This is a genomic window from Gemmatimonadaceae bacterium (assembly GCA_036273715.1).
Classification (GTDB): Bacteria; Gemmatimonadota; Gemmatimonadetes; order Gemmatimonadales; family Gemmatimonadaceae; genus JADGGM01.
In genome coordinates this window covers 1-57671 of the sequence record DASUHB010000031.1, presented here as the reverse complement: position 1 = coordinate 57671, position 57671 = coordinate 1, and the positions used below count along the sequence as shown (strand labels likewise).

Genomic DNA, 57671 nt, shown 5'->3' with positions numbered 1-57671 from the left:
GAGTCGATCTACAACCAGTACACGGTGCGAGCGGATCGGCGCGACGGGCTGCAGGCCTATCTCAAGGGCAAGGGCATCGGATCGGCGATTTACTACCCGCTGCCGCTCCATCTGCAGCCGTGCTTCACGTACCTCGGCTATCGAGAAGGATCGTGTCCCGAGTCGGAGCGCGCGGCGCGCGAGGTGCTCTCGCTGCCGGTGTATCCCGAGCTCGCGCGGTCCCAGCAGGACGAAGTGATCGGAGCCGTTCGCGCCTTCTATGGCCACTGATCCGGTGGTCGCCCAACGCGCGCCGGCAACGGAGCGCGTGCTGGGGTGGTTGGCGTCGAAGGCGCTCCGCTACCGGCGCCTGATGGTGGTGACGACGCATCTGGTGCTGGTGGTGGCCAGCTACTGGCTCGCGTTCGTGCTGCGCTTCGACCGGATGATTCCGCGGGCGTACTGGTCGTTGTTCGTGACGACGCTCTGGCCGCTGCTCATCTTCCGGTTAGGCTCGTTCGCCTTTTTCCGGCTCTACAGCGGGTGGTGGCGATACGTCGGCATGCGCGACATGGTGGCGCTCGTCAAGGCGATCGCCATCAGCAGCGCGCTGTTCACGGCGTTGCTGGTGTTCACGGGGCAGGCGTATCAGTATCCGCGCTCGGTGATCGTCATCGACGCGGTGCTGACGCTCTTCTTCATTGGCGGTGTGCGGTTCGCGCTGCGCGCGTTGCGCGAGAACCGGCGTCCGGCCACCGGCGGTCCGCGGCTGCGCCGCGTGGTGATCATCGGCGCGGGCGATGCCGGCGAGCTGCTGCTCCGCGAGATGCACAACAATCGCGGACTCGGCTACGTGCCCGTCGGCTTCGTGGACGACGACATCCGCAAGACCGGATTTCACATCCACGGCGTGCCGGTGCTCGGCACCACCGAGTCGTTAGGCCGGCTGCTGGAGACCAACGCGGCCGACGAGCTGATCATCGCGATCCCGTCGGCGACGCGGGAGCAGATTCAGGCGATCGTGAATCGCTGTTTGGCCACGCGGCTGCCGTTCAAGATTCTGCCGGCGATCGCCGCGCTGTCGGGCCGCGTGCAGATGAGCCAGGTGCGGCCGGTGCGGGTGGAAGACCTGTTGGGCCGGGATCCGGTGGACCTCGATTCGGCGGTCGTGCGCGGCGCCATCGCCGGACGGCGGGTGCTGATCACGGGCGCCGGCGGGTCGATCGGCGCCGAGCTGGCGCGGCAGATCGCGACGTTCGATCCGGCGTCGCTCACGTTGATCGAACGGTCGGAGAACGCGCTGTTCCTCATCGAGCAGGAGCTGCACCGCAAGCATCCGCAGCTCGACGTGCGCCCGGCCATCTGCGACATCTGCGAGAGCCCCGATGTGGCGCGGCTGTTCCGTGAGGCGCGTCCGGAGATCGTGTATCACGCCGCGGCGTTCAAGCACGTCCCGATGATGGAAGCGCACGTCTGCCATGCGGTGCAGAACAACGTCTTCGGCACGCGCAACATTGTCGAGGCGGCCGCGCAGTACGGGGCGACGTTCGTGCTGATCTCGACGGACAAGGCCGTGAGCCCGACGAACATCATGGGCGCCACGAAGCGACTCGCCGAGCAGCTGGTGCTGTCGCTGGCCGATTCACGCGCCCATCATTTTGTGGCGGTCCGGTTCGGCAACGTGTTAGGCAGCAACGGCAGCGTCGTACCGCTGTTCAGCGAGCAGATCGCCGATGGCGGACCGGTGACGGTGACGCATCCGGAAGCGACGCGCTACTTCATGACCATCCCCGAGGCGGTGCAGCTGGTGTTGCAGGCGTCGGCGCTGGATGAAGCGCGCGACCGGATCGTGATGCTCGAGATGGGCCATCCGATCAAGATCGTCGACCTGGCGCGCAACCTCATCCGGCTTTCGGGACTGGAACCGGATGCGGACATCCCGATCGTGTACACGGGGCTCCGGCCGGGCGAGAAGCTGCACGAGCAGCTGACGTCGGAAACCGAAGAGACGATGCCCACACGCTTCGAGAAAATCCGGATCGTGAAGACGGGCGCCTCGCGGTCGCTCGACCATCAGTTAGGCCATCTCTGGGATCTCGTCGTCGCCCGCGACGAGCGGGGCATCGTGCGCAAGCTGCAGGAGCTGGTGCCGGAGTTTTCACCGCAGGCGGCGCTGATCGCGCGGCTGCGCGAGCGGTCGTCGTCGCCGTCCGAGCCACGTCAATTCACCAAAGGAGCCTGACGATTCGCTCCGCGTTCGTCGTTGCCGCCGGCGCGCTGCTCCTCGCCGCCGGAAGCGCGCGTGTGGCCGCCGCGCAGCATCCGCTAGTCACGCTGCCCCTCGATGATCCCGCGTACGCCCAGCTCGACGGCCTGGTGGAGTTGGGCTGCGGCGCCGCGCGCGTATCCGCGTTCCGGCCGTTCATGGTGAAGGATGTGCGCGGCGCCCTGCGCACGGCCAAGGCCGAACCACGGTGTGCAGGCCGGGTGCTCGACGCGCTCGCCTCGCGGTTCCTCGCCGACAGCGTCGCGTCCGACTCGGCCGCCGCGGCGTCGTCGAACCGCGTGCGCTTCGGCGCGCTCGCATCGCTCCAGGCGACGGGCCTGGACAACGGCGAGATGTACCCGCTGTGGGACGACGTTCGCCCAACGGGACAGGGCACGCCGCCGGCCGTCGGGACGGCGCGGCTGCGCCTCTCGTTCGATGGCGGCCCGAACGTGGTCCTGGTGAGCGAGGCGTACGGCGAGACCGACAGCCGCAACGATCCGACGGTGCGCGCCAATCAATTCCGGCACACGTCCGGCGTCATCGATTTCAGCGAAGCCTATGCATCGGGCAAGTTGGGCCCGATCGTGCTCTCCGTTGGGCGCGGCCGCGAAGCGTGGATCGGCGATGGCACGGAGTCGCTCGTGCTCTCGGCGAACGGCCCTGCGTTGGACAAGATCACGCTCACGGCGCAGTGGTCGAAATTCGAGTTCAAGGCCCTCGTGGCCGAGCTCAACGACGTGGTGCTGTCGCCGGCCACCGACAGTCTGCCGGACAGCGTCGGGACGCAGCGGTACCATCGCATGATGGTGGCGCACGCGCTCACGTGGCGGCCGTCGCACAAGGTCGAGCTGACGCTCGGCGAGACGGCGCTCATTCCGCGCCAGGGCGGCGGGATCGCGCTCAACTTCGTGAATCCGTTGATGGTATTTCAGGTCACGCAGAACGACAAATCCGGCGACGTCAGCCAGGCCGGCGACGTGAACCTGACGGCGTTCGGATCGGTGCGGGCCAATCTCGACCGGTTCTCGCTGCAGGGCGATCTGCTCATCGACGACATTCAGATCGATGCGCAGGATCGGAAGAACTTTCCCGACTTGTTCGCCTGGAACGTGCGCGGGACCTACGCGTTGTCGCTGCCCGTGCCGGCGAATCTGGGGCTGCAATACCGGCGCGTGAGCGCGTTCACGTACCTCGAGTCGTTCTACACTGCGACGTGGCAGCAATACGATCAGCCGGTGGGGTCCGAGTTAGGCCCGGATGCCGACATGGCGCGGGCGTTCGCGGACGTGTGGCCCACAGGGAAGTTTCATGTGTCCGCCGGCATCGCCAAGTGGCGCCGCGGCGACCAGCGCATCAGCCAGCGTCCGCCGCCGGCCCGCTTCGGCCATGCCGGCGCGCCGTTTCCGTTTGCGAGCGGCGACACGCCCGACGTGCAGAGCGCGTGGATGGCCGACGCGAGCGTGCAGTGGCTCGACCCCATCGTGCCGCTCACACTGGTGGTGCAGGGCGCGCGCGTGACCAACGTGAACAACGTCGCGACGCCGGCCGGGACGTACGGGCGCGTGCAACTCATGGCGACGTACCGCTTCCGCTATCCCTGAGTCGGCGATGAAACCGCATCGCCGAGCGAGCGGGGAGCAGACGATCGGCGTGCCGCGGTATCTGTCGGCGGCCCTGCTGGCATCGCTGTGCGTGATCGTCGGCGTGATGTGGGACATCTCGTGGCACAGCACGATTGGCCGCGACACGTTCTGGACGCCGGCGCACATGGCGATCTACGCCGGCGGCCTCATCGCCGGGCTGTCGTGCGGCTGGCTGGTGCTCGCGACCACGTTTGGCGGCGCCGCGTCCCGCGGCGACACGGTGCGCTTCTGGCGCGTGTTCCATGCTCCGTTAGGCGCGTGGGTGTGCATCTGGGGCACGTTCGCGATGCTCACCTCGGCGCCGTTCGACAACTGGTGGCACAACGCCTACGGGCTCGACGTCCAGATCCTGAGTCCGCCGCACACGGTTCTCGCGTTGGGCATCGCCGCCATCCAGTTGGGCGCACTGCTCATGACGCTCGCGCTGCAGAACCGCGCCGGCGCCGCGGCGGCGCAGCGGTATCGCGTGCTGTACGCGGCCGCCGCGGGGCTGTTGTTCCTGAACGCGACGATCATGACCACCGAGTACCATCGGCGCGTCCTCATGCACACGCCGCAGTTCTACGTGGTGGCGTGTCTCGTGTTCCCGTTCTACCTGGTCACACTCGCCCGCGCGTCGCGGCTGCGATGGCCGACCACGTCCATTGCCGCCGTCTACACCGTCGTCATGCTCGCGATGGTCTGGCTCCTGCCGCTGTTCCCGGCCACGCCCCGGTTAGGCCCGATCTATCAGACCGTGACGCACATGGTGCCGCCGGATTTTCCGCTCCTCCTGCTCGCGCCGGCGTTCGTGCTCGATCTGATGTTCCAACGCGTGCCGGACACGCTGCGCGGCTGGCGTCTGGCGGCGCTGCTCGGCACCGTGTTCTTCGCCGTGTTCTTTGCCGCGCAGTGGTCATTCGGCTCGTTCTATAACTCGCCGGCGTCGGAGAACTGGGTCTTCGCCTCCACCAACTATTATTACGCGCTGCCCAAGACGTCGTACGCCTACCGGCACATCTTCCCGCCGGTGCGGCCGGCCAAGCTGGCCGGCGGATTGGCGCTCGCCGCCGGTCTCGCGGTACTGTCGTCGCGGCTCGGTCTGGCCTGCGGCGACTGGCTGCGCCGGGTGAAGCGGTGAGCCGCCCGCCGCTGCCTAACGGACTGGCGGCGCTGGCGGCGCTCGCCGTGCTGGTCATCGCCGGGGTCGGGCACGTCGGCAGTCCGGACGTCTACTTTCGCGGCGCGGCGGGGCCCTACGATGTCGGCGTGGTCAGCCGCCCGCCCGGTGTGGTGCCCGGTCAGCTCGATGTAGTAGTCCAGGTGTCCAACGAACCCGCCGCGCAGGTGACGGTGCAGCCGGTGTTGTGGGAGACCGGCGCCGATGGCGCACCGCCGCCAGACCTCGCAGCGCCGGTGCTGGGCGAAGCCGGGGCCTTCGCCACCCGGCTCTGGCTCATGACATCCGGCTCCTACTCGATTCGGGTCGTTGTCAGCGGCACGCGGGGCACGGGGACCGTCGACGTGCCGGTCGTCTCGGCGGCCACGCGGGAGCTGCCGATGTCGCCAGCGTTAGGCGCGCTGCTCCTCGCGCTCGGCGCCTTTCTCGTCTTCGGTTTGCTCTCCATCATCGGCGCCGGCGCTCGAGAAGCGACGCTCGACCCCGGCGTCCCGGTCGACGCGCCCCGCCGGCGACGCGCGCGCCTTGCGGTGTGCTCCGCGGCCGCGATCTTCGCGCTCGCGCTCCTGGGCGGCAACGCATGGTGGAACCACTCGGCCCGAGCGTATCGGCGCATCATTTACAAGCCGCTCGCGAGCCGCGTATCGCTCGCCGACTCCGGACGCGTCCTTCAATTCGTGATTACGGACAGCAGATGGAGGCAGCACGAAGAGACACCGCTCGTTCGCGATCACGGAAAGCTCGTCCACTTCTTTCTGATTCGTGCGCCGGGCATGGACGCATTTGCGCACCTGCATCCGGTGACGAGCGACTCCAACGATTTTCGCGTCGCGCTGCCGCCATTGCCTGCCGGGACATACCATACCTACGCCGACATCGTGCACCGGAGCGGCTACGCCGAGACGCTCGTCGACACCCTCGTCATCGGCGGGCAAGGCTCGCCCGCATTCTCCCCAACCGACTCCGACGATTCCTGGATCGTGAGCGGTGCGTTGACGGCGGCGTCGGATACCAGACGCGCCACGCTGGCCGATGGATCGATCATGAGCTGGGACCGTGGCGATACCTCGCTGGTCGCGAACGTGATCGCCCCGCTGCACTTCACCGTCACGGCGCCAGACAGTCGACCCGCGGTCCTGCAGCCCTACATGGGCATGTCCGCCCACGCAATGATCGCGCGCGATGATGGCAGCGTGTTCGTCCACCTGCATCCCATGGGCACGATTGCGATGGCGGCGCAATCGATTTTCAGTCGCGGCGGGGACAGCACCCGGGACGCACCTCTGCCAATGCCAATGACAAGCGCAACGCTGCCCGATACCGTGAGCTTCCCGTACGCGTTCCCGAAAGCCGGTCACTATCGGATCTGGGTGCAGGTGCGGCGCGCAGGGCGCGTGCTAACCGGAAGCTTCGACGCCCGCGTGCGATAGCTGCAGCCTCCCGACCGGTCTCTTTCGCGACCGAACGCTCCTGTCGCGTCCGGCGCTCTCTGCGTTTTGCTCGGCTTTCGCATTGCCCGACTCCCTGACCCCCGATAAGTTCAAGGGCTGGCAGCATATCGGCCAACAACCGAACCCAACAATATTTACATCGTGCGGATCACAGTCGTCGGGACGGGCTATGTCGGTCTCGTCGTAGGCGCATGTCTGGCGGAGACGGGTGGGGACGTCACCTGCGCCGACATCGACGAGCGAAAAATCAAAGGACTGAAGGACAACATCCTCCCGATCTACGAGCCTGGTCTCGAAGATCTGGTCGAGCGCAATCAAAGCCAGAAACGGCTCTCCTTCACCACGGACGTCGGCGGCGCCGTCAAAAACGCCGAGGTCGTGTTCATCGCCGTCGGCACGCCGCCGGATGAGGACGGGTCAGCCGACCTCAGACACGTCCTGAGCGTGGCCGACGTGATCGGCCGCAACATGGCGCGCGAAATGGTGGTCGTCACCAAGTCCACTGTGCCAGTGGGCACGGCAGACAAGGTCGCCAACGCCATCGCCAAGCACGCGAAGTTCCCGTTCCACATGTGCAGCAATCCGGAATTCTTGAAGGAGGGCGCCGCGGTCGAGGATTTCATGCGGCCCGATCGCGTGGTCCTTGGCGTGGACAGCGACTACTCGCGATCGGTGATGGCCGAGCTCTATGCGCCGTTTGTTCGAACCGGAAAACCGATTCTGTTCATGGACATTCCGTCCGCCGAGCTCACGAAGTACGCGGCCAACGGCATGCTGGCCACGCGCATTTCGTTCATGAACGAGATCGCGAATCTGTGCGAGAAGGTCGGCGCGAACGTGGACAACGTGCGAAAGGGGATCGGCAGCGATGTGCGCATCGGACCGTCGTTTCTGTTCCCCGGGCCGGGCTACGGCGGCTCGTGCTTTCCCAAGGATGTGAAAGCGCTGCTGCGCACGGCCAAGGAACGCAGCGCATCGGTCGCGGTGTTGAATGCCGTCGAAGAAGCGAACGAGCGGCAGAAGCACCGGTTGTTCGAGAAGCTGTCGTCGGTGATTCCGGATGGGTTGCGCGGCCGCAAGATCGCGGTGTGGGGGCTCGCGTTCAAACCGCAGACCGACGACATGCGCGAATCGCCCGCGTTGACGCTCATCGAATCGCTGCTCGAGGCCGGCGCCAGCGTGGTGGCGCACGACCCGGTGGCGATGCCCGAGGCGCGGCGCCGGTTAGGCGACCGCATCTCGTACGCCGAATCCAACTACGACGCGCTCGATGGCGCGGACGCGCTCGTCGTGGTCACCGACTGGAATCAGTTCCGCCATCCGGACTTCGAGCGCATCAGGGCCTCCCTCGCGCGTCCGATCGTCATCGACGGACGAAACCTCTATCACCCGGAGAAAATGGCGGCGTTAGGCTTCACGTACCGGTCGATCGGCCGCGGTCGCGAATGAGGGTGCTCATCACCGGAGCCGCGGGGTTTCTGGGCTCCCACCTGTGCGACCGCTTTCTCGCCGACGGCCATCAAGTGGTCGGCCTCGACAACTTCATCACCGGCCACGCCGACAACATCGCGCACCTCGTCGGCCAAGCGGGGTTCGAGTTCGTCCGCCACAACATCTCGACGTACACGTATGTCGCCGGCCCGCTGGACGGCGTGCTCCACTTCGCGTCGCCCGCCAGCCCCATCGACTACCTCGAGCACCCGATTCCAACGCTCAAGGTCGGTGCGTTAGGCACCCACAACGCGCTCGGCCTCGCGCTGGCCAAGCGGTCGCGTTTTTTCCTGGCGTCGACGTCCGAGGTGTACGGCGATCCGATGGTGCACCCGCAGCCCGAATCGTATTGGGGCAACGTCAATCCCGTCGGACCGCGCGGCGTGTACGACGAAGCGAAGCGCTTTGCCGAAGCCATGACGATGGCCTATCACCGGTATCACGGCCTCGACACGCGCATCGTCCGCATCTTCAACACGTACGGCCCGCGCATGCGGCCGCGCGACGGGCGCGTCGTGTCCAATTTCATCGTGCAGGCGCTGGCCGGCGAACCGATCACGCTGTACGGCGACGGCAAGCAAACCCGCAGCTTCTGCTACGTGTCGGATGAAGTGGAAGGCATCTACCGGCTCTTCATGAAGGGCGACAGCGATCCGATGAACATCGGCAACCCGGTCGAGTACACCGTACGCCAGTTAGCCGAGGTGGTCCTCGAGCTCACGGGAGCGAAGGTGCCGATCGAGGCGCGGCCGCTGCCGGTGGACGATCCCAAAGTGCGCCAGCCCGACATCAGTCGCGCGCGATCGATGCTGGGCTGGGAGCCAGCGGTGCCGCTTCGGGAGGGCGTCGCCCGCACCATTGAGTACTTCCGCTCGCTTGGCACCGAGCGGGTGGGCGCGCGTGGCTGAGCGCGTGCTGGTCACCGGCGCGGCAGGATTCATCGGCTCGCACCTGGTCGATGCGCTGCTCGCGCGCGGCGATCGCGTGTTAGGCGTCGACAATTTCGACGACTTTTACGACCCGGCCATCAAGCGCGCGAACATCGCCGGAGCCCGCTGCTCCTCGGCGTTCACCATGGCCGAGGCGGATGTGCGCGACCTCGCGGCGCTCGGCGCTGCGATGGACACGATCGAGCCCGACGTGGTCGTGCACATGGCGGCGCGCGCCGGCGTCCGCCCATCGATTGCCGCCCCCGCGCTGTATGCCGACGTCAACGTTCGCGGAACCGCCGCGTTGCTCGATGCCGCGCGTGCGCGCGGCATCTCGCGCGCCGTCGTCGCATCGAGCTCGTCCGTCTACGGGAATGCGAGCCGCGTCCCGTTCTCGGAGGACGATGCCGCGATCTCGCCGGTCAGTCCGTACGCCGCCACCAAACGCGCCGCCGAGCTGCTCTGTGAAACCTTCGCCGGACTCGAGCCGCGCCTTCGCATCGTGTCGCTGCGATTCTTCACGGTGTACGGACCGAGGCAGCGGCCCGATCTGGCGATCCACAAATTCGCGGCGCTCATCTCGAGCGGTCGTCCCATTCCGGTATACGGCGACGGGTCGTCGTCGCGCGACTACACCTACGTGACCGATACGGTGCAGGGGGTACTCGGCGCGATCGAGCGAACGCGCGATCCCGAGGTGCGGCACGAGGTCTATAATCTGGGCGAGTCGCAGACCACGACGCTCAGCGAGCTGATTGCCTTGCTCGAGGATGCGCTTGGTCGGAAGGCCATGATCGACAGGTTGCCGCCACAAGCGGGCGACGTGTCCTGCACGTTCGCCGATATTTCGCGCGCACGCGACACCCTGGGCTACGCGCCGGCGGTGCCGATCCGCGATGGCATTCCTCGTTTTGTCGCATGGTTTCGCGACACAGCGGGCCGCGGCGCTGCTGCGCTCCGGTGAACCGTCTCCTCGAATCCGGGTATGACACCGCCGTCATGTTTGTGAACGCGCTACGACGCACGCTCCCATTGGTCGCTCTCGCCGGCCTCGCTGCTTGTCACCGGCATCCGTTCATCCCGGCAAGCTTTCCCTCGAAGGAGGCGCTGTTCCAAGCGTCTCTGCAGCAGCTCAAGCTGCATCACTGGGGCAACGCGGAAAACGGATTCGAGAAGCTGACCACGGATCTGCCCGCGCGCGATCCGCTACTGCCCGCAGCCTTCTACTATCTTGGCGAGGCGCACACCGGGCAGAAGGAGTACATCCTGGCGGCGCAGGCGTATTCCCGCGTGCCGGAGAGCTTCCCGGAAGACACGCTCGCGGGACCGGCGACGTTCAAGACCGGCATCTCGTACGCGAAGTTGTGGCGCAAGCCATCCCTGGACCCGGACTACGGACAGACGGCCATCACGACGCTGCAGAGCTTCATCGCGGCGTACCCGGATTCGCCGCTCAAGCCGCGGGCGCAGAAGGAGATCGACCGCCTAACGGAGTGGCTGGCGATCAAGAACTACGACACCGGCATGTTCTATTATCGGCGGAAGGCGTACGATCCGGCGATCATCTACTTCAACGATGTCGAGCGCTTGTATCCGACGACGCAGCACGCGAAGCTGGCGCTCATCCAGCTGGTCAAATCGTACAAGCAGATCAAGTATCCGGAAGAAGTCGCGCAGACGTGTGCCACGCTCTACCAGAAATATCCGCGCGACCCGGATGTAAAGACGACGTGCGGACCACCGCCGCATCCGGCGACGGTCGCGCCGAAGCCCTGACCACGGTGCGACTGGGGCTCTTCGGCGGGACGTTCGATCCGCCCCACGTTGGGCATCTCCTTGCCGCGAGCGACGCGTACGACGCGCTGCACCTGACCCGGGTCGTGTTCATTCCGGCAGCGAGCCAGCCGCTCAAGCAGGGCGTGGTGGCGGCATCGCCGTCCGAGCGACTGGCCATGCTGCGGCTCCTCGTGGGAGAGGACGCGCGATTCGAGGTCGATCCGATCGAAATCGACCGGGGCGGGTTATCTTACACGGTTGACACGTTGGAGGCGTATGCAGCCCGGCACCCGGCGGTCGAGCGCATCCTGCTGATCGGCGAGGATCTCGCGGAGCAGATCGCCACATGGCATCGGTCGGAGCGCATTGCCGATCTGGCGCGGGTCATCGTGCTCTCGCGCGGGAGAGACGCCGTGGCGTCCGATGCGCGCGGCTCTAAATCGGCACTGCCGGTAGAGCGAGTGTCGACGCGTCGCGTGGATGTGTCATCGAGCGAGATTCGCGCGCGCGTCCGCGCGGGACTGTCGCTTCGCGGGTTCGTGACTGAAGCAGTCGCCGACTACATTCGGGCGGCGGCGCTGTACCGATAGAGGAATGTCCCCATGTTGAAGCCATTGCTCACCGCGGTCTTCGGCACGCGCCACGAGCGCGAGATGAAGCGCGTTCAGCCGATCGTGTCCGAGATCAACGAGCAGTACGAGCGCCTGCAGAAGGTCTCGGACGAAGAGCTGCGCGCCCAGACCGGCAAGCTGCGCGCCATGATCCGCGAGCGCACCTCCGAGCTCGAGGTCAAGGTGGCCGAGCTCAAGGAGCGCAAGAAGCTGACGGCGGATGCGGAGGAGCGCACGCAGATCGACGATGAGCTGAACGGCCCCGACGGCCGCGGCGGCGTCGAGGGCGAGCTCCACGAGGCGCTCAGCGAGGTGCTGGACGAAATCCTGCCCGAGGCGTTCGCTACGGTGCGCGAGGCCGCGCGCCGTCTGTTAGGCACTACCGTGAAGGTGACAGGCCACGACATGACGTGGGACATGGTGCACTACGACGTCCAGCTCATCGGCGGCGTCGAGCTGCACCTCGGCAAGATCGCGGAGATGGCGACCGGTGAAGGCAAGACGCTGGTGGCGACGCTGCCGCTCTATCTCAATGCGCTCGCCGGCCGCGGCTCGCACCTCGTGACCGTCAACTCGTACCTGGCGCGCCGCGACTCCCAGTGGATGGGCCATCTCTACACGTACCTCGGCATGACGGTCGGGTGCATCGACGACACGGAGCCCAACACGCCCGAACGCCGCGCCGCATACCTGTGCGACATCACGTACGGCACGAACAACGAGTTCGGCTTCGACTACCTGCGCGACAACATGGTGCACTCGGTGGACCAGCGCGTGCAGCCGCCGCACTGGTACGCCATCGTCGACGAAGTGGACTCGGTGCTCATCGACGAAGCACGCACGCCGCTCATCATTTCGGGTCCCGTCGGCAACGAGAGCGACGCCGCGTACTTCGAGCACAACGCAGCGGTCGCCCGGCTGGTGCGCGCACAGACGGAAGACGCGAACCGGCTGGTCGGCGAAGCCGAAGAGGCCCTCGAGTCCGGCGACCGGCAAACGGCCGGCATGCGCCTGTATCAGGCCCAGTTAGGCGCGCCCAAGAACAAGCGCCTGCTCAAGCTGCTCGCCGAGGGCGCCGGGAACAAGCAGCTCGTGCAGAAGATGGAGCTGGATCACATTGCCGACAAACGGCAGTCGGCCAGCCGCCAGCAGTTCGGCGACATCGAAGAGCGTCTCCTCTACGTGCTGGATGAGAAGAACCACACCGTGCACCTCACCGATCGCGGCGTGGACTTCCTCTCGCCCAACGATCACGACGCATTCGTGCTGCCCGACATCTCGGAAGCGGTGAGTCGCATCGATCACGATCCGGACCTGTCGCCGCAGGAGAAGCTCGAGGCCCGCGCGAATCTCGACCGCGAGTACGCGATCAAGAGCGAGAAGCTGAACATCATTCATCAGCTGTTGCGCGCGCACGCGTTGTACGAGAAGGACGTCAACTACGTGGTGCAGGACGGCCAGGTGTTGATCGTGGACGAGTTCACGGGCCGCACGATGCCGGGCCGTCGGTGGTCGGAGGGCTTGCACCAGGCGGTGGAGGCCAAGGAAGGCGTGCAGGTGAAGGGCGAGACGCAGACGCTCGCCACGATCACCATCCAGAACTACTTCCGCATGTACGAGAAGTTGGCGGGCATGACCGGTACCGCGGAAACCGAGGAGACGGAATTCCACGAGATCTACAAGTTAGGCGTGTCCGTGATTCCGACGAACAAGCCGGTGGTTCGCGATGACCGTCACGATCTCATCTACAAGACGCGGCGCGAGAAGTACAACGCGATCATGCAGGAGACGGAGCGGCTGCACGGACTCGGCATCCCGGTGCTGATCGGGACGGTGAACGTCGATGTGTCGGAGACGCTGTCGCGCATGTTCCAGCGCGCGGGCCTCAAGCACAACGTCCTCAACGCGAAGTATCACCAGCGCGAGGCGGAGATCATCGCCGGCGCCGGCCAGCCCGGCGCGATCACCATTGCCACGAACATGGCCGGCCGCGGCACCGACATCAAACTCGGCCCCGGGGTCACGGAATCGCATGACTCGACGGTGAAGGATGCCGATGGCAAGGACGTCGAGATCGTGGAGCCGGGCGGCCTGCACATCATCGGATCCGAGCGCCACGAGTCGCGTCGCATCGACCGGCAGCTGCGCGGCCGCGCCGGCCGCCAGGGCGATCCGGGCGCCTCCCAGTTCTTCCTCTCGCTCGAAGACGACCTGATGCGGTTGTTCGGCTCCGAGCGCATCGCGAAGCTGATGGACCGGTTAGGCGCGCAGGAAGGCGAGGTGCTCTCGCACTCGCTGATCACGCGGTCGATCGAGCAGGCGCAGAAGCGCGTCGAGATGAATCACTTCCAGTCGCGCAAACGCCTGCTCGATTTCGACGATGTGATGAACCAGCAGCGCGAAGTGATTTACGCGCTGCGGTCGTTCGCCATGGAGGGCGGGGAAGAGCTCAAGGGCGAAGCGCTCAAGATGATCGACCGCGCGCTGGACCATCGGGTCGAGACCGCGCTGGCGACGGTGGAGAATCCCGAGGAGTGGGACTTCCAGCTGCTGCGGCAGGATCTCCTCATGCACTATCTCCTCATCGTCCCGCAGTTCGAGGAGGGTGCGGAGGGCAGGCCCGAGACGATTCCCGATGCCCAACAATCGGCGCGCGACGCGGGCCACGCGGCGTTTGACGCGAAGTTCAAGAGCCTGAACGAATTCGGCATGCAGCTGCTGTCGATCGTGATGCTCAACGTGCTCGACGAGAAGTGGAAGGACCATTTGTACGATCTGGACCAGCTGCGCGCGGCCATCCAGTACCGCGGCTGGGGGCAGACGGATCCGCTCATCGAGTACAAGAAGGAAGCGTACACGATGTTCGTCGATTTGATGAACGACGTGTACAACACGTTCACCGAGCGGTTCCTCCGCGCGCAGCTGGTGTTCTCGCCGCCGGAACCCGCGCCGCCGCAGCCGCCGCGGCCTAACGGAGGCGGGCCGCAGGGCGGATCGGCGCCCCCGGCGCGGCGGTACAATGCGTTAGGCATCCTCGAGGATGTGCCGGCCGAGGAGCCGGAGCCGGCGCAGAAAGCCGACGGCGCGGCGCCGGCCCCGGCTGCCGAACCCGCATCCGCTCAGCCGCCGCGCAAAGCGCCCACCATCGTCGGCGCCGGCCGCACGCGCACGTTGGGCGACAACAGCAAGCCAGCCAGCGTCGACTGGTCCAAGGTGCGGCGCAACGACCCCTGTCCGTGCGGATCAGGCCTGAAGTACAAGAAGTGCCACGGGGCCAACGTGTAAGGCGGACACGGCGCGGACAGCGACGGACGACACAGACCTTGAGGACTCGTGTGTCCGCGCGTTGTCCGCTTACGTCCGCGCTTTGTCCGCCCTTCTGCAAGCGTTCGGTCCGCTTCGCGAGGTTCCGGTGCGGGCTCGACCACCCAGACCGCCCATCTTCTGCGCCCTCAACCCGCGGCGCGGAGGTCGTGCATGTTGGAGCAGCCTGGCCGGGAATCTGCCAAAACGTTAAGTATTAAAGAGCTGCCACGCACCGAACGGCCGCGTGAGCGGCTCAAGCAGCACGGTGCAGGTGCGCTCAGTGTAAGCGAACTGCTCGCCATCGTGCTCGGCTCGGGCGCCGGCGGGCGATCGACGCTGGCACTCGCGCAGGATATTCTGACAAAGGTAGGCGGCTCGCTCCGACGCATCGCAGCGCAGCCCGTCGCGACGCTCACGGCTGGCCGCGGCATGGGACCTGCGCGCGCCATTGCGATACACGCTGCGCTGGAGTTGGGTCGCCGCATGGCGGACGAGGAGCGCGAAGAAGGCGCTCCGATGCGCTCGCCACGAGACGTGTTCGGCGCATTCGCCGGCCGACTCCAGGATCTGCCTGTCGAAGAATTCCACGTGGCCGTGCTCGATGCGCAACACCGCATGGAGCGGGACATTACGGTGACACGCGGGATTTTGAACTCGTCGCTCGTACATCCGCGCGAAGTCTTTCGAGAAGCCATCGCCGAACGCGCGGCGGCCATCATTCTGGTGCACAACCACCCGAGCGGCGATCCGTCGCCCTCGGTCGATGACCGGGTAGTCACGGAGCAACTCGTGTCGGCGGGACGTTTGTTAGACATACCGGTTCACGACCACGTCATCATCGGTCGCGGACGCTACGTCAGTTTCGCGGAGACAGGTTTGCTGTGACTGCAACCGCACTCAAGTCCGTCATTCCCGGCTGGGATCTCGCCGACGATCCGGCGCTCGATCGGCTCGATACCGAGCTGCTCACGCGCGCCTATCAGTTCGGCCGCCGCGCACACGAGGGACAGAAGCGCTCGTCTGGCGATGACTACGTCTCGCATTGCGTTGCCGTCGCCAAGATTCTCGCCGAGCTGCACCTCGATTCGATCACAGTCGCGAGCGGGCTGATTCACGATGTCGTCGAGGACACCTCGGTCACCGTCGACGACATCGAGCGCGAATTCGGCGTCGAGATGGCGCAGATCGTCGACGGCGTCACCAAGATCGGCAACATCTCGTTCCGCTCGACGCAGGAGCGGCAGGTCGAGAACTACCGCAAGCTGCTGCTCTCGATCGCCAAGGACGTCCGTGTCATCCTCATCAAGCTCGCGGATCGCCTGCACAACATGCGCACGCTGGACTATCTCCCCGAGGAGAAGCGTCGCCGCATCGCGCAGGAGACGATGGACCTGTACGCGCCGATGGCGCACCGCTTCGGTATGGCGCGGGTACGGTGGGAGCTCGAGGACCTGTCGTTCAAGCATCTCGAGTCGATCGAGTACAAAAAGTTGGCGAAGCTGGTGGCGCAGAAGCGCGGCGAGCGCGAAAAACTCATCGCGCAATTCGCCGAGCCGCTCGAGCGCGAGCTCAAGCGCGCGGGCATCGCGTCGGTCGATGTGGTCGGGCGGCCGAAGCACCTGTGGTCGATCTACAAGAAAATGAAGCAGCGCGAGAAGCCGTACGAGGAGATCTACGACCTCATGGCGGTGCGGGTGCTCGTCGACAGCGTGCCCGACTGCTATCACGCGTTAGGCATCATCCACGAAGCCTGGACGCCGCTGCAGGAGCGGATCAAGGACTACATCGCGCAGCCCAAGTCCAACGGCTACCAGTCGCTGCACACCACGGTGTTCGGACCGGGCCGCCAGTTGTACGAGGTGCAGATCCGTACGCGGGAGATGCACCAGACGGCCGAATACGGTATCGCCGCGCACTGGGTGTACAAGGAGAGCGCCGAAGGGCCGCGCCGCACGGACAAGTTCGACGAGCGCCTCGCGTGGTTCCGCCAGATTCTCGAAGCGCAGCTCGACGCCAAGACGCCCGACGAATTTCTCGAGCTGCTCAAGCTCGACCTGTACCAGGATGAGATCTTCGTCTTCACGCCGACGGGCGACGTGATCCAGCTGCCGAAGAACGCGACGCCGCTCGACTTCGCCTTCGCGGTGCACACGGAGGTCGGGCTGCACTGCCAGGGCGCGCGCGTCAACGGCCGCATCGCCCCGCTGTCGCGGCAGCTGCGCAACTCGGACACGGTCGAGATTCTCACCGCGCCGAGTGCGCGGCCGAGCCGCGACTGGCTGTCGCACGTGAGGACGGGACGCGCGCGCCACAAGATCCGGCAGTGGATCAAGCAGGAAGAGCAGAACACCTCGGCGAAGGTGGGACGCGAGATGCTGGACCGGGAAGTGCGCCGGCGCCACCTCACCCGTCCCGACGACGATGCGCTGAGCCGCGCCGCCAAGTCGCTTGGCCTAACGGACGCCAGGCATCTCATTGCATCGTTAGGCCAGGGCGACGTGCACGTGCTCCAGGCGCTCAAGGCCATCTACCCGGGCGTCGAAGCGCTCCAGGATGGCGCGGCGCCCTCCAAGTCGAGCGCGTTCGAGCGCCTCGTCGACCGCATGCGCGGCGCGTCGAAAGGCGTGCGCATCCAGGGCGTGGACGGCTTGATGGTGCGCTATTCCCAATGCTGCCAGCCCGTACCCGGCGACCCCGTCGTCGGCTATGTCACGCGCGGCCGCGGCGTGAGCATCCACCGAACGGACTGCCCGAACGTCCTCCTGCTCTCACACGAGCCGGAACGCCGCCTCGACATCGACTGGCAGGAAATGGATGGCGAGCTCTTCCTCGTTCGTTTGGCTCTCGAGGCGTCCGATCGCCGCGGCCTCTACGCCGACGTGGCGGAAGCCGTCACGAACAGCGGCACGAACATCAAGAGCATGGAGCTGCGCAGCGGTGACGGCGGCGGCGTGTCGGGATCGGTGCTGGTGGAGGTGGAGAACCTGACGCACCTGCAGAAGATCATCCGGGCCGTGAGGCGGGTGAAGGGCGTGACGGACGTGACGCGGCGGGAGCGGGTCGCTCAGGAGTGAAGGCGGACAAAACGCGAATACAGCCGGATTGAACAGACCGCTCCGCCTTCGGTGCAAAGCAATCCGGCGGTGTCAGCGCTTTGTCCGCCTTTCCCGAACAAATCCCGTCGAAGGCTACTATATTTAAGGCTTATGGCCGACTTCGCCCTCACCGCGCCCTTCGAACCCGCCGGCGATCAGCCGCGCGCCATCACCGAGCTCTCGGCGGGACTTCAACGCGGCGACCGGTTCCAGACGCTCCTCGGTGTCACGGGATCCGGAAAGACGATGACCGTTGCCAACGTCATCCAGGCGCACGGGAAGCCGACGCTCGTGCTGTCGCACAACAAGACGCTCGCCGCCCAACTGTACGGTGAGCTCAAGAGCTTTTTCCCGAACAACGCAGTCGAATACTTCATCTCGTACTACGACTACTACCAGCCGGAAGCGTACGTGCCGTCCACCGACACGTACATCGAAAAGGACGCGTCGATCAACGAAGACATCGACCGGCTCCGGCTGCGCGCGACGTCGAGCCTCATGGAGCGCGACGACGTCATCATCGTCGCTACCGTCTCGGCGATCTACGGGTTAGGCGACCCGGTCGAGTATCGCGAGCGGATGGTGCTGGTCAAGCGCGGCGAAATGCGCGGACGCGACGACATCCTGCGCGCGCTCGTCGGCATCCAGTATTCGCGCAACGACGTCGCCTTCGATCGGGGCACGTTCCGCGTGCGTGGCGATACTGTCGAGATCTTCCCGGCGTACGAGGAGCAGGGTGTGCGCATCGAGATGTGGGGCGACCAGGTCGAACGCATCTCCAAGATCGACATCGTCACCGGCCGCACGATCGCGGAGCTCGAGCGTGCTGCGATCTATCCGGCCAAACACTTCGTCACCTCGCGCGCCACCCTCGAGCGCGCGCTCGGTCTCATCCGAGCCGAGCTCGACGAGCGCCTCACGCTGCTCCGCGACGCAGGCAAACTGCTCGAGGCCCAGCGTCTCGAGTCCCGGACCAATTTCGACATCGAGATGTTGATGGAGATCGGGACCTGCGCGGGTATCGAGAACTATTCGCGGCACATTTCGGGGCGCGCCGAAGGCGAGCGGCCGGCGTGCTTGTTCGACTACTTTCCCGAGGACTTCCTGGTCGTCGTCGACGAGTCGCACGTCACGCTGCCGCAGATCGGCGGCATGTTCAACGGCGACCGCGCGCGGAAACTCACGCTCGTCGACTACGGATTCCGTCTGCCGAGTGCGCTCGACAACCGGCCGCTCATGTTCGATGAGTTCTTGTCGCTCACGCCGCGCGCGATCTTCGTGTCGGCCACGCCCGGCGAGCTCGAGCTGCAGCTCTCGGAAGGCGTCGTCGTCGAGCAGATCATCCGCCCAACTGGACTCATCGATCCCGAAATCCAGGTGCGCCCGGTGCGCGGACAGGTGGATGACCTGCTGCACGAGATCCGGCTGCGCGAGCAGCGCGGCGAACGCGTGCTCGTCACCACGCTCACCAAGCGGATGGCGGAAGATCTCACCGACTATCTGCAGCAGATGGGCGTCCGCGTGCGATACATGCACTCGGACATCGATGCCATCGAACGCATGGAAATCGTGCGCGGTCTCCGGTTAGGCGACTTCGACGTCCTCGTCGGCATCAACCTGTTGCGCGAAGGCCTGGATCTGCCGGAGGTGTCGCTCGTGGCGATTCTCGACGCCGACCAGGAAGGCTTCCTCCGCAGCGATCGCTCCCTCATCCAGACCGTGGGCCGCGCGGCGCGCAACGTGGCGGGCACCGCCATTTTCTACGCCGACCGGATGACCGGTTCGATGCAACGGTGCATCGACGAGACGCGCCGCCGCCGCGAATTGCAGATGGCGCACAACGTCGAGCACCAGATCACCCCGCGCAGCGTGGTCAAGAGCACGGAGCAGGTTCGCTTCATCACCCGCGTGGCCGATGCGCGCGGCGAACGTGAGACCCAGCGCCGCGTCGCCGAGCGCGTGTCGACTTACGAGAAGGAAATGGATGTGGCGGCGCTCGTGGCGATGCTCGAGCAGCAGATGAAAGAAGCGGCAGGCCAACTGGACTTCGAAGCCGCCGCGGCGCTGCGCGACCAGATCTTCGAGCTCCGGGCGAAGATGGACGGCAACGTGGCGCGCCGCGCTGGGGGACTCGACCGTCTGCGGGCGGCGCGGTGACCACGCCGCCACATCACCACGTCGTGCCTGAGGGGGCGGCGCGCGGGCGTATCGCGCTGACGCGCGATGAGCTCATCGCATGGGGCAAGGATTTCGGCGCATCGGCGCGACCGCCGCTCGTCGTCGCCATCTCGGGCGACCTCGGCGCCGGCAAGACGACGCTCGTGCAAGCCATCTGCGCCGGCGCCGGAGTTCGCGAGCCGGTCACGAGCCCGACGTTCGCGCTCGTGCACCGCTACGCGGGCGCCACCGCTACGATCTACCACCTCGATCTCTACCGGTTAGGCACGCCGGCCGAGCTCACCAACATCGGATGGGATGAGCTCGTGAGCGCACATGCCATCGTGCTCGTCGAGTGGCCGGAGCGGGCGGGCAGCCGCCTTCCGGCCGACGTCGTGCCGATCGATCTCGAATACGACGCCCGCGACTCCGAGCGCCGGCTGCTGCTCGCCGGGTGACACGCGCGCTGACGCTGGCGCTGGACGCCTCGACTCACGCTGGAACGGTGGCGCTCCTCTCTGGCGCCGAGGAGCTTGCCGCCTCCGAGGTGGCGATGCGCAACGTCGGACGCGAAACGCTCCTTCCAGCCATCGTCGAGTTGCTGCGCACGTCGGGAGCTACGCTCGACAACGTTGCGCGCATCGTGTGCGGCAGCGGCCCCGGAAGCTTCACCGGTCTGCGTATTGCGGCGTCGATAGCAAAAGCGCTCGCGTTCGGTGACGGTGCAGCGAGGATTCCGTTTTATGGCGTGTCGTCGCTGTTGTTGATCGTCGCGGGCAATGATGTCGCGCGGCGGCCAGGACGCTATGTCGCCGTGCTCGACGCGCTCCGCGGCGACATGTACACCGAAGCGTTCGAGGTGGATGACCAATGCGCCATCGGTGAGATCGATGGGATGTCCGTCCAACCGCGCGCACACATTGAAGCGTACGCCTCGCGATTCGGCGCGCGCCTGGTCGGACCGGATCAGGCAGGCCACCTCACGCCGCACGCCCGGGGAGTCGCCCGCGTGCAACCGCTGATCGATGCCGGTGGACCCGCCGATCTCGCGACGTGGGAGCCGAACTACGGTCGGGCCGCGGAGGCGCAGGTGAGGTGGGAGCAGGCACATGGACGACCGCTGTACGCTCGGTGATCGCAATGTGGCCGCTCCCCGAATCCCGCGATGCCGTGCGCATTCGTCCCGCGAGGGCGAAGGACATCGCTCGGGTCGTCGCGCTCGAGACGGAAGCGTTCTCCGACGCGTGGACGTGGGCATCGTTCGAAAATTTGTTGGGCGATCCGCGGGCGCTGTTTGCCGTCGCGTACGATGATGATGGGCTCGTACACGGCTATGTCGTCGCCTGGTACATAGTGGACGAAGGCGAGATTGCGAACCTCGCGGTCGCATCGACGTCGCGCAGGCGGGGCATTGGCGGCTCGCTGCTCGATGCCGCGCTCGATGAGGCGCGCACCCGCGACGTGACGTCGGTGTATCTCGAGGTGCGGGACTCGAACGAGGTGGCGCGCGCACTGTACGCGTCGCGTGGGTTCGTGCAGGTGATGCGCCGCCGACGCTACTATCGCACGCCGACCGAAGATGCGCTCGTCCTCAAACTCGACTTGCACCAACCGCGGACGCATGCTCCGCGATGATTTGCACCACCTCGCGTTCGTTTGCTGGCGACTCAATCGCTGGCTGTCTATACTGTCGTCCGCGAGTGATCACGCCATCTGCCAGGAGGCCTTGTGAGTCGAAGCTTGAATAAAGTCACGTTGATCGGAAACCTCGGCGCCGATCCTGAGGTGCGGTCCACGTCCAACGGAAGTCGCGTGGCAACGTTTTCACTCGCCACCAGCCGGAGCTGGAACGGTCCGTCGGGTGATCGGCAAGAGAAAACGGAATGGCACCGTTGCGTCGTTTGGAATTCAAAGGTGAGCCAACTGGCGGATATCGTCGAGCGCTACCTCAAGAAAGGGGACAAGGTCTACGTCGAAGGGCGCATCGAGTATCGCCAATGGCAGGACAAAGAAAATCAGACGCGCTACATGACCGAGATCAACGTTCGAGAGATGATCATGCTCTCGGGTCGCGGCGGCGCGAACGCCGACGGCATGGAGGGCGAGGCGCCGGCGCGCAGTCGAGCGTCCGCGGATCGGTCGCGCGGCGCGGTGGCCGGATCATCGGCGGCCTCAGGCAGTGGCACTGGAGAATTCGAGGATTTCAAGGGCTCGCTCGAAGAGGAAGACGACGATCTTCCGTTCTGACCGAGTGCATTCGGTCAGCCGTGACTCGGACGTATCCGGTGCGTCTCACTAGCGAGGAGCCGGGCGCGCCAGACACGCCCGGACTTCCTCATCGCTCCCGCTGGTTCTCGCACCGATCATGAGGCGTACATGCGTCCGTTCACGCACTCCGCAGCTCATGGGCAGTCGGCCATGCGCCCGAACAGTCGTGCTGGCTGGTTAGTCGCGCTGCTCGCCGTCGCGGCCGTATCAACGGCGCTGTCCGCCCAGCAAGATTCCACCTCGCAACCAGCTCCGGCGCCGCAAACGCCGCCCGCGCAGTCGCCGCCGGTGGATACGCAGGCTGCCTCGCCCGCAGACACGATGACCAAGCCGGCAGCTGTCGTGGCGCCCGCGGCATCCGACACCACGCAAGCGTCGAATCCCTCGGACTCTACTCAGGGCGCACAGACGCACACGGTCAAGAAAGGCGACACGCTGTGGGATCTTTCCCAGACGTACCTGAACGATCCCTTCTTGTGGCCGGAGATTTATCGCATCAACACGACCATCGTCCGTGATCCGCACTGGATCTATCCCGGCCAGGTGCTTCACATCCCCGGCGGTGTTCAGAACGTCGCCGCCGATCCGGTCGATCAAATGGAGCCGCGCTTCCAGCCAGAGCCGGTGCCGATGCGCTCGGGCGGCCCAACCGTGTTCCGCGAGGATTTCAGGAAGCGGTTGACCGGCGGCAACCATCTCGAGCCGACATCGATCGAGTATGCGCACACGCCCGTACGTGTCGGGGAGTTTTACGCCGCGCCGTGGTTGGACGCAGTGGGTGGGCCGAAGGCGCAAGGCAAGCTCGTCGCCACTGCTGATATTCCGGGCATCGCCAAAACACTCGCGGTCGCTGAGCGCCTCGGTCCCGAATCGCGCGCCTATATCACGCTGCCTGCCGGCGTCGTCGCCGCGAAGGGAGATCGCCTGGTGGTGTTCAACCGCGGCCCGACACTCATCGATGGCGGACAAGTCATGCAGCCCACAGCCATCGTTCAGGTCGAAGCGACGGACAACGGCGGCGAAGCCACCACGGTGCGCATCATTCAGCAGTACGACGAAGTGCTCATCGGACAGGGCGTCATGCCGCTCGATCGATTCAACATGTCGACTGACGCGCACGCTGCACCGCTGCAGCTGGGCCCACAGGCCCGTGTGATTTTCATCCCGTCGCGCGCCGTGCTTCCGACGGTCGGCTTTTACATAATCCTGGATGCGACCACCAAAGACGGCGTCAAGCTCGGCGATGAATTCACGCTGTATCGTCCGCGCGAGAAAGCGACGGTTCCCGGCACGACAGACCAGGTGACGCTGCCGGAGGAACCGATTGCGCTGGCGCAGGTGGTCAGGGTGACGGACCACGGCACCACCGCAATTATTCTCGACCAGCGTCAGCCGTCGATCAAAATCGGAACGCCTGCACGCCTCACCGCGCGCATGCCGTGATCGATTCCCTCGCCGTGCACGAGCACGGCACGATCGCAGGATGAAGGTGACGGGGAAGGCGCGCGCGCGCCTTCCCCGTCTGCGTTTTTTGCGGGAGAAAACCGGGACGCCCATGTACGGATCTGCCTGATCCTCAGTAGATTACGCACCGACATGATCGCCCTCGCGCACGCCGTCGCCATCGTGCTGTATCTCGCTGCTGCGGGATTGGCGGCCATTCCGTTTGCTCGCCCAATTCGCGCTCCAGTGCGCAGCGTCGTCTGGGTTCTGGCGGCCGGCATCGCCATTCACGCGGCGGCGCTGGTCCAGTTCGTCCGCATTCACGACGAACCGCCGCTCACCGGCCTCGGTCCCGCGCTGTCGTTCGCGGCGTTGCTCGTTGCCGTCACGCTGCTCGTGGTCGAAGTACTCGCGCGCGAAGTCAGCCTCACACTGTTTGCGGCGCCACTCGCCGCGCTGCTCACGGGGTTTGCATCGCTCGCCGGCATGGTTCCCGGACCGGAGGCCAACGGCATGCGCGGCGTGTGGCTCACGTCGCACATCGCGCTGAGCTTCCTCGGCATCGCAGCGTTCGCGACCGCGGCGGCGGCAGGCGTCATGTACCTGGTCGAGCGGCGCGAGCTCAAGTCGCGGCGATTCGGCGCGATCTTCCGGTTCTTCCCGCCGCTCGAGACGCTGGATCGCGTGAATCACGTAGCGGTGGTCGCCGGCTGGCTCGCGCTCACGGTGGGCATCGGGCTCGCGTCGAGCTACGCGCTCGAGTACCGCACGGGACACGCGATCAAAATGGTGTGGGCGTACAGCGCCTGGCTCGCGGTCACCGCGCTGACCATCGGCCGTGTGGTTCGCGGATGGTCTGCGCACCGCGCGGCGATGCTCACCAACCTCTTGTTCGCCGGCGTGGTGGTGCTCTACATCGCGTTCCGCATGATCGACCCGCTCAAGGGACGCTTCCTGTGAGCGCGTATCCGATCGCGCTCGACGGCGCGCGGGTGGACGCCGTGATCGTCGGCGGCGGCAACGTGGCGGAACGGAAAGCGCGGGCGCTGCTGGACGCGGGAGCGCGCGTGCGCATCATCGCCGTCGAGCCCGGCGCCGGCGTGCGTGCGTTAGGCAGCGAGCGGTGCACCATCGAGGCGCGCCCGTTCGCGCCGGCGGACCTGTCGCCCAACGTCGTCCCGGGCCGAACCACCCTTGTCGTCGCGGCCACCGATCGCGCCGACGTCAACGTGCGCGTCGCGGACGCGGCCCGTACGTTAGGCATGTTGGTGAACCTCGCCGACGATCCCGGCGCCGGCACGTTCATCACGCTGGCTACGCACCGGGCGGGCGACCTCGTGGTGGCCGTCACGGCGGGCGGAGTGCCTGGCGTGGCCGCGCGCGTGCGCGACGCGATTGCGTCCCGGTTCGACACGCGATATGCCGCCGCCGTGTCGGCCCTGGCGCGACTCAGGCGGCGGCTGCTGGATGCGGGCTCGCGGGACGAATGGCGCAGCGCGTCGGCGTCGCTGGTCGGCGATACGTTCTGCGACGCCGTCGAGAGCGGGCGGTTCTCGCAGGAGCTGGCGGCATGGCGCTGATCCTGGCCGGCCTGAGCCACCACACCGCGCCGATCGACGTGCGCGAAAAAGTGGCCGTCTCGTCGCACGAAACGCCGCGCGTGCTCGAGGAGCTCGCGCAGATCACCTGCGCCAGCGAGATCGCGCTGCTCTCGACGTGCAACCGCACCGAAGTCTACGTCGTGGAAGGCGACGCGCCCGCCGCGCCGGGCATCTGGGCGCACCTGTCGCGCCGGTTAGGCGGAAGCGCGGACGCGGCGTCGTATGGATACGTGCGGCGCGATCGTGAAGCCGTCGCGCATCTGTATCGCGTGGCATCCGGCCTCGACTCCATGATCCTCGGCGAAGCGCAGATCCACGGACAGGTGCGCGATGCCTGGGAGGCGAGCCGCAGTACGTCGCGCGCGATCCTCAATCGCCTCTTCCAGTCGTCGCTGCTCGTCGCGTCGCGCATCCGCACCGAGACTGCGGTTGGCCGCGGGGCCGCATCGGTGAGCTCCGCCGCCGTGCAGCTGGCCAAGAAAATCTTCGGCTCGCTCAGCGGACGCCGCGCCATGGTCCTTGGCGCCGGCGACATGGCCGACCTCGCCCTCCAGTGCCTCGTGAGCGAAGGAGTCCGCACCGCGGTCGTGGCGAACCGGACGCACGAGCGCGCCGTGTCCCTCGCCGAGCGGCACGGGGGAGAAGCGTTGCGCTACGAAGACTGCTGGCCGAGACTCGCCGACGTCGACGTGTTGCTCTGCTCGACGGCGGCGCCGCACCCGATCGTCGAGCGCGCGCAGGTCGAGCCGGCGATGCGTCAGCGTGGCGACCGGCCGCTCTGCATCCTCGACATCGCCCTGCCGCGCGACGTCGCTGCCGATGTCGGCACGCTCGACAACGTGTTCCTGTACGACCTCGATGACCTCCGGTCTGTGGTCGCCAACAACATCGAACGGCGGCGACAGGAGCTCCCGAGCGCCGAGTCGGTGATCGCGGAAGAGGTGGAGCTGTACTGGCAATGGCTGGCCGGGTTGGCGGCCGTGCCGGTGCTCCGCACATTTCGTTCGCGGATGGACCGCGTGCGCGAAGACGAGCTCGCGCACGCTCTCAAGAAGCTCGCGCACCTTCCCCCGGATGACCGCGCGGCCGTCGACCTTTTTTCCCGAGCCCTGATGAACAAATTCTTGCACGAGCCCAGCGTGCGGCTGCGCGCGGCATCGGCGAACGGACACGGATTGGCGATCGTGGATGCGCTCCGATACCTCTTCGGGCTCGAGTCGTCGGACACCGAGGCGCCGTCGGATGACACGCCTAACGTAGAGAGCCGCTGATGGGGCGGCGGATCCTCATCACGGGCGGCGCGGGGTTCATCGGATCCCACGTCGCGCAGGCCTTCGTGGCCGCCGGCGACGACGTCACCGTTCTCGACAATCTCTCGACGGGCAAGCGCGACCAGGTTCCGCGCGACGCGACCTTCCACCAGCTCGACATCACATCGCCCGATGCGGCGCGCCTCGTGCGCGATGGCCGCTTCGATGTCCTCTGCCACCTCGCAGCGCAGATCGACGTGCGCAAGAGCGTGGCCGATCCGGCGGCCGATGCCCAACTCAACATCGGCGGCTCGCTCAACCTGCTCGAGGCAGTGCGCGCCTCGGGCAATGGCGCGCGGCCGCACACGCGATTCGTCTTCTCGTCCACCGGCGGCGCGGTATACGGCGACCTCGTGGAGCCGCCGACCTCCGAGACTTCGCCCAAGGATCCACAGTCGCCCTACGGCACGGCGAAGCTGAGCGTCGAATACTACATGGGATACTTCGCGCGCGTGCACGGACTCGACACGGTCGCGCTGCGCTATTCGAACGTCTACGGACCGCGACAGGATCCGCATGGCGAGGCCGGCGTGGTCGCGATATTCTGCGACCGTCTGCTCGATGGCATCGGGCTCACGGTGTTCGGCGATGGCAAGCAGACGCGCGACTACGTGTACGCCGGCGACGTCGCGCGGGCGAACGTGATGGCGGCGTCGGCAACCCTGCCGCCGGCGACGGCGCTCGACAGCCGCGCGTTCAACATCGGCACCTCCATCGAGACCGACGTCGTGCAGCTGGCGACGATGCTCAAGCAGGTTTCGGGCGGATCGAGTCCGGTAAAGCACGCGCCGGCGCGGCCGGGCGAACAACTTCGCTCGGCGATTGCGTTCGACAAGGCAGCGCGCACCTTCGGCTGGCGCCCCGCCGTCGCGTTAGGCGACGGGCTCCGCCAAACCTACGACTGGTTCAAGCAACGACGCCCGGAGGCACGCTCGTGACGGTTCTCGTTCCCGTAGTGGCACAGATCGGCGGCGCCATTCCCACGGCGCCCATAGACATGATCACGCACGCGTCGCTGGTGACGCAAATCGTGCTGGGCGTACTCGTGATTCTGTCGCTCGTCAGTTGGGCCATCATGCTGGCCAAATGGTGGGAGTTCCGCCGCACCGACCGCGTGGGCCGCACGTTCACGCGCGAGTTCGCGCGCGCGCCGGCGCTCGACACCGCCACCGGCATCGTCCGGCGGAGCCCGGCCAGTCCGTTCACCCGCGTGTTCTCGCGCGCCGTCAATTTTTTCGCCGAGATGAAGCCGGGCGCGCTGCGCGACGCCACGAGCTCGCCGCTCAGCGGCTCGCAGGTCGAGGCACTGCGGCTCGTGCTCGACTCGGAGACGTCGGAAGAGCGCGACCGCCTGTCGCACTTCATCCCCTGGCTGGCGACCATCGGTTCCGTTAGCCCGTTGATCGGACTGTTCGGCACCGTGTTGGGCGTCATCGACGCCTTCATGGGCATCGCGACGAAAGGATCCGGCAATCTCAGCGCCGTCGCGCCCGGCGTCGCCGAAGCGCTCACGGCCACCGCCGCCGCGCTCGCCGTCGCGATCCCCGCGGTCTTCGGGTACAACATCTTCGCGGCGCGCCTCAACCGGCTCGAGAACGAACTCGAAGGGTTCGGCACGGAGATCATCGCCATGATGGTGCGCGAGGGCCGGATCTAGATGTCGCGCCGCACGCGCGGGAAAGGCCTGCCCCTCAACGCCGACATCAACGTCGTGAGCCTCATCGACGTGATGATGCTGCTCATGGTGATCTTCATGATCACCGCGCCGATGATGCAGGGCGGGGTCGACATCGCGCTCCCGGTCGCCGAAGCGCGTCCGCTCGAAGCGCGATCGAGTCTCGTCGTGTCCATCGACCACTCGGGCCAGATCTACGTCGACGAAGACAAGTTCACCTACGCGGAATTCCGGTCGACGTTCAAGGCGCTCGCGTCGCAGCGCGGACGCAACGGGATCTACCTGCGCGCCGATCGCGGCGTGCCGTACGGCACGGTGGTGCAGGTGCTGGCGGTGATGCGCGGCGCCGGCGTGGGCGACGTCGGACTGGTCGCCCAACCCGAGGACATCACGAAGTGAGCGCCGCCGTGCGCAGCGAGCCCAGAGGCGCCCGACTCGGCGGTCCGTTAGGCCTGTCGGTCGCGCTGCATCTGGGGATCGTCGCGCTGTTCATCGCGATCCATCCGCACGCCTCGCCGTCGCTGCCGCCGATGTACCGCGTGAACATCGTCGCCGCACCGCCCGGGCCGCGCGCGGCCGGCATCGTCACCCCGACGCCGCCCACCACGGCGCCCGCGGAAAAGGCGCCGCCCGTGCCTAAACGAGCGGAGCAGCTGCAGAAGCAGATGCCCATGCCCGTGAAGACCAAAGCGCCGCCGCCGCGGAAGAAAACACCGCCCGCCACTCCGACGCCGGATGTGACGCCGGCCAAGCCAACCACACCGCCGGCGAAAGCAGGCGGCGGCCCCGAGGGAGGCCGCGGCACCGACGTCGCAAGCGTCCACACCGAAGGCGTCGATTTTCCATTCCCCGGATATCTCGAAAACATTGTGCGCCAGATCGCGCTGCGATTTCACCCCCCCGGGAACACCAACAACACGGCCGAGGTAATGTTCCTCATCCGCCGCGATGGGTCGGTCTCGGATTTCCGATTCGTGACGCGCTCAGGGAATTTCGCCTTCGACCTCGAATGTCAGGGCGCGGTCGATCAGGCGGCGCAGGTCAAGGCGTTCGGTCCGCTCCCATCCGGCTTCGCCGACGATGTGCTGCCGGTCATTTTCAGCTTCGACCCACGGGTGCTCCACTAGATGCAGCTCACGCAGCGACTGATCACGTGCGCCGCATTGACGGCGTGCCTCGGCGTCCCCGCGCGCGCGACCGCGCAACAGCAGGACACGACGCGCGGCGTGCGCATCGGCCTCACCTATCAGCCCGGTACGAAGCCGGGCGTCGTCGTGTTTCCGGTGAGCGGCGCAGGCGGTGATTCGCTCCAGGCCATCGTGTCGCGCGACTTCGACTACGGCGATCGCATCGAGGTCATCGGCGGCGATGCCGTGCAGGAAACGGCACGGCAGCAGGCGGCGAAGAACGCGGTGGACTTCACGATCTGGAAATCGCTGAGCGCAGCCGCGGTCGTACAGATCTCGGTGACGGGGAGCACCGCGCACGTGAACGTGTACGATGTGTCGGCGAAGAAGGTGGCGGCCTCGCACGATGTGCCGGTGTCCGGCGCGCCGAACACCGAGGATTGGCGCATGAGCGTGCACGCGATGGCCGATCAGATCGAGCAGTGGATCACCGGGGTGCACGGCATCGCGGCCACGCGCATCCTGTACGTGCGCGGCAATCGTATTTACGTTATAGACGCCGACGGGTTCGGCGAGCATCCCGTGAGTGAGCCGGGAACGGTCCTGGCTCCAGCGTGGTCGCCCGACGGACGGACCATCGCGTACAGCGAATTGGTGCGGAGCGGTTGGAACATCGTCATTCGCGATCTGGCGACGGGTCGCGAGCACAGCGTGACGACGACGCCCGGCGGACTGAACATCACGCCGGCGTTCTCGCCCGACGGGCAGTGGTTGTGCTACGCCCACGGCGACGAGAACGGGACCGATCTCTACATCGTGAGCGCGTCGGGCACCGGTGCGGCGCGGCGCGTCACGGTTGGGCGGGGGAGCGACAACGTGTCGCCGACGTTCAGTCCGGACGGCGCGCGGCTGGCGTTCACGTCTGGGCGGGCCGGACATCCGGAGGTGTACACGTCCGATGTCGATGGTTCTAACGTCGCCTTGTTGACGCCGTTCAACTTCGGCGACCAGAACTATCGCAGCAATCCCGACTGGTCACCCGACGGCCGTTTGATCGCGTTCCAGTCGCAGTTGGACGGACGCTTTCAGATCATGACGATCACGTTGCGGGACCAGACCGTGAAGCAGTTGACGAGCGAGGGGATCAACGAAGATCCCACCTGGGCGCCGGACGGGCGCCATCTCGCTTTCACGTCGTCGCGCACCGGCGTGAAAGAGATTTTCGTACTCGACGCCGAGTCGGGGCGCGCGCGGCAGTTGACCCACGATCCGGGCGCGAGGCTCGCGGCCTGGTCGCACTCGACGAGCGCACCGTAATGTTTCGCGCTGCACGGGATCACATCTCATCCGGGGGACTCCTCATGACTGGTAAGACCCGCCTCCTTCCGTTCCTGCTGCTCGCCGTGTCCGCGGCCGTGGCGTGCTCGCACAAGCCGCCGGCGACCCAGCCCGCGGCGACGCCGGGCCCGAATCAGGACAGCATCAACGCGGAGAATGCGCGCCGCGATTCGATTGCGCGGGCCGACGCCGCGCGCCGCGATTCGATCGCGCGCGCGCAAGCCGATGCGGACAAACTTCGGAACGCGAAGGATGCGGCCACCAAGGCGCTCACCCAGGTGATCTACTTCGACTTCGACAGCGACGCGCTCAAAGACGATGCGCGGTCGTCGCTGGACGCGAAGATCGGCATTATGAACGCGAACCCCGGGGTGCGGCTCCGCGTGGCCGGCAACACGGATGAGCGCGGGTCCGATGAATACAATCTTGCGTTAGGCCAGCGGCGCGCGGCGGCGGCCAAGCGGTACCTCACCGATCACGGCATCGCGGGCGATCGGATCGACATCATCAGCTACGGCGAAGAGCGGCCCGTCGCCACTGGACACGACGAGTCGTCGTGGTCGCAGAATCGCCGCGACGAGTTCGAGATCACGGCCGGCGCCGACCAGATCAAGGGAGCCCCATGAAGACCGTTTTCCGGCGTCTCGCTCCGGTCGCGCTGGTGGCGACCGGGGCGTGCTTCGCCACCAGCAACGACGTGAAGCTGCTGCAGCTGCAGATCGATTCGATGCGCGTCGCCACGGCGCGCTCGGATTCGCTCCACGCCGCGCAGGTGAACCAGGTGATCGCCACCCTCGGCCTGGTGCGCGATTCGTTAGGCACGGTGAGCGGGCACGTGGTGAAGATGCAGGGCGACATGCGCGGCGATCTGCATGACGTGAACGAGCAGCTGCTGCAGATTCAGCAGCTCACCGGGCAGAGCCAGAACCGGCTGCAGGAGCTGCGCGCGTCGATCGAGCAGCGCAACCAGGACATGGGCGGCGGCGCCGCCCCGCCACCGGCGACGGGCGCCAAGGGCGCGGCCGCCGCGCCGGGCGCCGCACCCACCACCGGCGGCGCGCCGAACGCGGGCGAGCCGGGTCCGAACCAGCTCTATCAGTTAGGCATGGAGCAGCTGCAGCGCGGCAGCCCGGCCACCGCGGTCCAGGCGTTCCAGAAGCTGCTGCAGGACTATCCCACCGCGGACATTACGCCGGAAGCGCAGTTCTATCTCGGCGAGGCGTATCGCGCGCAGGGGAACGCGGCCGCGGCGGACACGGCGTACGCGATGGTCATCCAGAAGTTCCCGAAGTCGCCGCATGCCCCGACGGCGCTGTACAAGCGCGCGCTCTACCTCGAGCAGCAGGGGAACGCGACGGCGGCGCGGGCGCTGCTCAACCAACTCATCTCTACGTACCCGCAGTCGGATGAAGCCGCGCTCGCGCGCGATCATCTGCGCGAGTTGAAGTGAGATCGGAGCCGTCGCGGTGGACGAACCTACGGAGCGCCAGTCGGGCGGCGAAATGCCGTTCCTCGATCACCTCGAGGAATTGCGCTGGCGCATCATCTGGTCGCTGGCAGCGCTCATCGTAGGCGTCGGCATCGCGTTCGTGCTGCTCATGAAAATCGATGTGATCGGGCTCCTCGAGGGCCCGATCAAGCCGTACCTGCACGGCCGGAAGCTGGTGTACACGCACCCCGGCGACCCGTTCACGATCGTCCTCGACGCCTCGGTCGTGTTGGGCATCGTGATCGCGCTGCCGTTCATTCTGTATCAGGTGTGGGCGTTCGTCGCGCCCGCGTTGTACCGGCACGAGAAGAAGCTCGTCGTGCCGGTGTTCGCCTTCGCGACGACGCTGTTTCTGTCGGGCGTGTGCCTGTCGTTCTTCGTGGTGCTGCCGCTCGCGGTCGAGTGGCTGATGAGCTTCCAGACGCAGGCGCTGGAGCCGATGATCACGGCCACCGAGTACTTCGGGTTTGCGACGAGCATGGCGCTGGCGTTCGGGCTGTGCTTCGAGCTGCCGATCGTGATCCTGGCGCTGGCTGCGTTAGGCATCGTGACGCCGCAGTTCCTGAACAAGTACCGGCGCCATGCCGTCGTCATCTGCGTGATCATCGGCGCGTTCCTCACGCCGGGCGACCTGGTCTGGACGACGATCGCCATGGCGGTTCCGCTGTACCTGCTGTACGAGGTCAGCGTCCTCCTCACGTACGGCGTGCACAAGCGGCGTTTGCGGCGGCAGGCGCAGCGTGAGGCGGACGCGGCCGAGGTGGAGGGCGCGGGGCGGCGCGGAGCGACGGCGTGATCCGGCGCACGATCGCGGCCCTGGCCGTGCTCGCGCTGCCGTTAGGCGGCGCCGCGGCGGCACAGGGCGTTCCCACCACACCGCCAACGCCGCCGCCGATCTTTCCCGACACCACGCAGCGCATCTACCGCCAGCGGCGGCCCGGCGACACCACCCAGACCGACACGTCGCGCGTCAAGAAGGACCTCGTCAAGTGGAACGAGCCCGACTCGGTCATGAACGCGCTCATGAGCCGCACGGGTTACGTCACCACGCGCTACCAGGGCAATACCGCCGTCTTCAACACCCAGACCCACGCGCTGCAACTGTCGGGGCAGAGCGCCGTCCAGCGCGAGCAGACCGTGCTCGTCTCCGACACCATCGAGTACAACGATTCCTCACGCATCGTCACGGCGCGCACCGCGCCTAACGACACGACCGTCCTGCGCGACCCGAGCGCGCAGACGTCGGACCTCGTGACGTTGGGCTTTCTCGAGTACGACATCGGCAACCACAAAGGCATCGCCAACCGCCTCAGTACCTCGTCGGCGCAGGCGGGCCAGACCTGGTTCGTGGGCGGCGAACGCGGCGCGGTCGCCGGCGACACCACCGGCCACGGACACAACACGTCGTACGCGCTGGATGGCTCGGTCACCAGCTGCGACCTGCCCGACCCGCACTACCATTTCCAGTCGAAGGAAATCAAGATGGTCACGCGGCGGCTGCTCGTCGCGCGGCCTGCCGTGCTCTACATCCAGGACATTCCCGTCCTCTGGCTGCCGTTCATTTTCCAGGACATGCGCACCGGACGGCGCAGCGGCATCATCCCGCCGCGCTTCGGCCTCTCCGACATCGTACGCACCTCGGCGTCGTATCAGCGCGAAGTCGACAACCTCGGCTACTACTTCGCCATCAACGACTACACCGACGCCACCGCGTCGCTCGATTGGCGGAGCGGCAACAACGCCCAGAACGGCAACATCGGGTGGACCCGCTGGAACGGCGAATTCGAATACCGGTGGCTCGACCGCTTTCTCGCCGGGCGCATCGGCGTCTCGTACTCCACGTTCAGCGACGGGCAAAAGAGCACCAACGTGTCGTGGTCGCACCAGCAGCAGTTCTCGCAGGGCAGCAGTCTCAACGCGTCGATCAACTACTCGAGCAACACCACCGCGATCCGGCAGCAGGCGTTCAACGTGGCGCAGGCGCTGGCGGCGATCGCGTCGGCGGTGAACTTCCAGCAGGCGTTAGGCCCGGCCAACGTCAGCATCGGCGGCACACGCACCCAGTACACGGGCCGCAAGGAGATCGACGAGAACTTTCCGAACCTCACCGTGTCCGTGAAACCGGTGAGCGCCGGGTCGTGGCTCCTGTGGTCGCCGAATTTCTCGCTCAACAACACCGAGAACCTGAACATGGACGCCGCGCCGTTCATCTTCACGCCCGGGTCTAACGGAGCGGTGTTCGACAGCGTCCAGGTACACGCGAGCCAGCGCAACACCACGGCAGCGCTGCAAACCCCGGTGCGCATCTTCGGCTTTACCTGGCAGAACAGCTTCCAGCTGTCGGACAAGGAGAACGACTTCCCGCAGGCGTTCGACGTCCGCGATTTCAACACGGGCGCGCTCATCACCCGGCGCATGTATGCGTCGAGCTACCTCACGTCCATCGATTGGCAAACCGGGATCAGCCTGCCGGCGCTCATGCAGAGTACGCTCAAGCTGTCGCCGTTCCTTGCGATCGTGAACGCCGACCCGACCAGCGGCTTCTGGGTACGCAGCCAATTGAGCGGCGGCCAGTTCGTGCACCAGTCGAAGACGCTGCAGTACGGCCTGTCGAGCTCACCCACGCTGTTCGGATTCTTCCCGGGCTTCGGACCGTTCACGCGCATCAGGCACTCGATTTCGCCGCGCATCACGTTCACGTACGCGCCGGCGTCCAACGTGAGCGATGAGTTCCTCAAAGCCCTGAACAAGACCCGAGGGACCTACCTGGGCGGCCTCGCACAGGAAAACATGACGGTGCAGTTAGACCAGGTGATCGAAGCAAAGCTCAAGAGCAAGAACGACACGAATCCCGACGCCGGTCAGAAGATCAAGCTGCTCGCGCTCAGCCTCGACCCGATCAGCTACGATTTCGAACGCGCCAAGGTGACGCACGCGTCGGGCTTCAATACGTCCACGTTCGGGTATCGAGTGAGCTCCGACCTGCTGCCGGGGTTCGATCTCGCCGTGCAGTACTCGTTGTTCCAGGGCGACCTGCAGAGCGACACCGCGAAGTTCAAACCGTTCCGCACCGGAATCACCGCGTCGTTCACGATCGGGAAGAACAACAACCCGATCACCGCGCTGGCGAAGATTTTCGGGAACGGCGACAGCACGAACGCCAACCAGTCATCGCAGGCGCTCAACCAGCAGCCGGTCATCGCCGGACCCGGCGGCGTGCGACAACCGATCGGTATTCCGACCGGACAGGGATGGACCGCGTCGTTCCAATTTTCGTCGACACGCAGCAGACCGATTCCCGGCGCGCGCGTGATCGATCCGCGGGCGACGTGTCAGGTGTTGATCAACGATCCGATCAATTACCAGCGATGCTTGAACACCCCGCAGCCGGCCGACACACTGCAGCAAACCATTGCCGGCGGCGCGCCCTTCGTGACGCCGGCGCTCACGACGCTGCGCGCCAATGCGTCGTTCAGCCTCACGCCCAAGTGGGCGCTGCAGTGGTCGACCGGCTACGACTTCGAGCTGCACCAGTTTTCCGACCAGGACGTCGGCCTGCAGCGCGACATGCACGACTGGCGCGCGATCTTTCACTTCTCGCGCGCGCCCAACGGAAACTTCGCGTTCAGCTTCTACATCGCGCTCAAGGCCGAGCCGGATCTCAAGTTCGACTACAACCGGAGCACGTACAGGCCGCAGGCGGGGCCGGCCCCTTAAGGCGGACAGGGCGGACAGGACGGACACGACCGGACCATCTGTCCGCCTTTAGTCCGCCCGTATTGTCCACCCCGAAGGACGGCGTGCGCGGTGCGCCGAAAGTAACGCCTTGATGTGATTGATTTTGCCGCGTCGCAGCGCTCGGCGCGGGGCGTGCACTACGGTGGCGTATACGCCGATGGAGCCTGCAATGCGCCGCGCTACTCTGGCGGCTGGTGCCGTGATCGCACTCGCCGCTTGCTCGACCTCGGATCGCCTGACCGGGAACCACGTCAACCTTGCGCCGCCGAATAACCTCACGTACCAGCTGATCCCGAGCGGGAATGCCGATTTCCCGGAGGGGATCGATTTGCGGTGGGATCCGGTGAACGATCCCGATATCGCCGACTATGCGGTGTTCTCGCGGTCCTCGGCGAACGGCACGTGGAATCTCCGCGCGCAAACGACGTCTCCGTCGTTCGAGGACCTGGGCGCACCGGATCTCCAGTATTACGTCGCCTCCGAGGCGGCCGACGGGTCGATGAGCGCGCCGTCCAACGTCATCACCGTCGACAACACCAACAAACTGCCGCCGCCGGACAGCCTGGAAGCGTTCGCGCTCGACCAGGCCGTGGAGCTGTCGTGGTCGCCTAACGCACGGCTGTTCAACCCGTCGGCCTTCAGCTATTACCGGGTGTACTCGACCGTTTATCACGCCGGGCAGAATCTCTGCGATACCGCGTGGGTGCTCGAGGGCACCACCGTATCGGAGGACTTCATCGCCAGCGGCTTGCCTAACGGGCAGCCGCGCTGCTTCGATGTCAGCGCCATCAGCATCGACGGCCACGAAAGCGATTGGCCGACGCCGGTCGCGGCCACGCCCAGCGCCACATCCGGCGACGTCGTGGTGTTCTCGTCGGCCGATTCGTTGAACAAGAGCGGGTTCGTCTTCCCATCGTCGGCGAGCACGCGCAGCGTCGTGGCGAGCGCCACGCGCCCGGGCATCGATTTCCGTGTCGACCGGCATGCCGATGGAAGCCTGTGGTTGGTGCCGGCGAAATCGGGGACGACGGTCGCGCTGTACAGCTCGCAGCCGCTTGCCAGCATCGCCGCCCTCGGTGTTGCGCCGAGCACCGGATTCTCCTCCGGCGCGGTGCGGGCAACGGCCAGGCTCGGCTATGTGTTTCAGGTCGCGCGGCCGGATGGTGTGCACTACGCCGCGCTTCGAGTCGCCGCGGTCGGCGCGAACTTCGTCGTGTTCGAGTGGACCTATCAGCGCGACCCCGGCAATCCGGTGCTCGAGCACATGACCGCGGGAAGCGGCGCGATCGCACGTTAGTCGGGCGACTTGTACGCCGCGCCGTCATCGCCGCTGGCGCGGTGATGACGGCGCGGCGTACATTTTCCCGTCATGACACAACCGATCCTGCTCGACGGTGATTCGCTCACCGTCGACGCTGTGTACCATGTGGCCGTCGATCGAGCGCCGGTGGCGTTGTCGGATCAAGCCCGCGCACGGGTGGCTCGCGCCCGCGCTGCCGTCGTCGACGTGCTCGAGCGCGGCGATGTCGTGTACGGCGTGACCACCGGCTTCGGCAAGCTGTCCGACGTCGCGATTCCTGCCGACCGCCTGCGCGAGCTGCAAATCAATCTCGTGCGCAGCCACGCCGCCGGCGTCGGTCCGCTGCTGCCCGAGCGCGAGGTGCGCGCGATGATGCTGCTCCGCGCGAACGTGATCGCGAAGGGCTACTCCGGCGGACGCGCCGAGCTGATCGATCTGCTGACGGGAATGCTCAACGCCGGCGTGACGCCCGAGGTGCCGGAGCAGGGCAGCGTCGGCGCGAGCGGCGATCTCGCTCCGTTAGCACATCTGGCCGGCGCGATGATCGGCGAGGGGATCGTGCGGCGCGACGGTGCGCGCGGCACGGCGGCCGACGTCCTGCGCGCGGCAGGTCTTCAACCCGTCGTGCTCGAGCCGAAGGAAGGGATCACCCTGATCAACGGAACGCAGGCGCACACGGCGGTTGCATCGCTAGCGCTCGTGGATGCGCTGCGCATCTGGCGGGCGGCGCACGTCGCGGGCGCGATGTCGCTCGAGGGCCTCATGGGCACGCCCGTCGCATTCGATGAGCGCATTCAAGCGGCGCGCGGTCAGGTGGGGCAAGCCGAGTCCGCGGCGCTGCTTCGAGCGCTGCTCGCGGACAGCGAGATTCGCGAATCGCACCGCGTCGGCGATCCGCGGGTCCAGGATGCGTACGCGCTGCGCTGCATGCCGCAGGTGCACGGCCCGGCGCGCGACGCCCTCCGCTTCGCCGAGTCGGTGATCGCGCGCGAGCTGAACGCGGCAACGGACAACCCGCTCGTCGTGTCCGACTCCGAAATGTTGAGCGGCGGCAACTTCCATGGGCAGGCCGTTGCGTTAGCACTCGACGTGATGGCGATCGCCATGGCGAACCTTGCCACCATCGCCGAGCGACGCATCGACCGGTTGCTGCATCCCGATCTCAATCACGGGCTGCCCGCCTTCCTGGCGCGCGACGCGGGCGTGAACAGCGGGTTCATGATGGCGCAGGTCAGCGCGGCGGCGCTGGCCAGCGAGTGCAAGGTGCTCGCGCATCCGGCGAGCGTCGACACGATTCCGACGGGCGGTGGAAAGGAAGACGTGGTGCCCATGGCGATGGGGGCGGCGTGGAAGCTGCGCCGGTCGGTGGAGAACGTGCGGAACGTCATCGCGATCGAGCTCATGTGTGCGGCGCAGGCCGTGGATTTCCGCGCCCCGCTCTCGCCCGCGCGTCGCGTGGGCGACGCGCGGGCGATCGTGCGGCGCATCGTGCCGCCGCTCGACCGCGATCGCGCGCTGAGCGCGGACATCGCCGCGCTCAGCGGCGCGATCGCGACGGGCGCCTTCGACGCCGTCGCGCCGCGTTAGGCATTCGAGACCCTCGCCGCGCATGCTGTCCTCCCGCTTCGCCCCGTGGCACGTGCCGTTGTTCGCGGCCAAGTACGCGTGGCTCACGCTCAGGCGCCGCCCGATCCTCGTCCACTTCGAGGTCACCATGCGGTGCAACGCCCGCTGCGATTTCTGCGACTACTGGAAAACCGATCCGTCCGCGCGCGCCCAGGAAGCGCGCAGCTTTGCCGACGCCGCCCGCTACTTCTCGCCCATCATGATCACGTTCACCGGCGGCGAACCGCTCCTGCGACGCGATCTCGAAGACCTCGTTGCCGGCGTCGCGCGCGCGGTCCGGCTGCGGTACATTGCTCTCATCACCCATGGCGGCATGCTGACGGTCGAGCGGGCGCGTTCGCTCTGGGACGCCGGCCTCAACCAATTCAACATTTCGCTCGATTTTCTCGACGAGCGGCATGATCGCGCGCGGGGCGTCCCCGGGCTCTCGCGAAAAATTCTCGATCTCGTGCCGGCGCTGCGCGCCGCCGGCATCGACAGCATCCGCTTCAACACGGTGATCAAGCGCGACAATCTCGCCGACATCGTGCCGATCGTTCGACGCGCCGAAGCGTTGGGCGTGGGCGTCTCCTTCAGCACCTACACGGATCTCAAGAACGGAAACGACTCACACCGGATCGTCGAGGAGCAGTGGCCGGCGCTCGACCAGGTGATCGCGGAGCTGTTGTCGATCAAACGTCGCCGGCGCGGCATCATCGTGAATTCCGACCATTATCTGCGGCAGATTCCGAGGTACGTCCGGGGCGAGATGCACGACCCGTGTCTTTCAGGCCAACGGACCATTCACGTCGACCCGATGGGATACGTGCGACGGTGCCCGGACTTCCCGAACGATTTTCACTGGACCGAGTTTCGCTCGTATCGGCCGATCGATTGCAACGCATGCTTTTACGCGTGCCGCGGCGAGTCGCAGGCGCCGCTCACGATTACGAGGGTGCGGGACATCATGGCGTGAGGAGCCGTCGGACGCAGGTTGCTGCTCGAGGCGCGTTACGCGGTGAGGAGCGCAGCAGTCCGTCGTAGGTGGCTTAGGCCAAACCTTGTCGCCAGCGCAACTTACCGGTAAGTTACGTGGCCTTCGCCACGCCGGAGCGCGGCGCGAAAGCCGCCTCGCACTTGGGAGCCCACCACGCGCTGATGTCGAACGTCGCGAAGCTCAAGAAACGAGCGCTCGAATACGAGCAAAAGAAGCAGTTCGACAAGGCGCTCGAGACGTACGCGCAGATTCTCGACGGGTTGGGGGATCACGTCGACGAGGCCGACGTCGCCCTCTACAACCGCGTGGGCGATTTGCTCGTGCGACAGGGTGACGTCACCGCTGCGGTCGACCACTACGAGCGGGCCGTCGACCTGTACACGGACGGCGGGTTCTTCAACAACGCAATCGCGCTCTGCAACAAGATCCTGCGCAACGCGCCGGGCCGCACGTCCATCTATTACAAGTTAGGCAAGATCAGCGCGAAGAAGGGCTTCGTGAACGATGCGAAGCAGAACTTTCTCGAGTACGCGGATCGCATGCAGCGTACGGGCGAGCTCGAGGAAGCGTTCCGGGCGCTCAAGGAATTCGCCGATCTCTGTCCCGATCAGGACGACATTCGCCTCATGCTCGCCGATCAGCTCGTGCGGAAGGATCGCAAGAGCGAAGCGATCGAGCAGCTGCAGGTGCTGTACGACAAGTTCGAGGCCGAGGGGCGAACGCGCGAAGCGCGGGCGACGGTCGATCGCATGAAGGCGTTGGATCCGGAGCTGGAACCGAAAACGGGTCCGGGCCGCCCGACACCGAAAGCGAACGATCTCGTGTTCCTCGACGTGAACTTCGACGGGCCGCAGCCCGCGCGCACACGGGCTGTGGCCGCGCCGGTCGCGCCGCCGAAAGCAGTGCGGCCGGCCGCGCCGCTCCCGCCGCCTGCGCCGCCACCCGCGGCGGAAACCGAAGAACCGGCGCCCGACATCGATCTGCCCTTCATCAATTCGCAGGCAGAGATCGAGTCGTCGCCGGAGGTCGCGCCGATCTCCGGCATCGAGCGCTCCGAGACGTTCATCGAATCGGAATCCGAGGCGCCTTCCGTCGGCGATGAGCTGGTCAGCCACGCGGATTCGGACATCATCGTCGGCTTCGAACAGACGACGTTCGAGCCGCAGGAGGACTCCGGCTCGCGGGTCGAGCCGGTGGCCGGCCTCGAGACCACCATGCCGGCCGAGGACGGCCTCCTGGATGGTGCGTTAGGCGGCGGGTTGGGCGAGCTGGAGCTGGAGGACGCCGACGAGCCGGCCGGGAACGGCGCGTCCATCGATCTGCCGCTCCTCGAGATCCCGGTGGATGACGCGGACGTGCCCGAGAACGTGGGCGGCGACCTCACGTTCATCTACTCGGGCGACACGACGCCCGACCTGCCTAACGACGAGCCGGCGCCCGAGCCCGCCGCCCCGGACGCGTTCGGCGATGACCCGCCGCTCGGCTCGGAGCCGTTCCCCGACAGCCAGGACTTCGAGCAGTCCATCGACGCGGCGCTCGACCACGCGCGCTTCGACCCGGACGTGGATCCGCTCGCCGGCCTGCCGTCCATCGATGCCGGTCCGCCCGAGGACGCGGCGGACTTGCCGCCGCTGCCGCCCATGGACGACACGCCGCTCGCCGTGCACCATCCGGCGGCCGACGCGGCCGTCCAGCGCCTGCGGATGGCCGTCGAGCAATCGCCTAACGACTTCGACGTGCGGCGGCAGCTCGCCGAAGCGCTGCTCGAAGAAGGCGAGCGCGACCTCGGCCTGGCCGAGCTCGAACACGCGATGCTCGGCTTCGAGACGGCCGGGAATCTGCGCAGCGCGAGCGCGATCGCCGAAGAGATGATCCGCGTCGAGCCGGGCAGCGTGCGATTCCATCAGAAGCGCGTCGAATACGCCGTGCGCGCGAACGACAAAGCGCGCCTCGTCGACGCGTACCTCTCGTTGGCCGAGTGCCTCTTCGGCAGCGGCCAGCTCGACAAATCGCGCGCGGTCTACAGCCGCGTGGTGGAGCTCAACCCCGGCGACGAGCGCGCGCGCGCCGCGCTGTCCGCGTTGGGCGGAGAGTCGCTCGTGGCGACGCCGTCGTCCACGACGCCGATTTCGCGCCCGACGGTTCGCCCGTCGCCGGTGCGCACCGACGACCGGGGGCTCGCCGCCACGGCGCCGACAGCCACGCCGGCCGCCGGCTCGGACGCGAATTTCGTCAACCTCGCCGACTGGCTGCGCGAGGCAGATGCGGCCAAGAATACCCGCATGGTGGTCGATGTCGGCGAGCCCGCCACCGATCAGCAGCAGGTCGACTTCGCCGAGATGTTGAGCATGTTCAAGCAGGGCGTGGCGGCCAACGTCGATGAAGCGGACCACGAAAGCCACTACGACCTCGGCGTCGCGTACAAGGAAATGGGATTGTTGGACGAAGCCATCTCCGAATTTCAGAAGGCGCTGCGTGGAACCGAACACCGCGGCCGCACGTACGAGGCGTTGGGGCAATGCTTCGTCGAGAAGCGGCAATATCAGATCGCGCTGACGATCCTGTCGCGCGCGCTGACGGACCAACACGCGACGGACGATCAACTCGTGGGCGTGCTCTACCTGCTCGGCTACGCATCGGAAGCGCTGGGACGATTCCCGGACGCGCTCAAGTTCTACGAGCGCGTATTCGCGGTCGACATCCAGTTTCGCGACATCGGCGACCGCCTGGCCGCCGTGGAGCGCAAAGCGCGATGACGGCGGTCGCGCAGTCGCGCTCGCGGCGCAGCCCGACGTTAGGCGACGTGCAGCGTCCCGTGCGAGAGCCGCTGGCGGCGGTGGGCGAGGAGTTGCAGCGCATCGTCACCGCCGACTTGCCGCTCATCGACGAGGTGAACGGCCACCTCTTGCTCATGAAAGGCAAGATGTTTCGCCCAACGTTGGCGCTGCTGGCGAGCCGCGTGGCCGGTGATGGCGACCGGCGCGCCGTGACCTTGGCGGCGGTGGTCGAGCTGGTGCACCTGGCCACGCTCGTGCACGACGACTCGGTGGATCACTCGACCCTCCGGCGCGGCATGCCGACGGTCAACTCCCTGTTCACCCACCAGATCTCGGTGATCATGGGAGACTTCCTCTATTCGCGGGCCGTCGTCGAGCTGGCGCGGTTAGGCGATTGGGATGTGCTCCGCGTCCTCGCACGGGCCACCAACGAGATGACCATCGGCGAGATGCGCCAGCTCACGGCGCTCGATGCGCTCGCATTCGGCGAGGCCGACTACGAAGCCCTCATTCGCTGCAAGACCGCGTCGCTGCTCTCGGCCACGTGCGAGATCGGCGCGATTGCCGGCGGCGGCGCGCATCGCAAGCGCTTCGCCCGCTACGGCGAGCAGCTGGGCATGGCCTTTCAGGTGGCCGACGATCTCCTCGATTACACGGCGACGAGCGCCGATACCGGCAAACCGACGGGCCTCGATCTGCGCGAGCACAAAGTCACGCTGCCGCTCATCGCCGCGCTGCGCCAGATGCCGGCATCGGCTCGTCGCCACGTCGAAGCGCTGTTTGCCACACCGGAACCCGCCGATGCGGACATCCAAACCGTCATCGAAATCGTGGTCGAGCACGGCGGACTCGACTATGCCCGCCGCCGCGGTGTGCAGTACGCGCGGGAAGCGGAACGAGCGCTGGAGGGCCTGCCCGACACGCCGGTGCTCGCCGCCCTGCACGACGCCATCGCATACGCCATGGATCGGAGACATTGATGGCTCAAGGCTCGTCCAAACACCGCCCCGGCTTCCACGCGCTCGTCCTCTCCATCGGCTTCATCGTAGGCGGCCTGCTGACGCAGGTGGCCCGCCGGTTTTTGCCGGCCGGAGCGGTGAAGGAGTTCCTCACCTCCGGCGTGACGCCAAGCTGGGGGCCGCTGCCAATCGACCTCGTCATCGTTAAGTTTGCGGTAGGCCCGATTGCGCTCGACGTGTCGCTGCTGAGCCTTCTCGGGGTTCTGATCGCGTACTTGATCGCCAGGTCCCTCTTCTAGGGGCATCACATGAACTTCGCAAATCTTGGCTTTGGCGAGATCCTGCTCATCGTTCTCATCGTGTTGCTGCTCTTCGGCGCGAAACGCATCCCGGAGATCGCAGGCTCCATGGGAAAAGGGATCCGGGAATTCAAGAAGAGCATGACCGAGGTGCAGACGTCCATCACGCAGGAGGTTTCGACGCGTGACGATCGCGAGCGCCTCCGCGCGCCAGAGCCGCAGACCCGCGCCGATGACGTACGGCCCGAGCCCAAGCGGCTGATCGACACCTGAGGCTGGTGCCTAACGACAAACCGCGCGCCGGCATCGGCGCGCGGTTCTTTTTGTGCCTAACGTCAGGCCGTCAGCTTGCCGTCTGCCGGGTCTGCTGCTCGACCTGCTTGCGGCGATCATCGATCTTCGCGCTCTGCCGCAGGTCCGCCAGATATTCCTGGACGCGCTGCTGGCGCAGCCGCTGCAGCAGTTGGGTGCGCTGCTGACTCTTCTGCTTCTCCCAGGCGGCGCGATCCGCGTCGACACGGCGATCCACCTTGATCACGTACACGGCATCGCCCGACTTCACGGGCTCGCTCACCGTGCCGGTGGGCAATCCGAATGCGGCGCCGATGACTTCGTTCGCCTGGCCGATGCCCGGCACCGACGAGACGCGCGAGAAGGTCGGGCTCTGGCTCACCGTTAGGCCTACGGCCTTGGCCGCCTGATCGAACGTCTGCCCTTTGGCGTATGCGTCCGACACCTTCTGCGCGACCGGCACGAGCATGTCCAGTTTTTTCTGCCGAATGAGCTCGGTGCGAATCTGATCGCTCATGCTGGCGAGGGTCGGCTTGCCGCCCGGCGTCAGCGAATCGAGCCGCGCCAGATAGTACGCGCGATCCGCGTCGATGAGATCACTCGTCTGGCCGACCTTCGCGGTGAACGCCCACGCGCTCACGCTCGGCACATCCTGTCCGTTGAAGGTGAGCGGATCGCCTTCGGTGGCAGCGACCCGCGCGGTGGTCAGGCCGAGCCGCTTGGTAATGCTATCGAACTCGGCTGGCGCGTCGAGGTCGGCCGCGTGCGACAGCGAGTCGGCGCGGCGGTCGCTGATCGCAGCCGACGAGTCGCCCTGATGAATCGGGAGGAGGATGTGCCGCACGGCGATCGTATCGCCCTTGCGCTCATCCACCTTGATGATGTGGTAGCCGAACTGCGTTAGGACAGGCGGCGACAGCTCGCCGGGCTTGAGGGAGAATGCCGCCGAATCGAATGCGTGCACGAACTGTCCTTTGGTGACGCGCCCCAGATAGCCGCCTTTGACCGCCGAGGCGGAGTCGGCGGACTCGCGCTTGGCGACGTCCTCGAACTTGGCGCCGGCCAGAATCTCTTTGCGCAGCTCGAGGGCGTGCTGGTACACGCGATCCGTGTCCGCCTTGGTGATCGGGCGCGGAATGATTGCGAGCGTCACGACCGCGTGTCCGGGGCGGTCGGCGAAGTCGGCCTTGTGCTGGTCAAAGTACTGCTGGATCTCGGCGGCGCTCACGTGGACGGCGGAGTCGGGAATGCGGTTCGGGTCGAAGCGGACGTACGAGATCTGCGCCGAGTCGTGCGTGTCCTGCCACGCGCGCCAGAGTTGGGCATCGGTCACGTACACCTGCGAGGCGATCTGCTCAAACAGCTTCTCGCGCGGCAACTCGCCGCGATAATACTGCTCGAGCTGCAAGCGAATACCTGATTCTTTCGCGACCGGGCTCGAGAGGTAGCGGCGATACTTGTTGAGATCGAACTGCCCTTCGGTTTGGAACTGCGGGTCCTGCACAATCTGCGGAGGCGGCTCTTCGAGGGCGGCCTGCTGAATTTCCTGGTCGGACACGGTGATGTCGCGCTTCTTGTACTCCTGCTGCAGCAGGATGTTGGTCACCATGTCGTTGAACGCGTCGTCCTCGACGCGCTGTTCGTCATCGAGCGACAACTGTCCGGATGTCTGTTGTTGGGCGCGCTGGATCGCCTGCTCGCGCAGCTGGAGCCAATCGCGGTAGTTGACGTCGGTGCCGTTGATCTTGGCGATGGTGGTGCTCGGGGTGACCGGGCCTTGATCCCCCAGTCCCGATTGGCCGATATAAACGAACCAGATCAGAAAGGCGGGGATGACCAGGTACCAAATCCACTTGGCGTGCGCCCGAAAGACATGCAGCACGAGAAGTCACTCCGTGTCGAACAAGGGGGAAGGCTCGCGGGCAAGGGGTCGCTCGACGTGCCCTCCGCGAACCGCGAAATCTACCGGCGGCGGCGGCGTAAAAGCAAGACAGCGTGTCACTTCCGATTGACTTGAATCGTCACTGAGTTGTATCTTGAGCCGCCTCTAACCGCCTGCCTGGGCGCCATTCCCGAGGGCTTTGAATGGCCAGTTCCGCGCTGATCGACGACCTCCTCAAGCAATTCGCCGAGAATCCGCGGCGCGTGTTCGCGCGTCTCGCGAACGAATATCGGAAGCGGGGTGAACTGGACACCGCGATCGAGATCTGTCGCGCGCACGTGCCGCTGCAGCCGACGTACATCAGCGGTTATATCGTCCTGGGCCAGGCGTTGTACGAGACCGGCCAACTGGATGAAGCGCGGGCCACCTTCGAGACGGCGCTCGGGCTCGATCCCGAAAACCTGATCGGCCTCCGTCAGTTAGGCGACATCGCGCGCGCCAAAGGCGACGCCAGTGGTGCGCTGGGCTGGTACAAGCGCCTGCTCGAGGTCGATCCGCAGAATGAAGAGGTCGAAGCGCTGCTGCGGGAGCTCGAAGCGCCCGCCGGCAGCACGCCGGCATCGCCCGCCGGTGAGCCCATCGGTTGGGGCGACATCAATCCGGAGGCGAGCACCGCATCCGCGCAGCCGCCGGTGCCCGCCAACGAATCAGCTCCGGCGACGCCCCCGGAGGTGCCGGCCAAGAAGGATCTCGACTTCGACTACGACGTGTTGTCGTCGTTCGGGGAAGCCGAGGCGCTGCCGCCGCTCGAGCCGCCAATGCTCGACGCGCCGGCCGATGCCGCAGCGCCGGCGCAGCATGCGTCGGAGCTCGAGGCGCCTGCGGCGGGTGCCGCGGCGCACGCCGACGGCGAGTCGTCGTCGCACGATGAACCGTTGCCCGCGGCGTTCATCACTGAGACGATGGCCGAGTTGTACTTGCAGCAAGGGCATCGCGAGCAGGCGCTCGACATCTATCGATTGTTGCTGGCGCAGCGGCCGGGAGACATGTCGCTGCTGAATCGCATCGCGCGATTGGAGCAGCCGGCGCCGGCGGCGCCGGTGGAGCGGACGGTGCGCGCGTTCTTCGGCCGCTTCGCGAACCGCCGGCCGCCGGGCGTGCGCACGGAGACCGACCTCGCGGCGGTGCCGGCGCCGGCGGCGTCGTCCGCTCTGGCGGAGGAACTGCCGCCGTTAGACGCGGAGGCCGCCGCGCCTCAGCCCGCGGTCCCATCGCCTGACGAAAGCAAGCCGGCCGAGCCGGCCGCGGCGTCTGCGCCCGCGGAGGAGGTCGCCGCCGCCGTCGTCGCCGACGCCGCCGACGGCGCGTCGCCTAACGAAGCGGCTGCGCCGGTGTCTTCCGGAGCAGAGGTCGCTGGCGAGGAGCCGCCCATCGAGCAGCTGGCATCGGCCGACTGGACGGCGCCGGAGGCGGACGAAGCGAGCATCGCCGACGTCGCGCCTGCAGAGCCCGAGACGGCGGCGGCGCCGCCGGCGACCGAACGCGACGTCGCGGCGGAGGCGGCCGAGGCGCCCCCGGAGCCGGCCGGGGCGGAGCCGGCGCCCGCGTTCACGCCTAACCGCGTGCTGTCGTTCACCGAGCTGTTCCAGGACCGGAGCGCGTCGGCGGCCGACGAGCAGGCGGCGGCCACCCTCGCCGGCGCGTTCGGCGCCGAGGCCGGGATGCCTAACGGAGGCGGCCGCGCGGCGCGGGCCGCGGCCGACGCCCTGTCGCTGGACGACGTCTTCGGCGGCGGTGCGCACGAGAGCACCCCGCAAACCTTCGACGAATTCTTTGCCCCGCGCGACGCGGAGCCGGAGGGCGCCGCCGAGCGCGCGTCCGCCCCCGGGTCCACCCCGCCCGCAGCACGCCGCGGCGACGACGCCGACCTCGAGCTCTTCCATCAATGGCTCGAGGGCCTGAAGAAGTAGTGCGCATCGCCGTCCTCAACGGACCAAATCTCAATCTGCTCGGCGTTCGAGAGCCGGAGTTGTACGGACGCCAATCGCTGGACGACATCGAACAGCACCTGCGCCACATCGCGCGCGACCTGCACGTAGAAGTGGAATTCGCCCAACGGAACGGAGAAGGCGAGTTGGTGGATGTCATTCAATCGCTGCGCGGCCGCGTCGATGGCGCGCTCATCAATGCCGGCGCGTACAGCCACAGCAGCCTCGCCATCCGCGATGCGTTCGCCGCCGTGCAGGTGCCGTTCGTCGAAGTGCACCTGAGCAACATCTTCGCGCGCGAACCGGAGCGCCGGCAGTCGATGCTCGCCCCGAGCGCCCTCGCGTTGGTGTGCGGATTCGGCGCGCGCGGCTACGAGCTCGCGCTCCGCGGGATCGTCGCCTCCCTCGAGCGTGAGTGACCGCCGGTCCGAGCGCGTGGCGGCGCTCGCCGCCGCGCTGCGCGCAGCGCACCTCGACGGCCTGCTGATCACGAGCCTGCCTAACATCCGGTACCTCACCGGATTCTCCGGCTCGAGCGCGATCGTCGTCGTGTCGGAGCGCGACCTGCTGCTCGTCACCGACTTTCGCTACGCCACTCAAGTAAAGGAAGAAGTGGGCGACCCGGCGCGCGTCGCCATCGAAGCGCAGAGCTTGTGGACCGGTGTCTGGCGGCAGATGGCCGACATGACGGGTCTCGAGGTCGTGGGATTCGAGTCGGCGTATCTGGTGCACCGCGATTTCGAGCGATTGTTGAATGCCGGTGCGCGCTGGCAGTGGCGCGCAACGACGGATCTGGTCGAGACGCTGCGCGAGCAGAAAGACGCGGGCGAGATCGAGAGCATCACGTCGGCCGCACGCGTCGCGGAGCGCGCGCTCGAGCGAACGTTGGCCGGAGTGCGTGCAGGACAGACGGAGCTCGAAATTGCCGGCGCCCTCGAGCTGGCGCTGCGCGATGCGGGCAGCACCGGCTTCCCGTTCGAGACGATCGTCGCGTCGGGCGAACGATCGGCGCTGCCGCACGCCCGAGCCGGCAGCCGGCAAGTTCGCGCGGGCGACTTCCTTCTCATTGATTTCGGTGCCATAGTGGACGGCTATTGCTCCGACATCACGCGGACGGTCATCGTTGGCCGCGCGACGCCGGAACAACGCGATGTGCACGACATCGTGCGCACGGCCAACGAACGCGCGTCCGATCTCGTCCGCGCCGGCATGACCGGCAAAGATGCCGATGCGTTGGCTCGACGCTACATTGAGGAGCGCGGTTTGGGCGAGGCGTTCGGTCACAGCCTCGGACACGGAATTGGAATCGAAGTGCATGAAGCGCCGCGGTTGGCGCGGACGACGGAGGCGGTGCTCCCCGAGCGCGCCGTCGTCACGATCGAGCCGGGAGTGTATCGCGCTGGGTGGGGCGGAGTTCGCGTGGAAGATGACGTGGTACTCGGCCGTGACAGCGCAAGAATTCTCACGACATTTTCGCGCGAGCTCCTCGAAGTCGGCTGACGTCGGGAGGGAGTCATCTCTGACACACCTATGATTGACCTGCGCTACGTGAAGAAGCTCGTCGAGTTGCTCGACGGGTCTTCGGTAGATTCGATCGAGATCTCGTCCGACAAGGGCATGAAGATCCGCATCTCGAAGACGCCGCAGCAGAGAGGAATGGGGCTCGCGACAGCCGCAGCGCCGGTTCAGGTGGCCGTGCCGATGACGGCGCCGGCGTTGATGCCGGCGCCGCTTCCCGCTGGTCGCATGACGCCCGCCGATGGCGTTCCGGCCACGCCCGAGACCGCGTCGCCGCCCGCCGAGCCGTCGAAGCCGAAATTGCTCGAGGTCAAATCGCCAATGGTCGGAACGTTCTATCGCTCGCCGGAGCCCGGCGCGGCGGCGTACGTCAGCGAAGGATCACGCATCGCCAAGGGCGAAATCCTCTGCATCATCGAGGCGATGAAGATCATGAACGAGATCGAGTCCGAGTACGCCGGCATCGTGCGCGAAGTGCTCGTGAGCGATGCGCACCCGGTGGAGTACGGACAGGTCCTCTTCCGGATCGACCCCAATGGCTAACCCAGCGGTTTCGAGCGCGTCGGAGTCGCCGACCGCGCCTGCCCAACAGGCGCCGGCGTTCAACTTCAAGGCGGTGCTGCAGCGGATGATTCAGCAGAACGCGTCCGACCTGCATCTCAAAGTCGGGCGTCCGCCGGTGCTACGCGTGAACGGCGACTTGAGCTCGCTCGATGTGCCGCCGCTGAGACCGGAGGAGCTGAAGGCGCTCGCCGAGCAGATCATGACGCCCAAGCAGGTGAAGGATTTCGCGGAGCACAAGGAATCCGACTTCGCGATCGGCGTGCCGGGCATCGGGCGCTTTCGCGTGAACGTCTACCAACAGCGCGGCACGATCGCGTACGCGCTGCGGTCGGTGCCGTATCAGGTGCGCACGATCGAAGAGTTGAATCTCCCGCAAATCATCTCCGACATTTCGTTGCGGCCGCGCGGCCTCGTGCTCGTGACGGGAATCACCGGTTCCGGAAAGTCGACGGCGCTCGCCGCGATGATCCAGCACATCAACGAGAAGCGCCACGCGAACGTGATCACGATCGAAGATCCGATCGAGTTCCTGCACCGCGACATCAACTCGAGCATCAATCAGCGCGAAGTCGGCGCCGACACGGGAAGCTTCGCGGCGGCGCTGCGCCGGGTGCTGCGACAGGATCCCGACGTGATTCTCATCGGTGAGATCCGCGACATCGAGACGCTCGAGGTCGCGCTCAAAGCCGCCGACACGGGACACCTGGTCTTCTCGACGCTGCACACGACGGACGCGACGCAAACCATCAGCCGGGTATTGTCCTTCTATGCGCCGCACCAGCAGAACGAAGTGCGGTTCATGCTGGCGAGCGCGCTGTCGGCGGTGGTGTCGCTGCGCCTGGTGCCGCGCGCCGACAAGCCGGGGCGGGTGCCGGCGTGCGAGATCCTCATCAACACCGCGGCCGTTCGCGATCAGATCCGCGACATGACGAAGTCGCTCAACATTCCGGACCTGATCAAGGAAGGCACGGTGCAGTACGGCATGCAGAGTTTCGACCAATCGCTGATGCAGTGGTACAAGAAGAAAGCGATTTCGTACGAGAGCGCGATGTTCTTCGCGACCAACCCGAGCGAATTCGCATTGCGCGTCCAGGGCGTCGAGGGCTCGAGCGACAAGAGCTGGGACGCGCTCCAGAGCGACATCACGTCGTGAGGCCCGGCGGGCGTCCCGAACCCCGGTTTCCTGACCGTCGCGCATGTTCAAGAAAGTATTGATCGCGAACCGCGGCGAAATTGCGCTGCGGGTGATTCGCGCGTGTCGTGAGTTAGGCATTCAGACGGTGGCCGTCTATTCGGAGGCGGACCGCGAGTCGCTGCACGTGCGGTTCGCCGATGACGACGTCTGTATCGGGCCGCCGCCGGCGCGCGACTCGTACCTCAAGATTCCGCGCCTCATCGCGGCCGCCGAGATCACCGGCGCGGACGCGATCCATCCCGGCTATGGATTCCTCGCCGAGAACGCGGAGTTTGCGGAGACGTGCGCCGCGTCGAACATCGCGTTCATCGGACCGACGGCCGAGCAGATTCGCGTCATGGGAGACAAGGCGGCGGCGCGCAAGGCCATGGCCGCGGTGGGCGTCCCCATCGTTCCCGGCACGCCGGGGCCGATCGAAGATGCCGACGAAGCGCTCGGCTTCGCCCGCGACATCGGATTTCCGGTGATCATCAAGGCGGCGGCGGGCGGCGGCGGCAAGGGCATGCGCGTGGCGAACGACCCCGAGGATTTCTCGCGCGCGTTCCAACTCGCGCGGTCGGAGGCGTTGTCCGCGTTCGGATCCGGTGATGTGTACGTCGAGAAGTATCTCTCGCGTCCCCGGCACATCGAGTTCCAGATCATGGGCGACAAGCACGGCCGGGTGATTCATTTAGGCGAACGCGATTGTTCCGTGCAGCGCCGCCACCAGAAGTTGATCGAAGAAGCGCCGAGCCCCGCCGTTGGGCCTGCCTTACGGGAGCGGATGGGACACGATGCCGTCCGCGGCGCGAAAGCCATCGACTACGTCGGCGCCGGCACGATCGAGATGCTGCTCGATGAAGATGGCTCGTACTATTTCATGGAAATGAACACGCGCATCCAGGTCGAGCACGGCGTCACCGAGATGCTCACGGGCGTGGATCTGGTGAAGGAACAGCTGCGCGTGGCCGCGGGAGAGCCGTTGTCGATTGCCGAGTTGCCGCCGCTGCGCGGACACGTGATCGAGGTGCGCGTGAATGCGGAGGATCCGTCGCGCAATTTTCAGCCGTCGCCCGGTCGCATCGACGTGTTCCATCCGCCCGGGGGACCGGGTGTGCGGATCGACTCGCACGTCTACGCCGGCTACACCGTGCCGCCGTACTACGACTCGCTGCTGGCAAAGTTGATCTGTCAGGGGCGCGATCGCGCCGAAGCCGTGAAGCGGGTGCAGGTGGCCCTCGAGAGTTTCGTGCTGGAAGGCGTGACAACGACCATTCCGTTTCTCGCGCGTGTGATGCAGAACGCGGCGTTTCAGGCCGGCCAGGTGGACACCAAGTTTCTCGAGCGTGAGGCGTCGCTGTTGCGGGAGCCGTGAGATGCGAATCGATGTGTTGTTCGGGCCGTCGATGCTGGCGCCCGCGACGGTGACGGGACGGGTGGTTGCGGTGATCGACGTGCTGCGGGCGTCGACGACCATCGCGACGGCGCTTGCCAACGGCGCACGCAACGTGGTACCTCTGGAAAGCGCCGACGCCGTGATGACGCGCGCCAAGCAGTTGGAGCGCGCCGACGTGCGCACGGCGGGAGAGCGGAAGATGCAGCCGATCCCGGGATTCGATCTTGGCAACTCGCCGCGGGAGATGACGCGCGAGGCCGTGGACGGCAAGACGGTGCTGTTCACGACGACGAACGGCACGGCCACGTTGCTCGCCGTGCAGGGTGCGCGCGATGTGGTGATCGCGTCGTACGTGAACGTGGCGGCGGTGACGTCGCTGCTGCGCACGGCGGCGCGCGGCGGCACCGACATCAGCATCGTGTGCGCGGGACGCGACCGCCAGGTGTCGCTCGAGGACGCGGCGTGCGCCGGGCGGTACACGCGGATGGTGACCAAGCAGATCGACGGTGCTGAGTTAGGCGACGGCGCGTTCGCGTGCACGGTGCTCGACCGCCGCTACGGCGACCGGCTGGACCGGTTGTTCGCCGATTCGGAGCACGGGCGGGCGCTCGCCGAGGCCGGGTTCGCCGAGGATCTGGTGGCGTGCGCCGCGCTCAACGCGCACCCGGTGATTCCGATCTATCAGGACCGGCAGATCACGCTGCTCGGTCCCGACCGGGAGCGTTAGGCAGTGACGGCCGCGCCTTCGCCCTCGCATCGGCAGCGGGAAGCGGCGGGCGTCGCGCTGTTGGCGCTGGCGCTGTTCATCGCGCTGGCCGTCGCGTCGAGCACCTCGGGCGGCGGCGGCGCGTGTCATCAAACGCGATCGCTCATGGGGCCCGTGGGCGCGTGCACGCGCGCCGGGATGGTGTGGCTCGTCGGCGTGCCGGCGGCGTTCCTCGTGCCGCTGCTGCCGGCGATCCACGCGCTGCGGCTCTTCGGGCGCATGCGCTCGGACACCGACCGAAACTGGCTGTTGTTCGTGTTGGGCCTCGTGCTGTTGGTGCCCGTGGCCATCGCGCTCGCGCTGCACCTCGGGCACCGGTGGAGCGATTCGGCGGGGTTCTGGGGCGGCTTCATCGCGTTCTATCTCGTCGAAGCGCTTGCGTGGGGCGCGTGGCTCTTCGTGGTCGCGGCGTTTTGCGCGCTCACGATTTTCACGCTGGCGTGGAACCCGGTTCGGATTGTGTTAGGCATCCAGCCGGCGGGTGTGTTGCGCCTGCCCTGGCGGCGCGCGGCCGCGGCGCCGGCGGCCGACATCAACGAGCCGTCGCCCGAGGAAATGCCGGCGATCGAGCCGTTCGCGCCGCAGCCGATGGGGCTCGATACGGCGCTGGGCGACGGGCCGCGCGGCCGGCGCCGCAAGAAGTCGAAAGCCGAGATCACGGCCGAGCACGACGAGGAAATCGCGGCGGCGATCGATGCATCGGCCACCCCGGACGCCGCCGACGACGAGCTGCCGCTGGCCGACCTGCTCACGCCGCCGCCGCCGCACAACGCGGAGACGAACCGCCGCGAGCTGGACGCGATGGCGGTCAAGCTCAAGGAAGCGTTAGGCACCTTCCGCGTGGACGCCGAGATCACCGGGCGCACGACGGGGCCCGTGGTCACGCAGTACGAAGTCGAGCCGGCGCCGGGCGTGAAAGTCCGCCAGATCGCGAATCTGTCCAACGATCTGGCGCTGGCCATGCGGGCGGCGAGCATCCGCATCGTGGCGCCGATTCCGGGCCGCGGTGCGGTGGGCGTCGAAGTGCCCAACCCGACGTCGGAGATCGTGGCGTTCCGGGAGCTCCTCGAGTCGCGCGAATTCCAGACGGCGCGGGCGGCGCTGCCGATTGCGTTAGGCAAGGACCTGGAGGGCAAACCGGTCATCGCCGACCTGGCGAAAATGCCGCACCTGCTCATCGCCGGCGCCACGGGCTCGGGAAAGTCGGTCTGCGTCAACACGATCATCACCGGGCTCATCTATCGGCACACGCCGCGCACGCTGCGGTTCCTGATGGTGGACCCGAAGATGGTCGAGCTGTCGGTGTACAACATGCTCCCGCATCTCCGCCACAAGGTGATCACCGACAACCGCGACGCAGCGTCGGTGCTCAAATGGGCCAAAGACGAGATGCAGGAGCGCTACGAGCTGTTGGCGGCGAACCAGTGCCGGAACATCCAGGACTTCAACCGCCGGGTGCAATCGGGCGCGCAGCTCACCAGGCCGCGCACGCCCGATGTGGCGTTCGAGGATCTGACGTACACGGGCGGGATCCTGCCGTACATCGTGCTCGTGATCGACGAGCTGGCGGATCTCATGATGACCGTGCAGGCGGAAATCGAGACGCCGCTGGCGCTCATCGCGCAGAAGGCGCGCGCGATCGGGCTGCACTTGATTCTGGCCACGCAGCGGCCGAGCGTGAACGTGATCACGGGGTTGATCAAGGCGAATTTTCCGAGCCGCATCGCGTTCCGCGTGGCGTCGCAGGTCGACAGCCGCACGATCATCGACGGCGTCGGCGCCGAGTCCTTGTTAGGCAACGGCGACATGCTGTTCATTCCCCCGGGGAAGTCGGAGCCGTCGCGCCTGCAGGGAGCATTCATCGCCGGCGAAGACACCGAGCGGCTGATGAAGTGGTACGAGCAACGGAAGACGGCCAAGCGGGCGGCGCTCGCCGAGAAGGGCCTGGCGCCCGAAGAGATCTCCGAGCCGGACATCCTCGAGATCGTGCGGCAGAAGGAAGCGCTGGAGTCGGGTCTCGCGTTGCTCGACGCCGACGATCCGGGCGACCGCGACAAACTCTTCCGCGATGCGGCGGAGGTGGTGATCCAGCATCAATTGGGGTCGACGTCGCTCTTGCAGCGGCGTCTCAAGGTAGGATACGGCCGGGCGGCGCGTATTATTGATCAGTTGCACGAGGCGGGGATTCTCGGGCCGCCGGACGGATCGAAGCCGCGCGACGTGTTGATGGGACTCGAGGATCTCGATCGCATTTGCGGCCCGCGCGCCTAACGCTGCGCCGGGCGAAGCGGGAGGCACGTGATGGCATCCAAGGTGTTGGTCATGGCGGCGCTCGCGGCGGCCGCGGCGAGCCCGGCGGCGGCGACGCAGTCCGTGCCGGCGCGTCTTGCGGCGCCGGCGACGGTGGCCCGTCTCAAACCGATGAAGTGGCTCTACGTCATTTCGCTGGTGACGGGCGAGGGTACGCCGCAGCGCATCGGCTTCCGCACCGTGAGCCTCACCGACACCACCTATCACGGGACGGCGGCGTGGCTGGTGATCGACGCGCGGCAGATGCACACGGCGGAATACGCGGAGTCGGTGTACGTGGGGCGCGCCGATTTGCGGCCGCTCTACCGGATCGAGCACACGCCGACGGGGCAGACGGTCTCCGAGTTCACAGGCGACAGCGTGCGGACGGTGTTCGACGACGACAGCGGCCGGGTGGCGGTCGCGACGGCCAACGAGCGCGACGCACTGCCGACGCTCTATCTGGTCGAGGGGTTGATCGCGGCGTCGTCGTTAGGCGCGAACTGGTCGGCGTCGGCCAAGCTCACGGCAGTGGACAAGCACGAGAGCGGGGTGGTGCCGGTGGTGCTGCGGACGGTGGGCGAGCAGCGTCTGGCCGTGCCGGACGGGGCGTTCGATGCCTGGGTCCTGTCGCTGACGTTAGGCAGGAGCGAGGAAAAGTTGTGGGTGCGGAAGAGCGACGGCGTGGTGCTCAAGGAACAGGTGCCGGTGGCGGGGATGGCGGGGGCGAGTGTGGAGATGCTGCTCGGACTCAACGGCGTCCAGAGGGTGGACACGGCGCGGACACGAACGGAGACAACGGACCGGTAAGGCGGACACGGGGCGGACACAAACGGAAACCACGGACCGGTAAGGCGGACACGGCGGACACGACGGACAAAGCGCGGACGGGAACGGCGGCGTGATTTTGGGCCGGCGCGCGGTGTTTTGCGCCTGCATTCGGCGCGAGCCCTTCCTAGATTCGCGCCATGTCGACACAGGCATTGGGACTCGCCGGTGAAGCGTACGCGGCCCGTTGGCTCGAGCAACTGGGCTGGACACTCCTCGAGCGACGGTTTCGTAATGGGCATCGCGATCTCGACCTCGTGGCGCGACGAGGCGGCGTGGTGGTGTTCGTGGAGGTGAAGGCGAGGCGGGGCAGCGAGTTCGGTGACCCGGTGGAGGCAGTCGATTGGAGAAAGAGGCGCGAGCTCATCCGATCGGCGCACGTCTGGGTCGACCGGTTCGGCAATCCCACGGACAGCTATCGATTCGATGTCATTGGGGTGCTCATCGACGGCGCGCGGGTGCGGATCCGACATGTGCAGAACGCGTTTTCAGTTGCGTAGACAAACTTGACGTCCTGGCCGTCCCTTCGTAGTTTGTTCGGTATGCGAATCCCCGAGCATTTCGGGTAAATTCGAGAGCCGGCCAGATCAACCAGCAGGCTCACCATCTCTCACCGGGACACACGAGAATGGCGGTTTCTACTCTGCAAGATGAGAAGAAGAAAGCGTTGAATCTGGCCATCGCGCAGATCGAGAAGAGCTGTGGAAAGGGCTCCATCATGAAGATGGGATCGGACAGTGCTCGGGTGCGCGTGGAAGCGATTCCAACGGGGGCGATCAATCTCGATGCGGCCATCGGCGTGGGCGGCATTCCGCGCGGACGTGTCACGGAGATCTACGGCCCGGAGTCGAGCGGCAAGACCACGTTGTGTCTGCACGTGGTGGCCAACGCACAGCGCGCCGGCGGCGTCGCTGCGTACATCGATGCCGAACATGCGTTAGACACGGACTACGCCTCGAAGTTGGGCGTGGACGTCGAGAACCTCTTGGTCTCACAGCCCGACACGGGCGAGCAGGCGCTCGAGATCTGCGAAATTCTCGTCCGTTCCGGAGCGGTCGACGTCGTCGTGATCGACTCGGTTGCGGCGCTCGTGCCCAAAGCCGAAATCGAAGGCGAAATGGGCGACTCGCACGTTGGCCTGCAAGCTCGACTCATGAGTCAGGCGCTGCGCAAGCTCACCGGC

The 57671-nt window shown here is 66.6% G+C and carries 50 protein-coding genes (1 of these 50 running past the window's edge); 49 read left to right on the top strand and 1 reads right to left on the bottom strand.

What is annotated here, in order from left to right:
- The 38 genes from VFW04_06305 to VFW04_06120 all read left to right on the top strand — a co-directional run.
- Positions 1–270, top strand: the 3' end of a protein-coding gene (locus tag VFW04_06305) for a DegT/DnrJ/EryC1/StrS family aminotransferase (protein HEX5178922.1). The gene continues 843 nt to the left of window position 1, outside the view; the window shows 270 of its 1113 coding nt (coding positions 844–1113); its start codon lies beyond the left edge, outside the window; its stop codon occupies positions 268–270.
- Positions 260–2221 carry a nucleoside-diphosphate sugar epimerase/dehydratase gene (locus VFW04_06300; protein HEX5178921.1) on the top strand — a complete coding sequence of 654 codons (1962 nt, stop codon included), beginning with the start codon at positions 260–262 and terminating at the stop codon, positions 2219–2221. The genes VFW04_06305 and VFW04_06300 overlap by 11 nt, the downstream gene beginning before the upstream one ends.
- A 62-nt stretch (positions 2222–2283) precedes the next feature.
- Positions 2284–3849: a hypothetical protein gene (locus VFW04_06295; protein ID HEX5178920.1), complete on the top strand. Its 1566-nt coding sequence runs from the start codon at positions 2284–2286 to the stop codon at positions 3847–3849.
- A gap of 7 nt (positions 3850–3856) precedes the next feature.
- Positions 3857–5011, top strand: a complete 1155-nt coding sequence (locus VFW04_06290) for a hypothetical protein (protein HEX5178919.1) — start codon at positions 3857–3859, stop codon at positions 5009–5011.
- A complete protein-coding gene (locus tag VFW04_06285) occupies positions 5008–6480 on the top strand; it encodes a hypothetical protein (protein ID HEX5178918.1) in 1473 nt (490 codons plus the stop codon). The genes VFW04_06290 and VFW04_06285 overlap by 4 nt, the downstream gene beginning before the upstream one ends.
- Before the next feature lie 162 nt (positions 6481–6642).
- Positions 6643–7950: a UDP-glucose/GDP-mannose dehydrogenase family protein gene (locus VFW04_06280; protein ID HEX5178917.1), complete on the top strand. Its 1308-nt coding sequence runs from the start codon at positions 6643–6645 to the stop codon at positions 7948–7950.
- Positions 7947–8900 (top strand): UDP-glucuronic acid decarboxylase family protein, encoded by a 954-nt coding sequence (locus VFW04_06275; GenBank protein ID HEX5178916.1) that lies wholly within the window; start codon positions 7947–7949, stop codon positions 8898–8900. The genes VFW04_06280 and VFW04_06275 overlap by 4 nt, the downstream gene beginning before the upstream one ends.
- Positions 8893–9885, top strand: a complete 993-nt coding sequence (locus VFW04_06270) for an NAD-dependent epimerase/dehydratase family protein (protein ID HEX5178915.1) — start codon at positions 8893–8895, stop codon at positions 9883–9885. The genes VFW04_06275 and VFW04_06270 overlap by 8 nt, the downstream gene beginning before the upstream one ends.
- Before the next feature lie 68 nt (positions 9886–9953).
- Positions 9954–10697: an outer membrane protein assembly factor BamD gene (gene bamD, locus VFW04_06265; protein ID HEX5178914.1), complete on the top strand. Its 744-nt coding sequence runs from the start codon at positions 9954–9956 to the stop codon at positions 10695–10697.
- The gene (nadD, locus tag VFW04_06260; GenBank protein HEX5178913.1) at positions 10652–11287 is read left to right on the top strand and encodes a nicotinate (nicotinamide) nucleotide adenylyltransferase; all 636 of its coding nucleotides are present in this window, start codon (positions 10652–10654) and stop codon (positions 11285–11287) included. Before bamD ends, nadD begins: the two co-directional genes overlap by 46 nt.
- 12 nt (positions 11288–11299) lie before the next feature.
- Entirely contained in the window at positions 11300–14593 is a 3294-nt protein-coding gene (gene secA, locus VFW04_06255; protein HEX5178912.1) for a preprotein translocase subunit SecA, read from the top strand.
- 192 nt (positions 14594–14785) lie between these two features.
- The gene (radC, locus tag VFW04_06250) at positions 14786–15499 is read left to right on the top strand and encodes a DNA repair protein RadC (protein HEX5178911.1); all 714 of its coding nucleotides are present in this window, start codon (positions 14786–14788) and stop codon (positions 15497–15499) included.
- Entirely contained in the window at positions 15496–17688 is a 2193-nt protein-coding gene (locus VFW04_06245) for a bifunctional (p)ppGpp synthetase/guanosine-3',5'-bis(diphosphate) 3'-pyrophosphohydrolase (GenBank protein HEX5178910.1), read from the top strand. Before radC ends, VFW04_06245 begins: the two co-directional genes overlap by 4 nt.
- 132 nt (positions 17689–17820) lie before the next feature.
- A complete protein-coding gene (gene uvrB, locus VFW04_06240) occupies positions 17821–19866 on the top strand; it encodes an excinuclease ABC subunit UvrB (protein ID HEX5178909.1) in 2046 nt (681 codons plus the stop codon).
- The gene (tsaE, locus tag VFW04_06235; protein ID HEX5178908.1) at positions 19863–20324 is read left to right on the top strand and encodes a tRNA (adenosine(37)-N6)-threonylcarbamoyltransferase complex ATPase subunit type 1 TsaE; all 462 of its coding nucleotides are present in this window, start codon (positions 19863–19865) and stop codon (positions 20322–20324) included. Before uvrB ends, tsaE begins: the two co-directional genes overlap by 4 nt.
- Entirely contained in the window at positions 20321–21001 is a 681-nt protein-coding gene (gene tsaB / locus VFW04_06230; GenBank protein HEX5178907.1) for a tRNA (adenosine(37)-N6)-threonylcarbamoyltransferase complex dimerization subunit type 1 TsaB, read from the top strand. Before tsaE ends, tsaB begins: the two co-directional genes overlap by 4 nt.
- Before the next feature lie 5 nt (positions 21002–21006).
- Positions 21007–21501, top strand: a complete 495-nt coding sequence (gene rimI, locus VFW04_06225) for a ribosomal protein S18-alanine N-acetyltransferase (protein ID HEX5178906.1) — start codon at positions 21007–21009, stop codon at positions 21499–21501.
- 93 nt (positions 21502–21594) lie between these two features.
- Positions 21595–22113 (top strand): single-stranded DNA-binding protein, encoded by a 519-nt coding sequence (locus VFW04_06220; protein ID HEX5178905.1) that lies wholly within the window; start codon positions 21595–21597, stop codon positions 22111–22113.
- A 171-nt stretch (positions 22114–22284) separates the two neighbouring features.
- The gene (locus tag VFW04_06215) at positions 22285–23577 is read left to right on the top strand and encodes a LysM peptidoglycan-binding domain-containing protein (GenBank protein HEX5178904.1); all 1293 of its coding nucleotides are present in this window, start codon (positions 22285–22287) and stop codon (positions 23575–23577) included.
- Between the two features lie 153 nt (positions 23578–23730).
- Complete coding sequence (gene ccsA, locus VFW04_06210; GenBank protein HEX5178903.1) at positions 23731–24537, top strand: cytochrome c biogenesis protein CcsA; 807 nt, start codon at positions 23731–23733, stop codon at positions 24535–24537.
- The gene (locus tag VFW04_06205) at positions 24534–25157 is read left to right on the top strand and encodes an NAD(P)-dependent oxidoreductase (GenBank protein ID HEX5178902.1); all 624 of its coding nucleotides are present in this window, start codon (positions 24534–24536) and stop codon (positions 25155–25157) included. The genes ccsA and VFW04_06205 overlap by 4 nt, the downstream gene beginning before the upstream one ends.
- Positions 25148–26449, top strand: coding sequence for a glutamyl-tRNA reductase (gene hemA, locus VFW04_06200; GenBank protein HEX5178901.1), 1302 nt, complete (start codon positions 25148–25150; stop codon positions 26447–26449). The genes VFW04_06205 and hemA overlap by 10 nt, the downstream gene beginning before the upstream one ends.
- Entirely contained in the window at positions 26449–27426 is a 978-nt protein-coding gene (locus tag VFW04_06195) for an NAD-dependent epimerase/dehydratase family protein (protein HEX5178900.1), read from the top strand. Before hemA ends, VFW04_06195 begins: the two co-directional genes overlap by 1 nt.
- A complete protein-coding gene (locus VFW04_06190) occupies positions 27423–28145 on the top strand; it encodes a MotA/TolQ/ExbB proton channel family protein (protein HEX5178899.1) in 723 nt (240 codons plus the stop codon). The genes VFW04_06195 and VFW04_06190 overlap by 4 nt, the downstream gene beginning before the upstream one ends.
- Positions 28146–28562 (top strand): biopolymer transporter ExbD, encoded by a 417-nt coding sequence (locus tag VFW04_06185; protein ID HEX5178898.1) that lies wholly within the window; start codon positions 28146–28148, stop codon positions 28560–28562.
- On the top strand, positions 28559–29290 hold the full coding sequence (locus VFW04_06180; protein ID HEX5178897.1) for a TonB C-terminal domain-containing protein: 732 nt from the start codon (positions 28559–28561) through the stop codon (positions 29288–29290). The genes VFW04_06185 and VFW04_06180 overlap by 4 nt, the downstream gene beginning before the upstream one ends.
- Positions 29291–30607, top strand: coding sequence for a hypothetical protein (locus tag VFW04_06175; protein ID HEX5178896.1), 1317 nt, complete (start codon positions 29291–29293; stop codon positions 30605–30607).
- Between the two features lie 44 nt (positions 30608–30651).
- Entirely contained in the window at positions 30652–31254 is a 603-nt protein-coding gene (pal, locus tag VFW04_06170; GenBank protein HEX5178895.1) for a peptidoglycan-associated lipoprotein Pal, read from the top strand.
- Complete coding sequence (gene ybgF, locus VFW04_06165; protein HEX5178894.1) at positions 31251–32078, top strand: tol-pal system protein YbgF; 828 nt, start codon at positions 31251–31253, stop codon at positions 32076–32078. The genes pal and ybgF overlap by 4 nt, the downstream gene beginning before the upstream one ends.
- 16 nt (positions 32079–32094) lie before the next feature.
- Positions 32095–32913 carry a twin-arginine translocase subunit TatC gene (gene tatC / locus VFW04_06160; protein HEX5178893.1) on the top strand — a complete coding sequence of 273 codons (819 nt, stop codon included), beginning with the start codon at positions 32095–32097 and terminating at the stop codon, positions 32911–32913.
- Positions 32910–35834, top strand: a complete 2925-nt coding sequence (locus VFW04_06155; protein ID HEX5178892.1) for a putative LPS assembly protein LptD — start codon at positions 32910–32912, stop codon at positions 35832–35834. Before tatC ends, VFW04_06155 begins: the two co-directional genes overlap by 4 nt.
- A gap of 190 nt (positions 35835–36024) precedes the next feature.
- Positions 36025–37152, top strand: a complete 1128-nt coding sequence (locus VFW04_06150; GenBank protein HEX5178891.1) for a hypothetical protein — start codon at positions 36025–36027, stop codon at positions 37150–37152.
- A 72-nt stretch (positions 37153–37224) separates the two neighbouring features.
- Positions 37225–38742 (top strand): histidine ammonia-lyase, encoded by a 1518-nt coding sequence (gene hutH, locus VFW04_06145; protein HEX5178890.1) that lies wholly within the window; start codon positions 37225–37227, stop codon positions 38740–38742.
- Positions 38743–38764: 22 nt separating this feature from the next.
- Entirely contained in the window at positions 38765–39736 is a 972-nt protein-coding gene (locus tag VFW04_06140; GenBank protein HEX5178889.1) for a radical SAM protein, read from the top strand.
- Positions 39737–39918: 182 nt separating this feature from the next.
- On the top strand, positions 39919–42513 hold the full coding sequence (locus tag VFW04_06135) for a tetratricopeptide repeat protein (protein HEX5178888.1): 2595 nt from the start codon (positions 39919–39921) through the stop codon (positions 42511–42513).
- The gene (locus VFW04_06130) at positions 42510–43514 is read left to right on the top strand and encodes a polyprenyl synthetase family protein (protein ID HEX5178887.1); all 1005 of its coding nucleotides are present in this window, start codon (positions 42510–42512) and stop codon (positions 43512–43514) included. Before VFW04_06135 ends, VFW04_06130 begins: the two co-directional genes overlap by 4 nt.
- The gene (locus VFW04_06125) at positions 43514–43792 is read left to right on the top strand and encodes a DUF4321 domain-containing protein (GenBank protein HEX5178886.1); all 279 of its coding nucleotides are present in this window, start codon (positions 43514–43516) and stop codon (positions 43790–43792) included. Before VFW04_06130 ends, VFW04_06125 begins: the two co-directional genes overlap by 1 nt.
- A gap of 9 nt (positions 43793–43801) precedes the next feature.
- A complete protein-coding gene (locus VFW04_06120; protein HEX5178885.1) occupies positions 43802–44065 on the top strand; it encodes a twin-arginine translocase TatA/TatE family subunit in 264 nt (87 codons plus the stop codon).
- Positions 44066–44135: 70 nt separating this feature from the next.
- Here the strand turns inward: VFW04_06120 and VFW04_06115 are convergent, their stop codons facing one another.
- A complete protein-coding gene (locus tag VFW04_06115; protein ID HEX5178884.1) occupies positions 44136–45965 on the bottom strand; it encodes a peptidyl-prolyl cis-trans isomerase in 1830 nt (609 codons plus the stop codon).
- 203 nt (positions 45966–46168) lie between these two features.
- On the opposite strand from VFW04_06115, the gene VFW04_06110 reads away from it, so the two are divergent.
- The 11 genes from VFW04_06110 to VFW04_06060 form a co-directional block, all read left to right on the top strand.
- Positions 46169–47935 (top strand): tetratricopeptide repeat protein, encoded by a 1767-nt coding sequence (locus tag VFW04_06110; protein HEX5178883.1) that lies wholly within the window; start codon positions 46169–46171, stop codon positions 47933–47935.
- Positions 47911–48372, top strand: a complete 462-nt coding sequence (gene aroQ, locus VFW04_06105) for a type II 3-dehydroquinate dehydratase (GenBank protein HEX5178882.1) — start codon at positions 47911–47913, stop codon at positions 48370–48372. Before VFW04_06110 ends, aroQ begins: the two co-directional genes overlap by 25 nt.
- Positions 48365–49453 (top strand): Xaa-Pro peptidase family protein, encoded by a 1089-nt coding sequence (locus tag VFW04_06100; protein ID HEX5178881.1) that lies wholly within the window; start codon positions 48365–48367, stop codon positions 49451–49453. The genes aroQ and VFW04_06100 overlap by 8 nt, the downstream gene beginning before the upstream one ends.
- A gap of 30 nt (positions 49454–49483) precedes the next feature.
- Positions 49484–50014, top strand: coding sequence for an acetyl-CoA carboxylase biotin carboxyl carrier protein (gene accB, locus VFW04_06095; GenBank protein HEX5178880.1), 531 nt, complete (start codon positions 49484–49486; stop codon positions 50012–50014).
- Positions 50007–51188, top strand: a complete 1182-nt coding sequence (locus VFW04_06090) for a type IV pilus twitching motility protein PilT (protein HEX5178879.1) — start codon at positions 50007–50009, stop codon at positions 51186–51188. Before accB ends, VFW04_06090 begins: the two co-directional genes overlap by 8 nt.
- A 43-nt stretch (positions 51189–51231) precedes the next feature.
- Positions 51232–52584, top strand: a complete 1353-nt coding sequence (accC, locus tag VFW04_06085; protein HEX5178878.1) for an acetyl-CoA carboxylase biotin carboxylase subunit — start codon at positions 51232–51234, stop codon at positions 52582–52584.
- Position 52585: 1 nt separating this feature from the next.
- Entirely contained in the window at positions 52586–53332 is a 747-nt protein-coding gene (locus tag VFW04_06080; GenBank protein HEX5178877.1) for a 2-phosphosulfolactate phosphatase, read from the top strand.
- A gap of 3 nt (positions 53333–53335) precedes the next feature.
- Positions 53336–55642 (top strand): DNA translocase FtsK, encoded by a 2307-nt coding sequence (locus tag VFW04_06075; protein ID HEX5178876.1) that lies wholly within the window; start codon positions 53336–53338, stop codon positions 55640–55642.
- A 27-nt stretch (positions 55643–55669) separates the two neighbouring features.
- Positions 55670–56470 carry a hypothetical protein gene (locus tag VFW04_06070; protein ID HEX5178875.1) on the top strand — a complete coding sequence of 267 codons (801 nt, stop codon included), beginning with the start codon at positions 55670–55672 and terminating at the stop codon, positions 56468–56470.
- Between the two features lie 158 nt (positions 56471–56628).
- Positions 56629–56988, top strand: a complete 360-nt coding sequence (locus VFW04_06065) for a YraN family protein (protein HEX5178874.1) — start codon at positions 56629–56631, stop codon at positions 56986–56988.
- Positions 56989–57116: 128 nt separating this feature from the next.
- Positions 57117–57671, top strand: a 555-nt coding sequence (locus tag VFW04_06060) for an ATPase domain-containing protein (protein ID HEX5178873.1), incomplete at its 3' end; no start/stop codon positions are given.

Coding starts and splice junctions, on each gene's coding strand:
- VFW04_06300 (HEX5178921.1), top strand. CDS start 260: ATGGCCACTGATCCGGTGGTCGCCCAACGCGCGCCGGCAACGGAGCGC.
- VFW04_06290 (HEX5178919.1), top strand. CDS start 3,857: ATGAAACCGCATCGCCGAGCGAGCGGGGAGCAGACGATCGGCGTGCCG.
- VFW04_06275 (HEX5178916.1), top strand. CDS start 7,947: ATGAGGGTGCTCATCACCGGAGCCGCGGGGTTTCTGGGCTCCCACCTG.
- secA (HEX5178912.1), top strand. CDS start 11,300: ATGTTGAAGCCATTGCTCACCGCGGTCTTCGGCACGCGCCACGAGCGC.
- radC (HEX5178911.1), top strand. CDS start 14,786: ATGTTGGAGCAGCCTGGCCGGGAATCTGCCAAAACGTTAAGTATTAAA.
- uvrB (HEX5178909.1), top strand. CDS start 17,821: ATGGCCGACTTCGCCCTCACCGCGCCCTTCGAACCCGCCGGCGATCAG.
- rimI (HEX5178906.1), top strand. CDS start 21,007: ATGTGGCCGCTCCCCGAATCCCGCGATGCCGTGCGCATTCGTCCCGCG.
- VFW04_06215 (HEX5178904.1), top strand. CDS start 22,285: ATGCGCCCGAACAGTCGTGCTGGCTGGTTAGTCGCGCTGCTCGCCGTC.
- ccsA (HEX5178903.1), top strand. CDS start 23,731: ATGATCGCCCTCGCGCACGCCGTCGCCATCGTGCTGTATCTCGCTGCT.
- hemA (HEX5178901.1), top strand. CDS start 25,148: ATGGCGCTGATCCTGGCCGGCCTGAGCCACCACACCGCGCCGATCGAC.
- VFW04_06195 (HEX5178900.1), top strand. CDS start 26,449: ATGGGGCGGCGGATCCTCATCACGGGCGGCGCGGGGTTCATCGGATCC.
- VFW04_06185 (HEX5178898.1), top strand. CDS start 28,146: ATGTCGCGCCGCACGCGCGGGAAAGGCCTGCCCCTCAACGCCGACATC.
- VFW04_06175 (HEX5178896.1), top strand. CDS start 29,291: ATGCAGCTCACGCAGCGACTGATCACGTGCGCCGCATTGACGGCGTGC.
- pal (HEX5178895.1), top strand. CDS start 30,652: ATGACTGGTAAGACCCGCCTCCTTCCGTTCCTGCTGCTCGCCGTGTCC.
- ybgF (HEX5178894.1), top strand. CDS start 31,251: ATGAAGACCGTTTTCCGGCGTCTCGCTCCGGTCGCGCTGGTGGCGACC.
- VFW04_06150 (HEX5178891.1), top strand. CDS start 36,025: ATGCGCCGCGCTACTCTGGCGGCTGGTGCCGTGATCGCACTCGCCGCT.
- hutH (HEX5178890.1), top strand. CDS start 37,225: ATGACACAACCGATCCTGCTCGACGGTGATTCGCTCACCGTCGACGCT.
- VFW04_06140 (HEX5178889.1), top strand. CDS start 38,765: ATGCTGTCCTCCCGCTTCGCCCCGTGGCACGTGCCGTTGTTCGCGGCC.
- VFW04_06135 (HEX5178888.1), top strand. CDS start 39,919: ATGTCGAACGTCGCGAAGCTCAAGAAACGAGCGCTCGAATACGAGCAA.
- VFW04_06130 (HEX5178887.1), top strand. CDS start 42,510: ATGACGGCGGTCGCGCAGTCGCGCTCGCGGCGCAGCCCGACGTTAGGC.
- VFW04_06125 (HEX5178886.1), top strand. CDS start 43,514: ATGGCTCAAGGCTCGTCCAAACACCGCCCCGGCTTCCACGCGCTCGTC.
- VFW04_06120 (HEX5178885.1), top strand. CDS start 43,802: ATGAACTTCGCAAATCTTGGCTTTGGCGAGATCCTGCTCATCGTTCTC.
- VFW04_06110 (HEX5178883.1), top strand. CDS start 46,169: ATGGCCAGTTCCGCGCTGATCGACGACCTCCTCAAGCAATTCGCCGAG.
- aroQ (HEX5178882.1), top strand. CDS start 47,911: ATGGCTCGAGGGCCTGAAGAAGTAGTGCGCATCGCCGTCCTCAACGGA.
- accB (HEX5178880.1), top strand. CDS start 49,484: ATGATTGACCTGCGCTACGTGAAGAAGCTCGTCGAGTTGCTCGACGGG.
- VFW04_06090 (HEX5178879.1), top strand. CDS start 50,007: ATGGCTAACCCAGCGGTTTCGAGCGCGTCGGAGTCGCCGACCGCGCCT.
- accC (HEX5178878.1), top strand. CDS start 51,232: ATGTTCAAGAAAGTATTGATCGCGAACCGCGGCGAAATTGCGCTGCGG.
- VFW04_06080 (HEX5178877.1), top strand. CDS start 52,586: ATGCGAATCGATGTGTTGTTCGGGCCGTCGATGCTGGCGCCCGCGACG.
- VFW04_06065 (HEX5178874.1), top strand. CDS start 56,629: ATGTCGACACAGGCATTGGGACTCGCCGGTGAAGCGTACGCGGCCCGT.